We start from the raw sequence: 57,671 nt of genomic DNA, 5'->3' as shown, positions 1-57,671 counted from the left end.
GAGCTGCCGGCCGCGGTTTATGGCCGGATGGTGAATCTTGAGCCGGATATGCAGATCAGCAAAAACGAGATGGTGCGTCTGCTGAACGCCACCCAGTATCGTCAGGTCAGCGCGATGACGCGCCCGGGCGAATACACCGTGCAGGCCAATAGCATCGAGATGATCCGTCGTCCGTTCGATTTCCCGGACAGTAAAGAAGGGCAGGTGCGCGCGCGTCTGACCTTCGATGGCGACCATCTGGAGACCATCGAGAATATGGATAATAACCGCCAGTTCGGTTTCTTCCGTCTCGATCCGCGTCTTATTACCATGCTGCAGTCGCCGAACGGTGAGCAGCGCCTGTTCGTGAAGCGCAGTGGCTTCCCGGATCTGCTGGTGGATACGCTGCTGGCGACCGAAGACCGCCACTTCTACGAGCACGATGGTATCAGCCTGTATTCCATCGGCCGCGCGGTGCTGGCGAACCTGACGGCAGGTCGTACGGTGCAGGGGGCGAGTACCCTGACCCAGCAGCTGGTGAAAAACCTGTTCCTCTCCAGCGAGCGCTCCTACTGGCGTAAAGCCAACGAAGCGTATATGGCGCTGATCGTCGATGCCCGTTACAGCAAGGATCGCATCCTTGAGCTGTATATGAACGAGGTGTACCTCGGCCAGAGCGGCGATAATGAAATTCGCGGCTTCCCGCTGGCCAGCCTGTACTACTTTGGCCGTCCGGTGGAAGAGCTGAGCCTCGATCAGCAGGCGCTGCTGGTGGGGATGGTGAAAGGGGCGTCGGTGTATAACCCGTGGCGCAACCCGAAACTGGCCCTTGAGCGACGCAATCTGGTGCTGCGTCTGCTGCAGCAGCAGCAGGTTATCGACCAGGAGCTGTACGATATGCTGAGCGCGCGTCCGCTGGGCGTGCAGCCGCGCGGCGGGGTGATTTCACCGCAGCCGGCCTTTATGCAGATGGTTCGTCAGGAGCTGCAGGCGAAGCTGGGCGATAAAGTGAAAGATCTCTCCGGCGTGAAGATCTTCACCACCTTCGACTCGGTGGCGCAGGATGCGGCGGAAAAAGCGGCTACTGAAGGGATCCCGGTACTGAAGAAACAGCGCAAGCTGGCAGATCTGGAAACCGCCATGGTGGTGGTGGACCGCTTTACCGGTGAAGTGCGGGCGATGGTCGGCGGCGCGGAGCCGCAGTTCGCCGGCTACAACCGCGCGATGCAGGCCCGCCGGTCGATTGGTTCTCTGGCCAAGCCGGCGACCTATCTGACCGCGCTGAGCCAGCCGAACCAGTATCGCCTGAACACCTGGATCGCCGATGCGCCGGTGACCATTCGCCTGTCCAACGGCCAGACGTGGTCCCCGCAGAACGACGATCGTCGCTTCAGCGGCCAGGTGATGCTGGTGGATGCCTTGACCCGCTCGATGAACGTCCCGACGGTTAACCTCGGGATGGCGCTGGGCTTGCCGGCGGTCGTCGATACCTGGACTAAACTGGGGGCGCCGAAGAATCAGCTCAACGCGGTGCCGGCGATGCTGCTGGGTGCGCTGAACCTGACGCCGATTGAAGTGGCGCAGGCCTTCCAGACGATTGCCAGCGGCGGCAACCGTGCGCCGCTGTCCGCCCTGCGGTCAGTGATTGCGGAAGATGGCACGGTGCTTTACCAGAGCTACCCGCAGGCGGAACGCGCCGTGCCTGCCCAGGCGGCCTACATGACGCTGTGGACCATGCAGCAGGTGGTGCAGCGCGGCACGGGGCGTCAGCTGGGCGCGAAGTATCCGGGCCTGCATCTGGCGGGGAAAACCGGGACCACCAACAATAACGTCGATACCTGGTTCGCCGGCATCGACGGTAGCCAGGTGACCATCACCTGGGTGGGCCGCGACAACAACCAGCCGACCAAACTGTACGGCGCCAGCGGCGCGATGTCGATTTACCAGCGCTATCTGGCGAACCAGACGCCAACGCCGCTGGCGTTGACGGCGCCGGAAGACGTGGTCGACATGGGCGTGGACAGCAACGGCAACCTCGTCTGCAGCGGTGGCGTCCGTTCGCTGCCGGTCTGGACGACGCAGCCGGATGCGCTGTGCCGCCAGGGAGAGATGATGCAGCAGCAGCAGTTGCAGCAGCAGGAAGCGAACAACCCGTTTAATCAGTCCGGGCAACAGCAGCCGCAGCAGCAACAGCAACAGCAACAGCAGCAACAGCCGAAGCAGCAGGAGAAGAGCGACGGCGTCGCGGGCTGGATCAAGGATATGTTCGGCAGTAACTGATTTTGGCCGCACAACCCGACCCCTTAATACGAAAGTATTAAGGGGTTTTTTTATACCTGTAAAAAAGTTAACGCCTCTTTAACTCCATAATAACTATCTGGTTATTAATTCGGCCTTCGGTCTCGCCAGGCTGGCATATCGCTTGCCTTGCCTTCGGCGTTTCGCCTATTATATCGCCCGTCATAATAATAATTATCGTTTACGTTATCATTCACTTTCATCAGAGATATACCCATGGCGCGTCCAAAAACTGCTCAGCCAAATCACTCGCTGCGTAAAATCGCAGTCGTAGTAGCCACGGCGGTTAGCGGCATGTCTGTCTATGCACAGGCTGCGGAACAACCGAAACAAGAAGAGACTATCACCGTCGTTGCGGCACCGGCCGCCCAGGAAAGTGCCTGGGGACCGGCGCCGACCATCGCGGCAAAACGCTCTGCCACGGCGACGAAAACCGATACCCCGATCGAAAAAACGCCGCAGTCTGTCTCGGTGGTCACGCGCCAGGAGATGGAGATGCGCCAGCCGACCACGGTAAAAGAGGCGCTCTCCTATACGCCGAGCGTCTTCTCCACCCGCGGTAGCTCGACCACCTATGATGTGGTCACCATCCGCGGTTTCACTACCTCGACGACCGTCAATACCAACCAGTATCTGGACGGCATGAAGCTGCAGGGAAATAACTACTCTGAAGTCTCCATGGACCCGTATTTCCTCGAGCGCGTGGAAGTGATGCGCGGGCCAACCTCGGTGCTGTACGGCAACAGCAACCCTGGCGGTATCGTCAGCATGGTCAGCAAACGCCCGACCACTGAGCCGCTGAAAGAAGTGCAGTTCAAGATGGGCACCGACAACCTGTGGCAGACCGGGTTTGACTTCAGCGACGCCATTGATGATGCCGGCGTCTGGTCCTATCGCCTGACCGGCCTGGGCCGCAGCCAGGATACCCAGCAGCAGATGGCGAAGTCTACACGCTATGCGGTGGCGCCGTCCTTTAGCTGGCGCCCGGACGATAAAACCGACTTCACCTTCCTGAGCAACTTCCAGAATGACCCGGATGCGGGCTACTACGGCTGGCTGCCGCGCGAAGGCACCGTGGTGCCGTATTACGATGCCAACGGGAAGGCGCACAAGCTGCCGACCGATTTCAACGAAGGCGAGGCGGATAATAAGATCTCGCGCCGCCAGAAGATGGTGGGTTATAGCTTCTCCCATCAGTTTGATGACACCTTTACCGTGCGGCAGAACCTGCGCTATGCCGAGGTTGATACCTTGTATCGCTCGGTGTACGGGAATGGCTATGTCGCCCCGGGCTACATGAATCGCGCCTATGTGCGTTCTGATGAGCACCTGAACACCTTTACCGTCGATACCCAGCTGCAGTCTGCTTTCGCCACCGGCGCGGTCAGCCATACGCTGCTGACCGGCGTAGATTACTCGCGGATGCGCAACGATGTGGATGCCGACTACGGGACGGCGGATCCTATCAGCATGAGCAACCCGCAATACGGCAACCCGAATATTCAGGTCACTTTCCCGTACGCGGTCCTCAACCGAATGGAGCAGACGGGCCTGTACGCGCAGGATCAGATGGAGTGGGATAAGTGGGTCATGACCCTGGGCGGCCGTTACGATTACGCCACCACCTCAACATTAACTCGCTCCAGCAACAGCCTGGCGGAGAATCACGACCAGCAGTTCACCTGGCGCGGCGGTATCAATTACCTGTTTGATAACGGCATCTCTCCGTACTTCAGCTACAGCGAATCCTTCGAGCCGGTATCGGGCTCCGGGCTTAACGGCCAGCCGTTCGATCCGTCGCGTGGCAAGCAGTATGAAGCTGGCGTGAAATATGTGCCGAAAGACATGCCGGTGGTGGTCACCGCCGCGGTCTATCAGCTGACCAAAGATAAGAACCTGACGGCGGATCCGGCTAACCAGGCGTTCAGCATCCAGACCGGCGAGATCCGCTCCCGCGGCCTTGAACTGGAGGCGAAAGCGGCGGTGAACGCCAATATCAACGTCACCGCGGCCTACAGCTATACCGATGCGGAATACACTCACGATACGGTGTTCAACGGCAAGCGTCCGGCGGAAGTGCCGCGTAACATGGCGTCGCTGTGGGCGGATTACACCTTCCACGAAACCGCGCTCAGCGGTCTGACGGTCGGCGCCGGGGCGCGCTATATCGGTTCTACGGTCAGCTATTACAAAACTGACACCAGCACCGGTAACAAAAATGATGCCTTCAATGTGGCCGGTTATGCGCTGATGGATGCGACGGTCAAATACGATCTGGCGCGCTTTGGCCTGCCGGGCTCTTCGGTCGGCGTCAACGTCAACAACCTGTTTGACCGCGAATATGTCTCCAGCTGCTATAGCGAATACGCCTGCTACTGGGGTGCGGGACGTCAGGTTGTCGCGACCGCAACCTTCCGCTTCTAACTACTCACGGGCGCGGTTCGCCGCGCCCAACATCAGGTTGTTGCTATGCAGGAACAGACTCCTCACTCTGAGACCACCTTTGCGTTAAATGGCGTGACCTTTCGCGTACCAGGTCGCACGCTGCTTCACCCCCTTTCGTTAACCTTCCCGGCAGGAAAAGTGACTGGCCTGATAGGCCATAACGGTTCCGGCAAATCCACATTACTGAAAATGCTCGGCCGCCATCAGCCGCCTTCCGCGGGCGAGGTGCTGCTGGACGGCCAGCCGCTGGAGAGCTGGAGTAGCAAGGCGTTTGCCCGCAAAGTGGCCTATCTGCCGCAGCAGCTGCCGGCGGCGGAAGGGATGACAGTTCGCGAGCTGGTGGCGATAGGTCGCTACCCGTGGCATGGCGCGCTGGGGCGCTTCGGCGCGGCGGATCGCGAAAAGGTGGAAGAGGCGATCGCGCTGGTGGGGCTGAAGCCTTTGGCGCAGCGGCTGGTGGACAGTCTCTCCGGCGGCGAGCGTCAGCGGGCGTGGATCGCCATGCTGGTGGCGCAGGATAGCCGCTGTCTGCTGCTTGATGAACCGACCTCGGCGCTGGATATCGCCCATCAGGTCGATGTGCTCGCGCTGGTGCATCGTCTCAGCCAGCAGCGTGGCCTGACGGTGATCGCGGTCCTGCATGATATCAATATGGCTGCCCGCTACTGCGATTATCTGGTCGCGCTGCGCGGTGGGGAAATGATCGCCCAGGGGACGCCAGCAGTACTGATGCGCAGCGACACGCTGGAACAAATCTACGGCATCCCGATGGGGATCCTGCCGCACCCGGCGGGCGCGGCGCCGGTAAGTTTTGTCTATTGATGATGAACCCAACTCTGATAACCCGACGCCGCCTGCTGACCGCGATGGCGCTCTCGCCGCTGCTGTGGCAGATGCGCGGCGCGCAGGCGGCGAACATTGACCCGCAGCGCGTCGTCGCGCTGGAGTGGCTGCCGGCCGAACTGCTGCTGGCGCTTGGCGTCACGCCCTACGGCGTGGCCGACATTCCCAACTATCGCCTGTGGGTGAACGAACCCGCGCTGCCCGCGTCGGTAATCGATGTCGGCCTGCGCACCGAACCCAATCTTGAGCTGCTGACGCAGATGAAACCGTCGTTTATCGTCTGGTCGGCAGGCTATGGCCCGTCGCCGGAAAAGCTGGCGCGTATCGCGCCTGGCCGCGGATTCACCTTCAGCGACGGCAAACGGCCGCTGGCGATGGCCCAGCGTTCGCTACTGGAAATGGCCGACCTGCTGGGTAAACAACAGCAGGCGAAGCGCCATCTGGCGGAATTCGACGCGCTGATGGAGAACCTGCGTCCGCGATTTGCCGGGCGTGGCGATCGCCCACTGCTGATGATTTCGCTGCTCGATGCCCGCCACGTGCTGGTATTTGGTGAGAACTGCCTGTTCCAGGAGGTGCTTGACCGCTTTGGCATTCAAAACGCCTGGCGCGGCGAAGCGGCATTCTGGGGCAGCGTCACCGTCGGTATTGATCGGCTGGCGGCATTTAACGAGGCCGATGTGATCTGTTTCGATCATGGCAACGATCGGGAGATGGCCCAGCTGTTGGCGACCCCGCTGTGGCAGGCGATGCCGTTCGTGCGCGCGGGGCGTTTCCAGCGGGTTCCGGCGGTGTGGTTCTATGGCGCGATGCTGTCGGCGATGCATTTCGCCCGCGTGCTGGCCGATGCGCAGGGGAGGGCGGCGATATGAACGCGCGTCTCTCGCCGTTAGCCATTCTCCTGCTGACCGGGCTGCTGGTTGCCGCTTTCGCGCTGAGCATCGTCAACCTCAATGTCGCTTTACCTTACGCGCAATGGCGTCAGGCGCTGTGGCAGCCGGATATCGATAATATCGCCCAGATGCTGTTCCATTACAGCCTGCTGCCGAGGCTGGCGATATCGCTGCTGGTCGGCGCCGGGCTGGGGCTGGTCGGCGTGCTGTTCCAGCAGGTGCTGCGTAACCCGCTGGCGGAGCCAACCACGCTCGGCGTCGCCACCGGCGCACAGCTGGGAATGACGGTGACGACGCTATGGGCCATCCCTGGCGTGCTGGCCTCGCAGTTTGCGGCGCTGGCTGGGGCTTGTCTGGTGGGGGCGCTGGTGTTTGGCGTCTCGTGGGGCAAACGTCTGTCGCCGGTGACGCTGATCCTGGCCGGCCTGGTAGTGAGTCTCTATTGCGGCGCGGTCAATCAGCTGATGGTGATTTTCCATCACGATCAGCTGCAAAGCATGTTCCTGTGGAGTACCGGCACCCTGACGCAGACCGACTGGAGCGTGGTGCAACGCCTGTGGCCGCAGCTGCTCGGCGGCGCGATGTTGACGCTGTTATTGCTACGCCCGTTAACCCTGATGGGACTCGATGATGGCGTGGCGCGCAACCTTGGGCTGGCGCTGTCTCTGGCGCGGCTTGGCGTGCTGACGCTGGCGATTGCCATCAGCGCGCTGCTGGTTAACGCGGTCGGCATTATCGGCTTTATCGGTCTGTTCGCGCCGCTGCTGGCGAAAATGCTCGGCGCCCGCCGCCTGCTGCCGCGATTGCTGCTGGCGGCGCTAATTGGCGCGTTGATCCTGTGGCTTTCCGATCAAATTATTCTCTGGCTCAGCCGGGTCTGGCGGGAAGTCTCGACCGGGTCAGTCACCGCGCTGATTGGCGCGCCTTTATTGCTGTGGCTGCTGCCGCGGCTGCGCAGCATCAGCGCCCCGGTGATGAACGGCGGCGATAAAGCGCTGATTGAGCGCCGCCACGTGCCGTGGTTCGCGCTGGGCGGCTTAGCGCTGCTGCTGTTGGCGATAACCGCCGCGCTGACCTTTGGTCGCGATGCCCATGGCTGGCAGTGGGCCAGCGGCGATCTGCTGGCGCAACTGATGCCCTGGCGCTGGCCACGTGTGCTCTCGGCGCTGTTCGCCGGGGTGATGCTGGCGGTCGCGGGCTGCATCATTCAACGCCTGACCGGCAACCCGATGGCCAGCCCGGAAGTACTGGGCATCAGCTCTGGCGCGGCGTTCGGTGTGGTATTGATGCTGTTCTTCGTGCCGGGCAACGCCTTTGTCTGGCTGCTGCCTGCCGGCAGCCTTGGCGCGGCGGCAACGCTGCTGGTTATTCTGATCGCCGCCGGGCGCGGCGGTTTCTCGCCGCACCGGATGCTGCTGGCGGGGATGGCGCTGAGTACCGCCTTCACCATGCTGTTGATGATGCTGCAGGCCAGCGGCGATCCGCGAATGGCGCAGATCCTGACGTGGATGTCCGGTTCGACCTATAGCGCGACGCCGGAGATGGCGCTGCGTAGTGGCGTGGTGATGCTGGCGCTGCTGGCGCTGGCGCCGCTCTGCCGCCGCTGGCTGACCATTTTGCCGCTGGGCGGCGAGGCGGCGCGGGCGGTGGGGATGGCGCTGACGCCATCGCGTATCGGGTTGCTGCTGCTGGCGGCGAGCCTGACGGCGACGGCGACGCTCACCATTGGGCCGTTAAGTTTCGTTGGCCTGATGGCGCCGCATATTGCGAGGATGCTGGGATTCCGCCGGACGATGCCGCATATGGTGATTTCCGGGTTGACGGGCGGGATGCTGCTGGTCTTTGCCGACTGGTGCGGGCGGATGATTATGTTCCCCTACCAGATCCCGGCGGGGCTGTTGTCGACGTTTATCGGCGCGCCGTACTTTATCTATTTGCTGAGAAAGCAGAGCCGCTAACGATCCTGGATGGCCTCAATATCCCCGGTGGCGCTAGCGCTTACCGGGGCTACAGCGCTGTGCAATTTGGTAGCCCGGACAAGGCGCAGCGCGCCGCCTCCGGGAAACTCCCCGGTGGCGCTAGCGCTTACCGGGGCTACAGCGCTGTGCGATTTGGTAGCCCGGACAAGGCGCAGCGCGCCGCCTCCGGGAAAATCCCTGCGCCACCAGGCCTTCAAGTACCTTACAGTTTGGCAAACACCCGACGGGCGGCGTCGATGGTGTTGTTAATGTCCTCTTCGCTGTGAGCGATGGACATAAAGCCGGCTTCAAATGCCGACGGCGCCAGGTACACGCCTTCCTCCAGCATCAGGTGGAAGAAGCGCTTGAAGCGTTCGACATCGCACTTCACCACGTCCTGATAGCAGGTGACGGTTTCGGCATCGGTAAAGAAGATGCCGAACATGCCGCCGACGTTATTGACCACCAGCGGGATCCCGGTTTCGCGCGCCGCGTTCAGCAGGCCATCCGCCAGCTGGTTGGTCAGATCGGTCAGGGTTTCATGCACACCCGGCTGCGCCACTTCGCTTAAGCAGGCGAAGCCAGCGGCCATGGCGATCGGGTTACCGGAGAGCGTACCAGCCTGGTACACCGGGCCGGTCGGCGCCAGCGCGTCCATCACTTCGCGGCGGCCGCCGAAGGCGCCCACCGGCATCCCGCCGCCGATGATTTTCCCGAGACAGGTCAGATCCGGCTCCACGCCGTAATAAGCCTGGGCGCCCGCCAGCGCCACGCGGAAGCCGGTCATCACTTCGTCGATGATCAGCAGGGCGCCAAATTCGTCGCACAACGCGCGCAGGCCCGGCAGGAACTCCGGCTGCGGCGGAATGCAGTTCATATTCCCGGCGACCGGCTCGACGATGATGCAGGCGATATCCTGTGGATATTGCTCGAACGCCGCGCGTACCGAGGCGAGGTCGTTATAGGTGCAGGTCAGGGTATGTTTCGCGAAATCGGCTGGCACGCCCGGCGAATTTGGCTGGCCGAGGGTCAGCGCGCCGGAACCGGCTTTCACCAGCAGACAGTCGGCATGGCCGTGATAGCAGCCTTCGAACTTAATGATCTTATCGCGGCCGGTGAAGCCGCGGGCCAGGCGAATGGCGCTCATGGTCGCTTCGGTGCCGGAGTTCACCATCCGCACCATATCCATGGTCGGGACCAGCTCGGTCACCAGCGCCGCCATTTTCACTTCCATTTCGGTCGGCGCGCCAAAGCTCAGGCCGCGGGACGCCGCTTCGATCACCGCATTGCGGATAGCCGGGTGGTTGTGGCCCAGCACCATCGGACCCCAGGAGCCGACATAATCGATATAGGCCTTCCCATCCACGTCATAAAGATAGGCGCCATCCGCGCGTTCGATAAACAGCGGCGTGCCGCCGACGCCGGTGAAGGCGCGCACCGGCGAGTTAACGCCGCCGGGGATCAGTTCGCGCGCAGCATGGTATAGATTTTCAGATTTGCTCATGGCCAGGGTCCTGGTTCGTGAAAAATGTTTTATCGGCTATTCTAAGTTATTCCAGGATGGTTATGAAAGTTTTGCCCAATTGAAACAATGTGCCGCAAGGGCATTTTTTTGACGACGCAGCGCGCCGGGACGGCTAAAATGCCTCTCTCTTCATTTGTATTACCAATAATTGATAATGGCATGAAAGCAGAAACTCCCTCTTTTGAAGCACATCAGTTCGTGCGGGTACGTCGCGGCGATGCGGTGCGCCGTTTGATTCAGCGCGATAAAACGCCGCTGGCGGTCCTGTTGATGGCGGCGGTGGTTGGCACGCTGGCCGGTCTGGTGGGCGTGGCGTTTGAAAAGAGCGTGAACTGGGTGCAGAACCAGCGGATCGGCGCGCTGGCGCAGGTGGCCGATCATTGGTATCTGGTCTGGCCGCTGGCGTTTATCTTGTCGGCGCTGCTGGCAATGGTCGGTTATTTTCTCGTGCGCCGCTTTGCGCCGGAGGCGGGCGGCTCCGGGATCCCGGAAATCGAAGGGGCGCTGGAGGAGCTGCGGCCGGTGCGCTGGTGGCGTGTGCTGCCGGTGAAATTTATCGGCGGCATGGGGACCCTGGGCGCCGGAATGGTGCTGGGACGCGAAGGGCCGATGGTGCAGCTTGGCGGCAACATTGGACGCATGGTGCTGGATATCTTCCGCATGCGCAGTCCGGAGGCGCGGCACACGCTGCTGGCGACCGGTGCGGCGTCGGGGCTCTCGGCGGCCTTTAATGCGCCGCTGGCCGGTATTCTGTTTATCATCGAAGAGATGCGCCCGCAGTTTCGCTACAACCTGATCTCCATTAAAGCGGTATTTACCGGCGTGATCATGTCGAGCATTGTGTTTCGTATTTTCAATGGCGAAGCGGCGATCATTGAGGTAGGCAAGCTGAGCAACGCCCCGGTGAATACCCTGTGGCTGTATCTGGTGCTGGGCATGCTCTTTGGTTGCTTTGGTCCGCTGTTTAACTTCCTGGTGCTGCGCACCCAGGATATCTTCCAGCGCATCCACGGTGGCAATATCAAAAAATGGGTATTGATGGGCGGGGTCATCGGCGGGATCTGCGGCCTGCTGGGGCTGATGCAGCCCTCCGCGGTGGGCGGTGGCTTTAACCTGATCCCCATCGCCGCCGCCGGTAATTTCTCCGTCGGTTTGCTGCTGTTTATCTTTATTGCCCGCGTGGTGACCACGCTGATCTGCTTCTCTTCCGGCGCGCCGGGGGGGATCTTCGCGCCGATGCTGGCGCTGGGCACCTTGCTGGGCACGGCGTTCGGCATGGCGGCTATTCCGCTGTTTCCGGCCTACCATCTCGATGCCGGCACCTTCGCCATCGCCGGGATGGGGGCGCTGCTGGCCGCCTCGGTGCGCGCGCCGCTCACCGGGATTGTGCTGGTGCTGGAGATGACGGATAACTATCAGCTCATTTTGCCAATGATTATTACCTGCCTTGGCGCAACACTACTGGCGCAATTCCTCGGCGGTAAGCCTTTGTATTCGACCATTCTGCAACGTACTCTGGCGAAGCAGGAGGCCGAGCAGGCGGCAAAAGCGCAGCAGGCACCGCGGGAGAATACTTGAACGATTTACCAGGGTATTAGATAATGGCTCAAAAGGTCCGGTTATTCTTTAACCGGCCGGAAGTATCAATGGGAGCAAAAAATGAGTGATGACGTAGCGTTGCCGCTGGAGTTTACCGAAGCCGCAGCCAACAAAGTAAAACACCTGATTGCGGATGAAGATAATCCGAACCTGAAACTGCGCGTGTATATCACCGGCGGCGGTTGCAGCGGTTTCCAGTATGGCTTCACCTTTGACGATCAGGTGAACGAAGGCGATATGACCATCGAGAAACAGGGCGTCGGCCTGGTGGTTGACCCAATGAGCCTGCAGTATCTGGTCGGCGGCGCCGTCGACTATACCGAGGGTCTGGAAGGTTCGCGTTTCATCGTGACCAACCCGAACGCGAAAAGCACCTGCGGCTGCGGTTCCTCATTCAGCGTTTAAAGCGAGTGCGACCGGGCGCCTTCTCCTCCAGCGAGAGGGAGCCAACGCGAAAAACGGTAACCTTAAGGTTACCGTTTTGCTTTTACTACCGCCCGTTATCGTCCAGGGCAAACGTCGGCAGCTTCAGGTGCCAGCGGATCGCCGCCAGACGGATCACCAGTGTCACCACCATGCCCATCATCGCCGAATTCTCCAGCGGGAGATGAAAGGTGTCGTGCGCTGTAGCGTGGACAATGCCGCCGACAATACAGGCGGTGGCGTAGATCTCGGTGCGCAGAATCATGGGAATTTCGCGCGCCAGCACGTCACGGATAATCCCGCCGCCGACGCCGGTGACCACCCCCATGCAGACCGCCACCAGCGGACCACTGCCGGCGAGAAAGGCTTTATTGACGCCGATGCCGACAAACACCGCCAGACCGACGGCATCAAGAACGGGCAGTATCCATTTCGGCAGCCGACGCGGCTGGCGGACCAGCAGGATGGTCAGCATGCTGGTGACCATCGCCACCACCAGATCGGTGGGATCTTTGACCCAGAATACCGGGCCATTCGCCAGCGCCATGTCGCGGATGGTTCCGCCGCCCACCGCCGTCACCACGCCTAACACCAGCACGCCGAATGGGTCCATGCGTAATTTTCCCGCCAGCAGAACGCCGGAGATCGCGAAGACAGCCGTGCCAATAATATCCAGCCAATAGACAAGCATCGTTGATTCCCACTGAACATCCGGTGTGCCGGATGATTATTTTACCTGGTCAAGCGCCGCACAAAGTTGTTTGGCGGCGAGGATAATACGTGGGCTTGCGCGTTCAAACCAGTCGCTGTGTAACGCAATCAACGAAATGGTGAGCTGATGTTGCCAAAAGCGCTGCGCTTCGGCAATGCGGCTGGCGTCGCCGGTCACCACGATCGCCTGCGGCTGGCGGGCCAGCACCTGTTCGCGGCTCACCTGCGGCCAGGGAACACGGCTGGTGGCAAAGATATTCTCGCCGCCGCACAGCCCCAGCACCTGATCCTGAATCGAACCGGGACCACTGGTGAATAGCGGCGCGGATCCGAACTGCAGGAAGACGCGTTTCTTCGGCGCATTGGCATAGCGCGCTTTCAGCGTATCGTATTCCTGCTGCATCGCCTGCGCCGCCTGCTGCGCTTTTTCCGGCTGCGGGCTCCACTGCGCCAGCTGACGCAGGGTGGCGATGATCTCTTCTATCGTCGAGGTCTGCACCCAGAGGACATGAATACCCAGCGACTGCAGCTGGTTAACCTGGCGTTCGGCATTGCCCCCGCGCCAGGCCAGCACCACGTCTGGCTTTAGCGCCACGATGCGCTCCAGGTTCATCCCCTGCCAGCTGGCAACCTGTTCTATGGTTTTGGCCTGCGGCGGATAATCGGAATAGCTGCTGACGCCGACCGGCGTGATCCCGGCGGCAAAGGCCAGTTCGGTATTGGCGGGGGAGAGGGTGACCACCCGCGGCGCGGCCAGTAGCCACGCCGGGGCAAGTAACAGCAGCGCGGCAAGCGCGAAGGATAGCGACTTAGCCACGTGCCAGGTTCTGTACCAGATTCTCCACCATCAGGGTGGACTGTCTGGCGGCGACCGCAAGGAACTCCTCAAAGCTGAGGTGGGACTGCTGGTCGGCCACGTCGGAGATGGCGCGAACCACCACGAAGGGAACTTTGAAGTTATGGCAGACATGAGCGATGGCGGTCGCTTCCATTTCCACGGCGATTGCCTGCGGGAAATTATGGCGGATCTTCGCCAGCGCGACGGAGCCGTTAATGAAGGCATCACCGCTGACGATCAGGCCGCGAACGGCATTGAGATCTAACGCTTTAATGCAGTCTTCGGCGGCGGCCACCAGCTTATCGTCCGCTTTAAAGCCCGCCGGGCAGCCAGGCAACTGGCCATACTCATAACCGAAGGCGGTGACGTCGGCATCGTGGTAGCGCGCTTCATCGGAGACGACGATATCGCCGACCTTCAGCGTCGGCGCGAGGCCGCCGGCAGAACCGGTATTAATGATCACGTCAGGCTGGCAGCGCTCCAGCAGCAGGGTCGCGCCCGTCGCCGCCGCCACTTTCCCGATACCAGACTTCAGCAGAGCGACGTCAACGCCGTGAAGTTGGCCGGTATAGATTTCGCTGCCGCCAATGGTGATGGTCTGGCGGTTTTCGATTTTGTCGCGCAGGAGGGTAACTTCCTCTTCCATAGCGCCAATAATGCCAATTTTCATAGATTTACTCGCGATGTGTCAGGTTTAGTTGCATAGTCTATCATGCGCTTAAGGGGAAGCGTATTGCTCGCGCGGGAGAGGCTATGGCAAAGATTGATTTTCGCAACAAGATAAACTGGCGTCGACGCTTCCGTTCGCCGCCGCGGGTGGAGACGGAGCGCGACATCCTGCGGATCTTCGAAAGCGATCGGGGGCGGATCGTCAACTCGCCGGCCATCCGCCGCCTACAGCAAAAAACCCAGGTCTTCCCGCTGGAGCGCAACGCGGCGGTCCGTACTCGCCTGACCCACTCGCTGGAGGTGCAGCAGGTGGGGCGCTATATCGCCAAAGAAGTGCTGAGCAGGCTGAAAGAGCAGAAGCTACTGGAAGAGTATGGCCTGGAAGAGCTGACCGGGCCATTCGAGAGCGTGGTTGAGATGGCCTGCCTGATGCACGACATTGGCAACCCGCCGTTTGGCCACTTTGGCGAGGCGGCGATTAACGACTGGTTTCGCCAGCGCCTGGCCCCCGGCGATGCGCTCGGCCAGCCGTTGACCGACGATCGCTGCGAGGTGCAGGCGTTACGCCTGCACGAAGGGGAAACGGCGCTGAATGCGCTGCGGCGTAAAGTGCGCCAGGATCTCTGCAGCTTTGAGGGCAACGCGCAGGGGATTCGTCTGGTCCACACGCTGATGCGGATGAATCTGACCTGGGCGCAGGTGGGCTGCATCCTGAAATATACCCGACCGGCGTGGTGGTTCGAGGCGACGCCAGCCAGTCACAGTTATTTAATGAAGAAGCCTGGCTATTATTTAGCCGAAGAAGAGTATGTCGCGCGCCTGCGTAAAGAACTGGATCTGGCACCTTACAATCGATTCCCATTAACCTGGATTATGGAGGCCGCGGATGACATCTCATATTGCGTCGCGGATCTCGAGGACGCGGTTGAAAAACGTATTTTCAGCGCCGAGCAGCTTTATCAGCATCTTTACGACGCCTGGGGCAACCATGAAAAAGGATCGTTATTCTCTCAGGTAGTGGAAAATGCCTGGGAAAAATCGCGAGCTAATTACCTGCGACAGAGCGCGGAAGATCAGTTTTTTATGTATTTGCGGGTAAACACGCTGAATAAGCTGGTGCCCTACGCGGCGCGCCGATTTATTGATAACCTGCCGGCCATCTTCACTGGCGACTTTAATCATGCGCTGCTTGAGGACGATAGCGATTGCAGCCAGCTGCTGGAACTCTATAAAAATGTAGCGATGAAACAGGTCTTTAGCCATCCGGATGTCGAGCAGCTGGAATTGCAGGGCTACCGGGTGATTAGCGGCCTGCTGGATATCTATCAGCCGCTGCTGAAATTATCTCTGGAGGATTTCAGCGAATTAGTCGCGCAGGATCGGGTACGGCGGTTACCCATTGCCTCCCGGCTGTATCAGAAACTTTCAACCCGTCACCGGCTGGCCTATGTTGAAGCAGTAAATAAGCTGGTGCGCACGGCGCCCGAATTTGCGCTGATGGAATACTATTATCGCTGCCGTCTGATCCAGGATTATATCAGCGGAATGACGGATTTGTATGCGTGGGATGAATATCGGCGACTGATGGCGGTGGAATAGGCTGGAGTTTTGTAAAGATGGACAATAAATTTTTACTTTTTCCAGAAACTTAATTCCGGAACTTAGCGCTATAAAATGACTCTGATAGTCACGTACACAGCAACTTTCGTTATCTGATATTGAGATTGAAACTGATGAAAAAAACCACGTTAGCAATGAGTGCACTGGCTCTGAGTTTAGGTCTTGCGTTGTCCCCGCTCTCTGCGAGCGCGGCAGAAACGGCATCTTCGGCCACTAATGCACAGCAGATGCCAAGCCTGGCCCCGATGCTGGAGAAGGTGATGCCATCGGTGGTGAGCATTAACGTTGAAGGTAGCACCACTGTTAATACCCCACGGATGCCGCGTAACTTCCAGCAGTTCTTTGGCGATAATTCGCCGTTCTGCCAGGATGGTTCTCCTTTCCAGAGTTCACCGTTTTGCCAGGGCGGTGGACAGGGCGGTCAGCCTGACGGCGGCCAGCAGCAGAAATTCATGGCGCTGGGCTCCGGCGTCATCATTGATGCGGCCAAAGGGTATGTGGTGACCAACAACCACGTTGTGGACAACGCCACCACGATTAAGGTTCAACTGAGCGATGGCCGTAAGTTTGATGCCAAAGTCGTGGGCAAAGATCCGCGCTCCGATATCGCGCTGATTCAGATTCAGGATCCGAAAAACCTGACGGCGATTAAGCTGGCTGATTCTGATGCGCTGCGCGTCGGCGACTACACCGTGGCTATCGGTAACCCGTTTGGTCTGGGCGAAACCGTGACCTCCGGGATTGTCTCCGCGCTGGGCCGTAGCGGCCTGAACGTGGAAAACTACGAAAACTTTATCCAGACCGATGCGGCGATTAACCGCGGGAACTCCGGCGGCGCGCTGGTGAACCTCAACGGCGAGCTGATCGGCATTAACACCGCCATCCTGGCGCCGGACGGCGGCAACATCGGTATCGGTTTTGCTATCCCGAGCAACATGGTGAAAAACCTGACCGAGCAGATGGTGAAATATGGCCAGGTGAAACGCGGTGAGCTGGGCATCATGGGCACCGAACTGAACTCTGAACTGGCGAAAGCGATGAAAGTCGACGCCCAGCGCGGCGCCTTCGTCAGCCAGGTGATGCCAGGTTCGGCAGCCGCCAAAGCGGGCATTAAAGCCGGCGACGTGATCACCACCCTCAATGGCAAGGCGATCAGCAGCTTCGCCGCGCTACGTGCTCAGGTCGGCACCATGCCTATCGGCAGCAAAGTTGAGCTTGGCCTGCTCCGCGACGGCAAACCGGTCACCGTTACCGTCGAACTGCAGCAGAGCAACCAGACCCAGGTGGATTCCAGCACCATCTTCAACGGGATTGAAGGGGCGGAAATGAGTAACAAGGGTCAGGATAAGGGCGTGGTGGTCAACAATGTGAAAGCCGGCACCCCGGCGGCGCAGATTGGCCTCAAGAAAGGCGATATCATTGTCGGGGCGAATCAGCAGCCGGTGAAAAACATCGCCGATCTGCGGAAAATCTTCGACGCCAAACCGTCCGTGCTGGCGCTGAACATTCAGCGCGGCGACGCCTCTATCTACCTGCTGTTGCAGTAATCGTCAGCGCAAGCGCCACAGCCCCTTCCCTCGCCGAGGGCAGGGGCTTTTTTTTTCGTTCTGTGACCACTTCCACAACTCCACATATCTCGCCCCGCCTTCGGGCATATGCACAATGCAGCAGGAAGGAGACTCTTTTATGCTGGTGCCCTGCATAGGGGAGGATTACATGGCTGGCTGGCATCTTGATACCAAAATGGCGCAGGATATTGTGGCGCGCACGATGCGCATCATCGATACCAACATCAACGTGATGGATGCCCGCGGGCGGATTATCGGCAGCGGCGATCGGGAAAGAATTGGTGAATTGCACGAAGGCGCGCTGCTGGTGCTTTCTCAGGGGCGGGTGGTGGATATCGACGATGCGGTCGCTCGCCATCTGCACGGCGTGCGTCAGGGGATCAACCTGCCGCTACGCCTCGAAGGTGAAATCGTCGGGGTGATCGGCCTGACCGGCGAGCCGGAGTCGCTGCGGAAATATGGCGAGCTGGTGTGCATGACGGCAGAGATGATGCTGGAGCAGTCGCGGCTGATGCATCTCCTTGCGCAGGACAGCCGCCTGCGCGAAGAGCTGGTGATGAACCTGATTCAGGCGGAAGAGCATACCCCGGCGCTGAACGAATGGGCTCAGCGGTTAGGTATCGATCTCAATCAGCCGCGGGTGGTGGCGATGATTGAGGTGGACAGCGGCCAGCTCGGCGTGGATAGCGCGATGGCGGAACTGCAGCAGTTGCAGAACGCGCTGACCACCCCTGATCGCAATAATCTGGTGGCCATTGTGTCACTCACGGAAATGGTGGTGCTGAAACCAGCGCTGAACAGCTTTGGCCGCTGGGACGCCGACGATCACGTCCGCCGCGTCGAGCAGCTTATCGCCAGGATGAAAGAGAATGGTCAGCTCCGCTTTCGCGTGGCGCTGGGCAACTTCTTCACCGGCCCCGGGAGTATCGCCCGCTCTTACCGTACCGCACGGACGACCATGATGGTGGGTAAGCAACGAATGCCGGAGAGCCGCAGCTATTTCTATCAGGATCTGATGCTGCCGGTGCTGCTAGACAGCCTGCGCGGCGGCTGGCAGGCCAATGAACTGGCCCGTCCGCTGGCGCGTCTGAAGGCTATGGATAACAACGGTTTGCTGCGGCGTACGCTGCAGGCGTGGTTTCGCCATAACGTGCAGCCGCTGGCGACATCAAAGGCGCTGTTTATTCATCGCAATACCCTGGAGTATCGGTTGAACCGTATCTCGGAGCTGACCGGTCTGGATCTCGGCAGCTTTGACGATCGGCTGCTGCTCTATATAGCCCTGCAGCTGGATGAGCAACGATAGGGCGTCGAGATAAAAATGCCGGGAGGCGGTTCGCCTTACCCGGCCTGGAGGATGCATGGCGTAAGCGGCAGATTATATTGGTTGCCCGGTCAGGCGGTGCGCCGCCGGGAACGCTGTCACTTACGGGTAAGTTTTTCCAGATCGGCTTCGATTTCGCTGATCTTATTGGTGACCACGCTTTCCAGATGGCGTAAATCGTCGAGGATTTTACGCTTGAGATCGATTTCAGTGCGATCGCGCTGGCAGATCTGATCCAGTTCGTCGATGACGTAGCGCAGATTGGGGCTGATCTCCTGGACTTCTTTGTAGCCCTGGCCGACGCCGTCGGCGACAACGGTTTTGCGCTGACGCGGGTATTTAAACTTCACGCTCTTGGCGAAGAATTCGCCTTTGTCTTTCTGAAAATAGATTTTCAGGATGTCGTTGTTAGCTTCCTGCCGCAGGCTATAGCGATCGATCTCATCAGGGTTGGTAATGCCAAGACTTTTCAGATTATCGTACATAACGGTACCTTTGATAGCATCATAACCATTGAATAATTAACGAAAAAATCCATTTTCGCCAGCATCAAATATAAAAAAAGCGGGATATCTCCCGCTTTTTATTTGCTTTAGTCGATGGTGCGCAGCAGTTCGTTAATGCCGACTTTGCCGCGGGTTTTGGCATCGACTTTCTTAACGATCACCGCGCAGTACAGGCTGTATTTACCATCCTTCGACGGCAGGTTGCCTGACACGACTACCGAGCCAGCCGGTACGCGGCCGTAGAAGACTTCACCGGTTTCGCGATCGTAGATTTTGGTGCTCTGACCCAGATAAACGCCCATGGAGATGACGGAGCCTTCTTCGACAATCACCCCTTCAACCACTTCAGAGCGCGCGCCGATGAAGCAGTTGTCTTCGATGATGGTCGGGTTCGCCTGCAGCGGCTCCAGTACGCCACCGATGCCGACGCCGCCGGACAGGTGAACGTTTTTACCGATCTGCGCGCAGGAGCCGACGGTAGCCCAGGTATCAACCATGGTGCCTTCGTCAACGTAGGCGCCGATGTTAACGTAGGACGGCATCAGCACGGTGTTGCGGGCGATGAATGCGCCCTGACGTACCGCTGCCGGCGGCACCACGCGGAAACCTTCTTTCTGGAAACGCGCTTCGTCATAGTCAGCGAATTTCATCGGTACTTTATCGAAGTAGCGGCTTTCCGCACCATCGATAACCTGGTTATCGTTAATACGGAAAGAGAGCAGTACCGCTTTCTTCAGCCATTGATGCGTCACCCACTGACCATCGATCTTCTCAGCGACGCGCAGCGCGCCGGAATCCAGAAGGGCGATAACCTGGTTTACCGCTTCGCGGGTCACGGTATCCACATTGGCCGGCGTGATGTCGGCGCGACGCTCGAAGGCGGACTCAATAACGTTCTGTAACTGCTGCATTGTTTCTTTCCATTCACTAAAAAAAATACGTCACCCTTTATCGTTTGGATTGAGGGCCTCTGTCAACCGTTGTTGCACTTCTTGTTGTAGCTCATTATTAAGGCCACGCCGGTCGGCGGTGGCGATTATAAATAAATCTTCTACTCGCTCACCAATTGTCGTAATTCGCGCCCCGTGAAGCGAAATACCGAGGTCGGCGAACACCTGGCCGACGCGGGCGAGCAGCCCTGGCTGATCGAGCGCAATCAGCTCGAGAAACGATTTTCGATCGGTATGGGTCGGCAGGAAATTCACCTCTGTCGGCACAGAGAAGTGACGCAGTTTTGCCGCCTGACGACGCGGGGCCGGGGGTTCCCAACTGCGCTGAGTTATCGTCTGTTCAAGACCGTGGCGAATCGCGTCGTGGCGGTCAGCTGAAAGCGGGCTGCCGTCGGGTTCGAGGACAATAAAGGTATCCATCGCCATGCCGTCGCGGGTGGTGAAGATCTGCGCGTCGTGGACGCTGAGGTTGCGGCGGTCCAGTTCGCCGCACACCGCGGCAAACAGATAAGGGCGATCCGGGCTCCAGATAAAAATCTCCGTACCGCCGCGGGTGGCCTGCGAACTCAGCAGAATCATCGGCTTATTCAGATCGTGACGCAGCAGGTTGCGGGCGTGCCAGGCGAGCTGCGTCGGCGTATGCCGCACGAAATAGTTGGCGCGGCAGCGGTTCCAGATCTGATGCAGCGCCTCTTCATTAATATTGTCCATCCGCAGCAGGGCCAGCGCCTGCAGCTGATGATGACGCACCCGTTCGCGCATATCCGGGGTGCTTTGCATGCCCCGACGCAGCTGTTTCTCGGTGGCGAAATAGAGTTCGCGCAGCAGACTCTGCTTCCAGCTGTTCCACAGCGTTTCGTTAGTGGCGCAGATATCGGCAACGGTCAGGCACACCAGATAGCGCAGGCGATTTTCCGTTTGCACTTCCTCGGCGAACTGCTTAATCACCTCCGGATCCTGAATGTCGCGCCGCTGGGCGGTGACCGACATCAGCAGATGGTGACGCACCAGCCAGGCGACCAGCTGCGTTTCGCGAGAGTTCAGTCCGTGCAGCTCGGCAAACTTCAGCACATCCTGCGCGCCGAGGATCGAGTGGTCGCCGCCACGCCCTTTCGCAATGTCGTGGAACAGGGCGGCGATTAAAATCAGCTCCGGGTGCGTTAAGCGCGGCCATAGCTCCACGCACAGCGGGTGGCGGCTGCGGGTTTCTTCTTTGGCAAAGCTCTCCAGCTTCAGCATCACGCGGATGGTGTGTTCATCGACGGTGTAGGCGTGAAACAGATCGAACTGCATCTGGCCGACGATATGTGACCACTGCGGCATATAGGCCCACAGCACGCTATGGCGATGCATCGGCAGCAGTCCGCGGCTGACCGCCCCCTGATGGCGCAGCATGCTGAGAAAGAGCGTGCGCGCCTCCGGGATATAGCACAGCGGCTGGGTCAGATGGCGCCGGGCATGGCGCAGATGGCGCAACGTCGTGGAGTAGATGCCGGTGATGGTGCTGTTGCGTACCATCATATAAAACATGCGCAGAATGGCCTGCGGTTCGCGAATAAACAGCGTGTCGTCACGCAGATCGATAAGGGTGCCGCGCAGCTGGAAGTCATCGTCTATCGGGCGCGGTTTTTCATCCTCGGTCAGGGCGAGAATAGCCTCTTCAAACAACTGAAGCAGCATCTGGTTCAGCTCGCTCACCCGGCGGGTGACGCGGAAGAAGTCCTTCATCATATGTTCAATCGGCTGGTTGCCGTCGCCTTCATAGCCAAGCCGGCGGGCGACGCTGAGCTGGCGGTCGAAAAGCAGACGGTTGTCATAGCGAGTGAGCTCGAGATGCAGCGCGAAACGGATGCGCCACAGCTGATGCAGACACTCGTTGAGCTCATTGCGCTCGGCTTCAGTCAGAAAGCCGAAGCCGACCATCTCATCCATCGAGGTGGCGCCAAAATGACGGCGAGCCACCCACTGTAGCGTATGGATATCCCGCAGGCCGCCGGGGCTGCTTTTCACGTCCGGCTCCAGGTTATAGCTGGTGCCGTGATAGCGTTGATGACGGACGTTCTGCTCTTCCACCTTGGCGGCGAAGAACTTTTCCGATGGCCAGAAGCCGTCGCTAAAAATATGTTTTTGCAGTTCAAGGAACAGCGCGACGTCGCCGATCAGCAGGCGCGATTCAATCAAGTTAGTGGCGACGGTGAGATCCGAAAGTCCTTCGAGCAGACACTCTTCGAGGGTGCGCACGCTGTGGCCCACCTCCAGCTTGACGTCCCACAGCAGCGTCAGCAGTTCGCCGACCTTTTGCGCCTGGTCGTCAGGCAGTTTTTTGCGGCTGAGGATCAGCAGGTCGACGTCAGAGAGCGGATGCAGCTCGCCGCGGCCATAGCCGCCGACGGCCACCAGCGCCAGATCGCAGACGGATTCAAAACCGTAGGCGATCCACAACCGCTGCAGCAGCTGGTCGATAAATTCGGTGCGCGCCGCAATGAGCTGCTCCGCGGCGATGCCGGAGTCAAACGCCTCGCCCAGCCAGTGCTGGAAGGTATCGATGTGCGCCTTAATTGCAGCACAGTTCAGATCGCCCTGCGGCCAGCTCACCGGATGTTCCGGCGGGACGGGCAGAAGAGGGGAGGCTGTGTCAGGTAATGAGTTGCTCATCGCGTCACCATAAGAAAAAACTATCTAATAAAAAAGCCGGCGGGCGCCGGCTTTTCATCATTCATCGTGCGAGATTATCGCCGGGATGGTGTCATCCTTGCGTAGCGTCAGAATTTCGCAGCCGTTGTCTGTCACCACAATAGTATGCTCGTACTGCGCAGACAAGCTCCGGTCTTTAGTTTTCACCGTCCAGCCGTCTTTCATGCTGCGGATCTCTTTTTTACCCGCGTTGACCATCGGCTCGATGGTGAAAGTCATGCCGGGTTTGAGCACAACGTTGGTTTCCGGTGAGTCGTAGTGCAGCACCTGCGGCTCTTCATGGAAGCCGCGGCCGATACCGTGGCCACAGTATTCGCGCACCACGGAAAAACCTTCGGCTTCAACGTATTTCTGGATCGCCGCGCCGATAGTGCGCAGGTTGATCCCCGGCTTCACCATTTTCAGCGCCAGATACAGGCTTTCCTGAGTGATGCGGCACAGGCGCTCACCGAGAATCGTCGGTTTACCGACGATAAACATTTTGGAGGTGTCGCCATGGAAATCATCTTTAATGACCGTCACGTCGATGTTAACGATATCGCCATCTTTCAGCAGTTTGCCGTCGTCAGGGATACCGTGGCAAACTACTTCGTTGACCGAAATGCAGACGGACTTCGGATAGCCGTGATAGCCGAGGCAGGCGGAAATGGCCTTCTGCTCGTTAACGATATAGTCGTTACAGATGCGGTCCAGTTCACCGGTGCTGACGCCAGGTTTAACCCAGGGTTCGATCATTTCCAGCACTTCAGCGGCCAGGCGGCCGGCAACGCGCATTTTTTCAATGTCTTCAGATGTCTTGATAGAGATAGCCATGGAGTATGTCCAGCAGTGTCGATATTTTCGACAATAATAGAGTAAGTCCTGCCAATGGTAACAGTCCGGGCAGGCTGGTGCCAAATTGAGAATCATTAACAGCACGTGGCGTCAACAAGAGTTGGTGTCTGGGCGGATTTTGTGGTATAAAGCGCGCCGGACTTCCGTTCCATCTCAGATACACAAGGATGGGACGTAAGCGACATACTCATATTGTGTAAATAACACACACGTATCGACACATATTCCGGGGTGCCCTTTGGGGTCGGTAATATGGGATACGTGGAGGCATAACCCCAATTTAATCTATAGAGGTTTTAAACATGGCAACTGTTTCCATGCGCGACATGCTCAAGGCTGGTGTTCACTTTGGTCACCAGACCCGTTACTGGAACCCGAAAATGAAGCCTTTCATCTTCGGCGCGCGTAACAAAGTTCACATCATCAACCTTGAGAAAACGGTACCGATGTTCAACGAAGCTCTGGCTGAGCTGAACAAAATCTCTGCCCGTAAAGGCAAGATCCTGTTCGTGGGTACTAAGCGCGCTGCAAGCGAAGCGGTAAAAGAAGCTGCTAACAGCTGCGACCAGTTCTTCGTGAACCATCGCTGGCTGGGCGGTATGCTGACTAACTGGAAAACCGTTCGTCAGTCCATCAAACGTCTGAAAGACCTGGAAACTCAGTCCCAGGACGGTACTTTCGACAAGCTGACCAAGAAAGAAGCGCTGATGCGCACTCGTGAGCTGGACAAGCTGGAAAACAGCCTGGGCGGTATCAAAGACATGGGCGGCCTGCCGGACGCACTGTTCGTTATCGACGCTGACCACGAGCACATCGCTATCAAAGAAGCAAACAACCTGGGTATCCCGGTATTTGCTATCGTTGATACCAACTCTGATCCGGACGGCGTAGACTTCGTTATCCCGGGTAACGACGATGCAATCCGCGCAGTAAGCCTGTACCTGGGCGCTGTTGCTGCTACCGTTCGTGAAGGTCGCTCTCAGGACCTGGCTTCTCAGGCGGAAGAAAGCTTCGTAGAAGCTGAATAATAAGGTTTAAGCCCTTATTAGTACCGTGTATGAATAGGGGCCCATTACAGGCCCCTTTTTTCAATTTACGCTGTTTGGCCGTTGGCCGGGCAGTATCCACATCTCCCGAGGATTTTAGAATGGCTGAAATTACCGCTTCCCTGGTAAAAGAACTGCGCGAACGTACTGGCGCAGGCATGATGGATTGCAAAAAAGCGCTGACTGAAGCGAATGGCGACATCGAGCTGGCAATCGAAAACATGCGTAAATCCGGCGCGATCAAAGCGGCGAAGAAAGCAGGCAACGTGGCTGCTGACGGCGTGATCAAAACCAAAATCGAAGGCAACTACGGTTACATTCTGGAAGTTAACTGCCAGACTGACTTCGTTGCTAAAGATGGTGGTTTCCAGGCATTTGCTGACAAAGTACTGGACGCTGCTGTTGCGGGTAAAATCTCCGACGTTGAAGTTCTGAAAGCGCAGTTCGAAGAAGAACGCGTTGCGCTGGTTGCTAAAATCGGTGAGAACATCAACATCCGTCGTATCGCTGTTCTGGAAGGCGACGTTCTGGGTAGCTACCAGCACGGTGCGCGCATCGGTGTTCTGGTTGCCGCTAAAGGCGCTGACGAAGAGCTGGTTAAGCAGCTGGCAATGCACGTTGCTGCAAGCAAGCCGGAATTCGTTAAGCCGGAAGACGTGTCTGCTGAAGTGGTAGAGAAAGAGTACCAGGTTCAGCTGGACATCGCGATGCAGTCCGGTAAGCCGAAAGAAATCGCAGAGAAAATGGTTGAAGGCCGCATGAAGAAATTCACCGGCGAAGTTTCTCTGACGGGTCAGCCTTTCGTTATGGAGCCGAGCAAATCTGTTGGCCAGCTGCTGAAAGAGCACAACGCTGACGTGACTGGCTTCATCCGCTTTGAAGTGGGCGAAGGCATCGAGAAAGTTGAGACTGACTTTGCAGCAGAAGTTGCTGCGATGTCCAAGCAGTCTTAATTTTTACAAGGAGCCGCCTGAGGGCGGCTTCTTTTTGCGCCCATTTTGTAAATTCAGCCAACTGCGTATAGTGACCGCGCTGAAATGCGACATACAATGTCGCCAGAATTCTCATATCTCATTCGTTGACAGTCTCAGGAAAGAAACATGGCTACCAATGCAAAACCCGTCTACAAACGTATTCTGCTGAAATTAAGTGGCGAAGCGCTGCAGGGCTCAGAAGGCTTCGGTATTGATGCAAGCATACTTGACCGCATGGCTCAGGAGATCAAAGAGCTGGTCGAGCTGGGTATTCAGGTTGGCGTAGTAATTGGTGGTGGTAACCTGTTCCGTGGTGCTGGTCTGGCGAAAGCGGGTATGAACCGCGTTGTGGGCGACCACATGGGCATGCTGGCAACGGTCATGAACGGCCTGGCAATGCGTGATGCGCTCCACCGCGCCTATGTGAACGCTCGTCTGATGTCCGCCATCCCGCTGAACGGCGTGTGCGACAACTACAGCTGGGCAGAGGCGATCAGCCTGCTGCGCAACAACCGCGTGGTGATCCTCTCCGCAGGCACCGGCAACCCGTTCTTTACCACCGATTCCGCAGCCTGCCTGCGTGGTATTGAAATTGAAGCCGACGTGGTGCTGAAAGCGACCAAGGTTGACGGTGTGTTTACCGCGGATCCGGCAAAAGATCCTTCTGCCACCATGTACGATCAGCTGACCTACAGCGAAGTGCTGGATAAAGAGCTGAAAGTGATGGATCTGGCGGCCTTCACCCTGGCGCGTGACCACAAATTGCCGATTCGCGTCTTCAACATGAACAAACCCGGCGCCCTGCGTCGCGTGGTCATGGGCGAAAAAGAAGGCACATTGATCACGGAATAATTCCCGTCAGCGCCAAATCCGGGTAATATTCCGCTTTACTTTCGCGGGGATATTGCCCGGTGATTTTCATTAAATCTGACTATACTTAGCTCATTTTCCGACGGGTATCCCGTCTGGTCTGACTGAGACAAGCTTTCAAGGATTCGTAACGTGATTAGCGATATCAGAAAAGATGCTGAAATCCGCATGGAAAAATGCGTCGAAGCATTCAAAAACCAAATCAGCAAAATTCGCACGGGTCGTGCTTCTCCGAGCCTGCTGGACGGGATTGTTGTTGAATACTACGGTACGCCGACTCCGCTGCGCCAGCTGGCCAGCGTCACCGTCGAAGACTCCCGTACCCTGAAAATCAACGTCTTTGACCGTTCTATGTCTGCGGCTGTTGAAAAAGCGATCATGGCGTCTGACCTCGGTCTGAACCCAAGCTCCGCTGGCAGCGATATTCGTGTTCCGCTGCCGCCGCTGACCGAAGAGCGTCGTAAAGATCTGACCAAGATCGTCCGTGGCGAAGCTGAGCAGGCGCGTGTCGCCGTGCGTAACGTTCGCCGTGACGCGAACGACAAAGTTAAAGCGCTGCTGAAAGAGAAAGAGATCAGCGAAGATGACGATCGCCGTTCTCAGGACGACGTGCAGAAAATGACTGACGCCGCCATCAAGAAAGTTGACGCGGCGCTGGCAGATAAAGAAGCGGAACTGATGCAGTTCTGATGCTCTGCTGTTGCTCGGGCCGATACTTCCTGGCCTGAGTAAAATCTGAAACGCCGTACAGAAGACTGTACGCTCAATTCTCGGGATTGCGTTGAGCCGGCTGGCCTTGTAGCCTTTAGCGCTAAGTTGAAGGCCTGATGCCGCCGCCTTACCCCCGATAGTTGTCGCGTAGGGGCTTGCTGGCGGCGTTTTGCTTTTTATTCTGTTTCCTTTCTTCTGGACGTCTCATGAAGCAATTAACCGTTCTCGGTTCGACCGGCTCCATTGGCTGTAGCACGCTGGACGTGGTACGCCATAACCCTGGTTGCTTTTCCGTCGCCGCGCTGGTCGCGGGGAAAAACGTTGACCGCATGGTTGAACAATGCCTGGAATTTACTCCGCGTTACGCCGTGATGGATGATGCGCAAAGCGCTGAGCGGTTGCGCACCCGTCTGCATGAGCATGGCTGCCGTACCGAGGTGCTGAGCGGCCAGCAGGCGGCGGCTGAGGTCGCGGCGCTGGATGAGGTCGATCAGGTGATGGCGGCAATCGTCGGCGCGGCGGGGCTGGTACCGACGCTTGCGGCGATCCGCGCCGGGAAAACCGTGTTGTTGGCGAATAAAGAATCGCTGGTGACCTGCGGTCGCTTGTTCATGGAGGCCGTTCAGCGGTCGGGGGCGCGATTGCTGCCGGTCGATAGCGAACATAACGCGATTTTTCAGAGTATGCCGGAGACAATTCAACAGCATCTGGGATACGCTGACCTCACCCGGAATGGCGTCTCGTCCATTCTGTTAACCGGTTCCGGGGGGCCTTTCCGCGAGACGGACGTGGCTGAACTATCGGCGATGACCCCGGATCAGGCTTGCCGCCATCCCAACTGGTCGATGGGACGTAAGATCTCCGTCGATTCAGCCACGATGATGAACAAAGGTCTGGAATATATTGAAGCGCGCTGGCTGTTCAATGCTTCGGCGCAGCAGATGGAAGTGCTGATCCACCCGCAGTCGGTGATCCACTCGATGGTTCGCTATCAGGACGGCAGCGTGCTGGCCCAGCTTGGGGAGCCGGATATGCGCACGCCGATTGCCCATACCATGGGCTGGCCACAGCGCCTGAGCTCCGGGGTCAAACCACTGGACTTCTGCCAGCTGAGCAACCTGAGTTTCTCCGCACCGGACTACGCCCGCTATCCCTGCCTGAAGCTGGCGATGGACGCGTTTGAGGTCGGCCAGGCGGCCACCACGGCGCTGAATGCGGCCAATGAAGAGTCAGTTGCCGCGTTTCTGCATGGCGATATCCGCTTTACCGATATTGCGGCGGTGAATCTGGCGGTGCTGGATAAGATGAACCTGCAGGAGCCGCAAAGCATTGATGATGTTCTGGTTATCGACGCTGACGCTCGTGCGGTAGCTCACCAGCAGCTTAATCGTTTGGGCGCGCAGGCGTAACGCGGTGGTATTTGTGGGCGAAAGGCTTCGGTGATATAGTCTGCGCCACCCGATCGTTGCATTTTGTTGTTAAAGATTACGGTGGCCGTGGCAAAACACGGCTTTTTTGCGTAAAGCTTTTGGTTGTTCTCTGCGATTGGCTGCAGCCCCGGCATCGGATAAAAATGCGTATCCAGCGCGGCCCGGTGGCCTCTGTTTGGTGGCTAGTTAATCCTTATTATGGACTTAAAACGCGTGATGTTGTCTGCTAATCAAACTGTCAGCGAAATATCGCCAACTCATGGCTGCCGTCATGTCGCCATTATTATGGATGGCAACGGCCGTTGGGCGAAACGGCAAGGTAAAATTCGCGCTTTCGGGCACAAGGCCGGTGCGAAATCCGTGCGTCGCGCGGTCTCCTTCGCGGCGAATAATGGAATTGAGGCGTTAACGTTATACGCGTTCAGCAGCGAAAACTGGAACCGTCCAGCCCAGGAAGTCAGCGCGCTGATGGAACTGTTCGTCTGGGCGCTGGATAGCGAAGTCAAAAGTCTGCACCGACACAATGTGCGTTTGCGGGTCATTGGCGACACCACGCGCTTCAATGCGCGCCTGCAGGAACGCATCCGCAAAGCGGAAGCGTTGACCGCAAACAATACCGGCTTAACGCTGAACATTGCGGCAAATTACGGCGGTCGCTGGGATATTACCCAGGGCGTTCGTCTGCTGGCGAAACAAGTACAGGACGGGACGCTGCTGCCTGAAGAGATCACGGAAGAAATGCTGAGTCAGCAGGTCTGCATGCATGAACTGGCTCCCGTTGATTTAGTTATTAGGACCGGGGGAGAGCACCGAATAAGTAACTTTTTGATTTGGCAAATTGCCTATGCCGAACTTTACTTTACGGATGTTCTTTGGCCCGATTTTGCTGAACAGGACTTTGAAGGTGCACTCCATGCCTTTGTTAATCGAGAGCGTCGTTTCGGCGGCACTGAGCCGGGTGGCAGTCATGCCTGATGGGGGTCACTTTTGCTGAAGTATCGCCTGATATCTGCTTTCGTCTTAATTCCCGTCGTCATTGCGGCGCTGTTCTTATTGCCGCCGATGGGATTTGCTATCGTGACCCTCGTGGTCTGCATGCTCGCCGCGTGGGAGTGGGGGCAACTGAGCGGTTTCACCTCAACGTCGCAGCGGGTCTGGCTGGCGGTGCTGTGCGGCCTTCTGCTGGCTGCCATGCTTTTTCTGCTGCCTGAATACCATTATGACGTTCATCAACCGATGGTGGAAGGTTCACTATGGGCCTCATTCGCCTGGTGGATCGTCGCGCTGTTGCTGGTGTTATCGTACCCGGCGTCGGCGGCATTTTGGCGCCATTCCAAAGTGCTGCGCCTTATCTTCGGCATATTGACCATTGTTCCGTTTTTCTGGGGCATGCTGGCGCTGCGCGCCTGGCACTATACCGATAATCACTACAGCGGTGCGGTGTGGCTGCTGTACGTCATGATCCTGGTCTGGGGAGCCGACTCTGGCGCCTACATGTTTGGCAAAATGTTCGGCAAGCATAAGCTGGCGCCGAAGGTTTCACCGGGAAAAACCTGGCAGGGTTTTTTTGGCGGTTTGCTGACGGCGGCCGTGATCTCCTGGGCTTACGGGGTGTGGGCGCATCTTGACGTCACGCCGACGGTGCTGCTGGTCTGTTCCGTGGTGGCGGCCCTGGCTTCCGTGCTGGGCGATCTGACGGAAAGTATGTTTAAGCGCGAGGCCGGCATTAAGGATAGCGGGCACTTGATTCCCGGACACGGCGGTATTCTCGATCGTATCGACAGCCTGACGGCGGCGGTACCGGTCTTCGCCTGTCTGCTACTGTTGGTCTTCAGGACGATTTGACGGAAGGTTATATGCTGAGCGTGCTCTGGAATCTGGCGGCTTTTATCATTGCGCTTGGCGTACTGATTACGGTGCATGAGTTTGGCCATTTTTGGGTGGCGCGCCGCTGCGGCATCCGGGTTGAGCGTTTTTCTATCGGCTTTGGCAAAGCGCTGTGGCGGCGGATGGATAAGCAGGGCACGGAGTTCGTGATTGCCCTGATCCCGCTGGGCGGCTACGTCAAGATGCTGGACGAGCGCGTCGAGGCGGTGGCGCCGGAGATGCGCCACTACGCCTTCAACAATAAAACCGTCGGCCAGCGTGCGGCGGTGATTGCCGCCGGCCCCATCGCTAACTTCATTTTCGCTATCTTTGCTTACTGGCTGGTCTTTATTATCGGTGTTCCTGGCGTGCGGCCGGTGGTGGGTGAAATAACGCCCAATTCGGTTGCCGCGCAAGCACAAATTGCAAAAGGAACGGAACTTAAAGCGATAGATGGTATCGAAACGCCTGATTGGGATGCGGTGCGTATGCAGCTGGTCGCCAAAATCGGCAACCCGCAAACAATACTTACCGTCGCCCCTTTCGGGACCAATCAGCGCCAGGATAAAATCGTCGATCTGCGGCACTGGGCGTTTGAGCCAGACAAGCAAGATCCCGTGACCTCGCTGGGGATCCAGCCGCGCAGCGCGCAGATTGATACGGTGCTGGCGGAGGTCCAGACGGGCTCGGCAGCTCAGAAAGCGGGTTTGCAAGCGGGCGACCGGATCGTTAAAGTCGATGGTCAACCGTTAACGCAGTGGATGACGTTTGTTAATCTGGTGCGAGATAATCCGGGCAAAGCGCTGGCGCTGGAGATTGAACGGCAGGGGAGTGCGCTGCCGTTAACCCTGACGCCGGATGCGAAAACGGTAAAAGGTAAGGCAGAAGGGTTCGCAGGGGTGGTGCCAAAGGTCATCCCGCTACCTGAGGAATACAAGACAGTACGTCAGTACGGACCGTTTGCCGCCATCGCTGAAGCCACGGATAAAACCTGGCAGCTGATGTCACTGACGGTCAGGATGCTGGGTAAATTGATAACCGGTGATGTCAAACTGAACAACCTCAGTGGGCCGATCTCTATCGCTCAGGGGGCTGGAATGTCAGCGGAGTTTGGGTTGATTTATTATCTGATGTTCCTTGCGCTGATTAGCGTGAACCTCGGAATCATCAACCTGTTCCCACTGCCCGTACTGGATGGGGGACATCTGCTGTTTTTAGCGATCGAAAAGCTGAAGGGCGGGCCGGTATCCGAGCGAGTTCAAGACTTTAGTTATCGCATTGGCTCAATACTGCTGGTGCTGTTAATGGGGCTTGCACTTTTCAATGATTTCTCTCGGTTATAAGAGAGTTTGTTAGGAAGAACGCATAATAACGATGGCGATGAAAAAGTTGCTCATAGCGTCGCTGCTGTTTAGCAGCGCGACTGTATACGGTGCTGAAGGGTTCGTGGTGAAGGACATTCATTTCGAAGGCTTGCAGCGTGTCGCTGTTGGTGCGGCCCTCCTCAGTATGCCAGTGCGTCCTGGCGATACGGTGACCGACGATGATATCAGTAACACTATTCGCGCGCTGTTTGCCACTGGCAACTTTGAGGACGTCCGCGTCCTGCGCGATGGTGATACCCTGCTGGTGCAGGTGAAAGAGCGTCCGACGATCGCCAGCATCACCTTCTCCGGCAATAAGTCGGTGAAAGATGACATGCTCAAGCAGAACCTCGAGGCCTCTGGTGTTCGGGTGGGCGAGTCGCTTGACCGCACGACCATCGCGGATATCGAGAAGGGTCTGGAGGATTTCTACTACAGCGTTGGTAAATACAGCGCCAGCGTCAAAGCGGTTGTGACGCCGCTGCCGCGTAACCGTGTCGATCTGAAGCTGGTCTTCCAGGAAGGCGTCTCCGCAAAAATTCAGCAGATCAATATCGTCGGCAACCATGCGTTTTCGACCGATGAACTGATCTCCCACTTCCAGCTGCGCGATGAGGTACCGTGGTGGAACGTGGTCGGCGACCGTAAATACCAGAAGCAGAAGCTGGCGGGCGACCTTGAAACCCTGCGCAGCTACTATCTGGATCGCGGTTATGCCCGTTTCAACATCGATTCTACTCAGGTTAGCCTGACGCCGGACAAGAAAGGGATCTACATTACCGTCAACATCACCGAAGGCGATCAGTACAAGCTTTCCGGGGTGCAGGTAACGGGCGATCTCGCGGGCCATTCGGCCGAAATCGAAGCGCTGACCAAAGTCGAGCCGGGCGAACTGTACAACGGCGCGAAAGTAACCAAGATGGAAAACGACATCAAGAAACTGTTGGGTCGTTATGGTTACGCCTATCCGCGCGTTCAGTCGCAGCCGGAAATCAACGACAGCGATAAGACCGTCAAACTGCACGTCAACGTCGATGCGGGTAACCGCTATTATGTGCGTAAAATTCGCTTCGAAGGTAACGACACCTCCAAAGATGCCGTCCTGCGCCGCGAAATGCGCCAGATGGAAGGCGCATGGCTGGGGAGCGATCTCGTCGATCAGGGTAAAGACCGTCTCAACCGTTTAGGCTTCTTCGAAACGGTGGATACCGATACCCAACGCGTGCCGGGCAGCCCGGACCAGGTCGACGTTGTCTACAAGGTGAAAGAGCGTAACACCGGTAGCTTCAACTTCGGTATCGGCTACGGTACCGAAAGCGGCGTCAGCTTCCAGGCGGGCGTCCAGCAGGATAACTGGTTAGGTACCGGTTATGCGGTCGGGATCAACGGCACCAAAAACGATTACCAGACCTATACCGAACTGTCGGTGACCAACCCGTACTTCACCGTTGACGGTGTGAGCCTCGGCGGCCGTATCTTCTATAATGACTTTGATGCGAACGATGCGGATCTGTCTGACTATACCAACAAAAGCTATGGTACAGACGTCACGCTGGGCTTCCCGGTCAACGAATACAACACGCTGCGCGCCGGGGTCGGTTATGTTCATAACTCCCTGTCCAATATGCAGCCGCAGGTGGCGATGTGGCGTTACCTGAACTCGATGGGCCAGTATCCGGACAACACCAACGACCGGAACTCGTTCAGTGCGAATGACTTCACCTTCAACTACGGTTGGACCTATAACAAGCTTGACCGCGGCTTCTTCCCAACGGAAGGTTCGCGCGTCAACCTGAACGGTAAAGTGACCATTCCGGGCTCAGACAACGAATACTACAAAGCGACGCTGGATACCGCCACCTATGTGCCGATCGACAACGATCACCAGTGGGTAGTGCTGGGTCGTACCCGCTTTGGCTATGGCGATGGTATCGGCGGCAAAGAGATGCCGTTCTATGAGAACTTCTATGCCGGTGGTTCCAGCACCGTGCGTGGCTTCCAGTCGAACACCATTGGTCCGAAGGCGGTGTACTTCCCGTCGAGCAGCCGTCATGATGGCGATAGCGGTTATACCAATGACTGTAAGAGCACCGAATCCGCGCCGTGTAAATCCGATGATGCGGTGGGCGGTAACGCGATGGCGGTGGCCAGCCTGGAGCTGATTACCCCGACGCCGTTTATTAGTGACAAATATGCGAACTCGGTCCGTACTTCCGTCTTCTGGGATATGGGTACCGTATGGGATACTCACTGGGATTCGAACGCCTATGGCGGTTACCCGGATTACAGTGATCCGAGCAACATCCGTATGTCTGCGGGTATTGCCGTGCAGTGGATGTCGCCGTTGGGGCCGTTGGTCTTCTCCTACGCCCAACCGTTCAAAAAGTACGATGGAGACAAAGCCGAACAGTTCCAGTTTAACATTGGTAAAACCTGGTAATTGTTGGCGGCAACGGAATGCAAGTGCAGTATAGCGCTGACTGTAGGCGATAACGCGGTTATCGCCTCGCCACGCAAATAACGGTACCCCTGGGTACTCATGGGATGGTAAGGAGTTTATTGTGAAAAAGTGGTTATTAGCTGCAGGTCTGGGTTTGGCAATGGTAACTTCCGCTCAGGCGGCAGATAAAATTGCCCTGGTGAACATGAACAGCCTGTTCCAACAGGTTGCCCAGAAAACTGGCGTTTCCAACACGCTGGAAAACGAGTTCAAAGGCCGCGCTAGCGAACTGCAGCGTATGGAAGGCGACCTGCAGTCTAAAATGCAGCGTCTGCAGTCCATGAAGCCGGGCGCCGATCGTACCAAACTGGAAAAAGACGTGATGGCTCAGCGCCAGACCTTCTCCCAGAAAGCGCAGGCGTTTGAACAGGATCGCGCACGTCGTTCCAACGAAGAGCGTGGCAAACTGGTTACCCGCATCCAGACTGCTGTACAGAGCGTAGCGAAAGATCAGAGCATCGATCTGGTGGTTGACGCAAATGCCGTTGCATACAACAGCAGCGATGTAAAAGACATCACCGCTGATGTGCTGAAACAGGTTAAATAAGTAATGCCTTCAATTCGACTGGCTGATCTCGCGCAGCAGTTGGATGCAGAATTACACGGTGATGGCGATATCGTCATCACCGGCGTTGCGTCCATGCAGAGCGCGAAAACGGGCCAAATCACTTTCATGGTCAACCCTAAGTACCGTGAACACCTGGCCGCTTGTCAGGCTTCTGCCGTTGTCATGACGCAGGATGATTTGCCTTTTGCCCATAGCGCCGCGCTGGTAGTGCGCAATCCCTACCTGACCTACGCGCGCATGGCTCAAATTCTTGATACCACGCCACAGCCGGCACAGGATATCGCGCCGAGCGCGGTCATCGATCCGTCGGCGAAGCTGGGTAACAACGTGGCGATCGGCGCTAACGCGGTTATCGAATCCGGTGTTGTACTGGGCGATAACGTGGTGATCGGCGCAGGCTGCTTCGTTGGGAAAAATACGAAAATCGGTGCCGGCTCGCGTTTGTGGGCCAATGTGACCATTTACCATGAGATTGAGATCGGCGAGAATTGCCTGATCCAGTCCAGCACGGTGATCGGCGCGGATGGCTTCGGTTATGCTAACGATCGCGGTAACTGGGTCAAGATCCCGCAACTGGGTCGCGTCATTATTGGCGATCGCGTGGAAATTGGCGCCTGCACCACCATCGATCGCGGCGCGCTGGACGATACCCTTATCGGTAACGGCGTTATCATTGATAATCAGTGTCAGATTGCGCATAACGTGGTAATTGGCGACAATACCGCGGTTGCCGGCGGCGTTATCATGGCGGGCAGCCTGAAAATTGGCCGCTACTGCATGATTGGCGGCGCCAGCGTGATTAACGGCCATATGGAAATCTGCGATAAAGTCACCGTCACGGGGATGGGGATGGTGATGCGTCCTATCTCTGAACCTGGCGTATACTCCTCCGGTATTCCGCTGCAGCCGAACAAGGCGTGGCGTAAAACTGCGGCGCTGGTGATGAATATTGACGAGATGAGCAAGCGCCTGAAAGCGATTGAGCGCAAGGTTAATCAACAAGACTAATTCATCATTTGGTCACATGACATTTCCGGCCTGTTGCATTCGCTAAAAGATTGCCGCAGGCCGTGTTATTATTGCCTTTTAGTACATTTAGACAGGAAGAGTATTTTGACTACTGACACTCATACTCTGCACATTGAAGAGATTCTGGAACTTCTGCCTCACCGTTACCCGTTCCTGCTGGTAGACCGCGTGCTGGATTTTGAAGAAGGTCGTTTTCTGCGCGCAGTAAAAAATGTTTCTGTAAACGAGCCGTTTTTCCAGGGGCACTTCCCTGGTAAGCCGATTTTGCCTGGCGTGCTGATTCTGGAAGCGATGGCGCAGGCCACCGGGATTCTGGCATTTAAAAGCGTCGGAAAACTGGAGCCAGGCGAGCTGTATTATTTCGCAGGCATCGACGAAGCGCGCTTCAAACGTCCGGTAGTACCAGGCGATCAGATGATTATGGAAGTCACTTTCGAGAAAACCCGCCGCGGCCTGACCCGTTTCAAAGGCGTCGCGCTGGTTGACGGTAAAGTGGTTTGCGAAGCGACGATGATGTGTGCGCGTAGCCGGGAGGCCTGATACGTGATTGATAAAACCGCTTTTGTTCATCCTACCGCCATTGTAGAAGAAGGCGCCGTCATTGGTGCTAACGTTCACATTGGTCCGTTTTGTATTGTTGGCGCTAACGTCGAAATTGGCGAAGGCACCATACTGAAGTCTCATGTCGTCGTTAACGGCCATACCAAAATCGGCCGTGACAATGAGATCTATCAGTTCGCTTCCATCGGCGAAGTTAACCAGGATCTGAAATATGCTGGCGAACCGACCCGGGTGGAAATTGGCGATCGCAACCGCATCCGCGAAAGCGTCACCATTCATCGCGGCACAGTACAGGGCGGTGGATTAACAAAGGTGGGCAACGATAACCTGCTGATGATCAACGCCCATGTGGCGCACGATTGTACGCTTGGCGATCGCTGCATTCTGGCCAATAACGCAACCTTGGCCGGTCACGTATCTCTGGATGATTTCGTCATCATCGGCGGCATGACCGCAGTACACCAGTTCTGCATCATCGGCGCACACGTCATGGTAGGCGGATGCTCCGGCGTGGCGCAGGATGTTCCGCCGTTCGTGATTGCCCAGGGTAACCACGCGACGCCGTTTGGCGTCAACATCGAAGGGCTGAAACGCCGCGGCTTTAGCCGTGAGGCGATTACCGCGATTCGTAACGCGTATAAACTGCTGTACCGCAGCGGCAAAACGCTGGACGAAGCCAAACCGGAAATCGCCGAACTGGCGACTCAGCATCCTGAAGTTCAGCCGTTTGTTGATTTCTTTGCCCGTTCCACTCGCGGCTTGATTCGTTAATGGCTGAACCGCGTCCCCTGACGATTGCCCTGGTCGCCGGAGAAACCTCCGGCGATATTCTTGGTGCAGGCCTCATCCGGGCTCTCAAAGCGCGCATCCCTGACGCGCGCTTTGTCGGCGTGGCGGGGCCGCTGATGCAGGCGGAAGGGTGCGAAGCCTGGTACGAAATGGAAGAGCTGGCGGTGATGGGCATTGTTGAGGTGCTCGGTCGCTTACGCCGTCTCCTGCATATTCGCGCCGATCTTACCCGCCGCTTTGGCGAGCTGCGCCCCGATGTCTTCGTCGGCATCGACGCCCCTGACTTCAATATTACCCTCGAAGGGAATCTGAAAAAGCAGGGCATCAAAACGATTCACTACGTCAGCCCGTCGGTCTGGGCCTGGCGACAAAAACGCGTTTTCAAAATCGGCAGAGCGACCGACCTGGTGCTGGCTTTTCTGCCTTTCGAAAAAGCGTTTTATGACAAATTTAACGTCCCCTGCCGCTTTATCGGCCATACCATGGCGGATGCGATGCCGCTGGATCCTGACAAAGGCGCTGCGCGCGACCGGTTAGGGATCCCGCACAATGTGCGCTGTCTGGCGCTGCTGCCCGGCAGCCGCGGCGCGGAAGTCGAAATGCTCAGCGCGGACTTTCTGAAAACCGCGCAGTTGTTACGCGTCACCTATCCCGATTTGCAGGTGGTAGTGCCGCTGGTCAATGCCAAACGGCGGGAGCAGTTTGAGCGAATCAAAGCTGAGACGGCGCCGGATATGATCGTGCATATGCTGGACGGTCAGGCGCGCGATGCGATGATCGCCAGCGACGCCGCGCTGCTGGCCTCCGGGACGGCGGCGCTGGAGTGCATGCTGGCGAAGTGCCCGATGGTGGTTGGCTACCGCATGAAGCCGTTCACCTTCTGGCTGGCAAAGCGTCTGGTGAAAACCGACTACGTCTCCTTGCCGAATCTGCTGGCCGGTCGCGAGCTGGTCAAAGAGCTACTGCAGGATGAGTGCGAGCCGCAGGCGCTGGCCGCCGCCCTGCAGCCGCTGCTGGCCGATGGCAAAACCAGCCACGAGATGCATGAGACGTTCCGCGCGCTGCATCAGCAGATCCGCTGCAACGCCGATGAGCAGGCCGCGGACGCCGTACTGGAGTTAGCAAAACAATGATGGAGTTCGTCTATCCGCATACCCATCTGGTTGCCGGCGTTGATGAGGTTGGCCGCGGGCCGCTGGTTGGCGCGGTCGTGACCGCGGCGGTGATCCTCGATCCGGCGAAGCCGATTGTGGGTCTGAATGATTCCAAAAAACTCAGCGAAAAGCGTCGCCTGGCTCTGTGCGATGAGATTAAAGAGAAAGCGCTGTGCTGGAGCCTGGGGCGTGCCGAGCCGCACGAAATCGACGAGCTGAATATTCTGCATGCCACTATGCTGGCGATGCAGCGCGCCGTCGCCGGCCTGAGCATTGTTCCTGAGTTTGTCCTGATCGATGGCAACCGCTGTCCGTCGCTGCCGATGCCCTCTCTGGCGGTGGTGAAAGGCGACAGCCGGGTGGCAGAAATCAGCGCAGCGTCTATTCTGGCAAAAGTCACTCGTGACGCCGAAATGGCCACGCTGGACCTCGCATTTCCCCACTACGGATTTGCCCAGCATAAAGGCTATCCCACCGCTGTTCACCTGCAGAAGCTGCAGGAACACGGCGCAACAGAGCATCACCGGCGCAGTTTTGGTCCGGTGAAGCGTGCCCTGGGCCTGGCGTCCAACTAAGTCACCGGGATCTAAAGATGGCTGAACCACGTTTCGTACACCTGCGGGTGCACAGCGACTATTCCATGATCGATGGGCTGGCAAAGACCGGGCCACTGGTCAAGAAGGCGGCCTCGCTTGGCATGCCGGCGCTGGCGATCACCGATTTCACCAACCTGTGCGGGCTGGTGAAGTTCTACGGGACGGGACACGGCGCGGGTATTAAGCCGATTGTCGGCGCCGATTTTCACGTGCAGTGCGACCTGCTCGGCGATGAGTTTACCGAGCTGACCGTGCTGGCGGCGAACAACACCGGTTACCAGAACCTGACGCTGCTCATTTCCCGCGCCTATCAGCGCGGCTACGGCGCGCTGGGGCCGTGGATTGACCGCGACTGGCTGGTGGAACACCAGGAAGGGCTGATTCTGCTTTCCGGCGGCCGTAAAGGCGACGTCGGCGTTAGCCTGATCCGCGGCAATATGCCGTTAGTGGAACAGTGCGTCGCGTTCTATGAAGAGCATTTCCCGGACCGTTATTTTCTTGAGCTGATCCGGACCGGTCGTCAGGATGAAGAGGCCTATCTCCACGCCGCCGTGGCGCTGGCGGAAGCACGCGGCCTGCCGGTGGTGGCGACCAACGATGTCCGCTTCCTCGACACCAGCGATTTCGACGCCCATGAAATCCGCGTCGCGATCCACGACGGCTTTACGCTCGACGACCCGAAACGGCCGCGCAACTACTCGCCGCAGCAATATATGCGCAGTGAGGAGGAGATGTGCGAGCTGTTCGCCGATATCCCGGAAGCGCTGGAGAACAGCGTCGAGATCGCCAAACGCTGCAACGTCACCGTGCGGCTTGGCGAATATTTCCTGCCGCAGTTCCCGACCGGCGATATGACCACGGAAGATTTCCTGGTCATGAAATCGAAAGAGGGTCTGGAAGAGCGGCTGGAATTTCTCTTCCCGGATCCTGCCGTCCGTGCTGAAAAGCGCCCGGAGTATGACCAGCGTCTGGATATTGAACTGCAGGTGATCAACCAGATGGGGTTCCCGGGCTACTTCCTGATCGTCATGGAGTTTATCCAGTGGTCGAAGGATAACGGCGTGCCGGTTGGCCCGGGCCGCGGTTCCGGCGCCGGCTCGCTGGTGGCCTACGCGCTGAAGATCACCGATCTTGATCCGCTGGAATTCGACCTGCTGTTCGAACGTTTCCTTAACCCGGAACGTGTCTCGATGCCCGACTTCGACGTCGATTTCTGCATGGAGAAACGCGACCAGGTTATTGAGCACGTGGCGGACATGTACGGCCGCGATGCGGTATCGCAGATCATCACCTTCGGTACCATGGCGGCGAAAGCGGTCATCCGCGATGTGGGCCGCGTGCTGGGTCATCCGTACGGCTTTGTCGACCGTATCTCCAAGCTGGTGCCGCCCGATCCGGGCATGACGCTGGCGAAAGCGTTTGAAGCCGAACCGCAGCTGCCGGAAATCTATGAGGCGGACGAAGAAGTTAAAGCGCTGATCGACATGGCGCGTAAGCTGGAAGGGGTGACGCGAAACGCCGGTAAACACGCCGGTGGGGTGGTTATCGCTCCCACTAAAATTACCGACTTTGCGCCGCTGTATTGCGATGAGCAGGGGCTGCATCCGGTTACCCAGTTTGACAAAAACGACGTGGAATACGCCGGGCTGGTAAAATTCGACTTCCTCGGTCTGCGTACGCTCACTATCATTAACTGGGCGCTGGAGATGATCAACAAGCGGCGGGCGAAAAACGGCGAAGGGCCGTTGGATATCGCCGCTATCCCGTTGGATGACAAGAAAAGCTTCGACATGCTGCAGCGCTCGGAAACCACCGCGGTCTTCCAGCTTGAATCGCGCGGCATGAAAGATCTGATTAAGCGTCTGCAGCCTGACTGCTTCGAAGATATGATCGCGCTGGTGGCCCTGTTCCGCCCGGGTCCGCTGCAGTCGGGGATGGTAGATAACTTTATCGACCGTAAGCACGGCCGCGAAGAGATTTCCTACCCGGACGTGCAGTGGCAGCATGAGAGCCTGAAACCGGTGCTGGAACCGACCTACGGCATTATCCTGTATCAGGAACAGGTCATGCAGATTGCCCAGGTGCTCTCCGGTTATACCCTCGGCGGCGCGGATATGCTGCGCCGTGCGATGGGTAAGAAAAAACCGGAGGAGATGGCCAAGCAGCGTTCTATCTTTGAAGATGGGGCGAAGAAAAACGGCGTTGACGGCGAACTGGCGATGAAAATCTTCGACCTGGTGGAGAAATTCGCCGGTTACGGATTTAACAAGTCGCACTCCGCCGCCTACGCGCTGGTCTCCTACCAGACGCTGTGGCTTAAGGCGCACTATCCGGCTGAGTTTATGGCGGCGGTAATGACCGCCGATATGGACAACACCGAGAAGGTCGTTGGCCTGGTGGACGAGTGCTGGCGCATGGGGCTGAAAATTTTGCCCCCGGATATTAACTCCGGCCTGTACCATTTCCACGTTAACGACGACGGCGAGATTGTCTACGGCATCGGCGCAATCAAAGGCGTTGGCGAAGGGCCGATCGAAGCGATCATTGAGGCGCGCAACAATGGCGGTTATTTCCGCGAGCTGTTCGACCTCTGCGCGCGGACCGATATTAAAAAGCTCAACCGCCGGGTGCTGGAAAAACTGATTATGTCCGGGGCGTTCGATCGTCTCGGTCCGCATCGCGCGGCGCTGATGAACTCGCTGGGCGATGCGTTGAAAGCCGCCGACCAGCACGCGAAAGCGGAGGCTATTGGCCAGGCCGATATGTTCGGCGTACTGGCGGAAGAGCCTGAACAAATAGAACAGTCCTACGCCAGCTGCCAGCCATGGCCTGAGCAGGTGGTGCTGGATGGTGAAAGGGAAACCCTGGGGCTATACCTGACCGGGCACCCGATTAACCAGTACCTGAAAGAGATTGAGCGCTACGTCGGCGGCGTGCGGCTCAAAGACATGCATCCGACCGATCGTGGTAAAGTGACCACGGCGGCGGGGCTGGTGATTGCGGCGCGGGTAATGGTCACCAAGCGCGGCAATCGTATCGGCATCTGTACCCTGGATGACCGTTCCGGGCGTCTGGAGGTGATGTTGTTCACCGACGCGCTGGATAAATATCAGCAGTTGCTGGAAAAAGACCGCATACTTATCGTCAGCGGACAGGTCAGCTTTGATGACTTTAGCGGGGGGCTTAAAATGACCGCCCGCGAAGTCATGGACATTGACGAAGCCCGGGAAAAATATGCTCGCGGGCTTGCTATCTCGCTGACGGACAGGCAAATTGATGACCAGCTTTTAAACCGACTCCGTCAGTCTCTGGAACCCCACCGTTCGGGAACCATTCCAGTGCACCTCTACTATCAGAGGGCGGATGCACGCGCGCGGTTGCGTTTCGGCGCAACATGGCGCGTCTCTCCGAGCGATCGTTTACTTAACGATCTGCGTGGCCTTATCGGCTCGGAGCAGGTGGAACTGGAGTTTGACTAATACAGGAATACTATGAGTCTGAATTTCCTAGATTTTGAACAGCCGATTGCAGAGCTGGAAGCGAAAATCGATTCCCTGACTGCGGTAAGCCGTCAGGATGAGAAACTGGATATTAACATCGACGAAGAAGTGCATCGTCTGCGCGAGAAAAGCGTAGAGCTGACACGCAAAATCTTCGCCGATCTCGGTGCATGGCAGGTTGCGCAACTGGCGCGCCACCCGCGCCGTCCTTATACCCTGGATTATGTCCGCCTGGCGTTCGACGAATTTGACGAACTGGCCGGTGACCGCGCCTACGCTGACGATAAAGCGATTGTCGGCGGTATCGCGCGTCTTGATGGTCGTCCGGTGATGATCATCGGCCACCAGAAAGGTCGCGAAACCAAAGAGAAGATCCGTCGCAACTTTGGTATGCCGGCCCCGGAAGGCTACCGCAAAGCGCTGCGCCTGATGGAAATGGCCGAGCGGTTTAAAATGCCGATCATCACCTTCATCGACACCCCTGGCGCCTACCCGGGCGTCGGCGCGGAAGAGCGCGGCCAGTCGGAAGCGATTGCCCGCAACCTGCGTGAGATGTCGCGTCTGAGCGTGCCGGTTATCTGCACCGTGATCGGCGAAGGCGGCTCCGGCGGCGCGCTGGCGATTGGCGTGGGCGACAAGGTCAATATGCTGCAGTACAGCACCTATTCGGTGATTTCGCCGGAAGGCTGCGCGTCCATTCTGTGGAAAAGCGCGGATAAAGCACCGCTGGCCGCGGAAGCGATGGGTATCGTCGCACCGCGTCTGAAAGAGCTGAAGCTGATTGATTCTATCGTTCAGGAACCGTTGGGCGGCGCGCACCGCAACCCGGAAGCGATGGCAGCGAGCCTGAAAGCGCAGCTGCTGGCAGACCTGGCCGATCTCGATCTGCTCAGCGAAGAAGAGCTGCTGAACCGCCGCTATCAGCGTCTGATGAGCTACGGTTACGCCTAAGTTTTCCGCTAGCGAAAAACACTAAGGGCCGGATTTTCCGGCCTTTTTTTTGTGTGCGATGCGCCCAGGGGATTGCTATGATGCTTGACTTAGGTGAATACCAGGAGGAAAGCGTGAATATTATCGCCATCATGGGGCCTCACGGCGTCTACCACAAAGACGAGCCGATCAAAGAACTGGAAGCGGCGCTGCAGCGCCAGGGCTTCCAGACCATCTGGCCGCAAAACAGCGCCGACCTGCTGCAGTTTATTGAGCACAACCCGCGCATCTGCGGGGTGATCTTCGACTGGGATGAATACAGCGTCGATCTGTGCAGCGATATCAATCAGCTCAATGAATATCTGCCCCTGTACGCCTTTATTAATGCCCACTCGACGATGGACGTCAGCAGTCAGGATCTGCGTATGACGCTGTGGTTCTTCGAATATGCGCTGGGACTCTCCGAAGAGATCGCCACCCGCATTGGGCAGTATACCCGCGAGTACCTGGACAATATCACCCCGCCGTTTACCCGCGCGCTGTTTAACTATGTGCAGGAGGGGAAGTATACCTTTTGTACACCGGGCCATATGGGCGGTAGCGCCTATCAGAAAAGCCCGGTGGGCTGCCTGTTCTATGATTTCTTTGGCGGAAATACGCTGAAGGCGGATGTCTCGATTTCGGTCACCGAGCTGGGCTCCCTGCTGGATCATACCGGCCCGCATCTGGAGGCGGAGGAGTATATTGCCCGCGCCTTTGGCGCTGAACAGAGCTACATGGTGACCAATGGCACCTCGACGTCCAACAAAATTGTCGGTATGTACTCGGCGCCCGCCGGCAGCACGCTGCTGATTGACCGTAACTGTCACAAATCACTGGCCCACCTGCTGATGATGAGCGATGTGGTTCCCTTGTGGCTGAAGCCGACCCGCAACGCGTTGGGGATCCTCGGCGGTATCCCCCGGCGCGAATTTACCCGCGACAGCATTCAGCAGAAAGTACGCGACACGGGCGGGGCGCAGTGGCCCGTGCATGCGGTGATCACCAACTCCACCTACGATGGCCTGCTCTATAACACCACCTGGCTTAAGGAGACGCTCGACGTCCCGTCGATCCATTTCGATTCCGCCTGGGTGCCCTATACCCATTTCCATCCGATATATCAGGGGAAAAGCGGCATGAGCGGGGAGCGGATCCCCGGAAAAGTCATCTTCGAGACGCAGTCGACGCATAAGATGCTGGCCGCGCTGTCGCAGGCCTCGCTGATCCACATTAAGGGCAACTATGATGAAGAGACCTTTAATGAAGCCTTTATGATGCATACCTCGACGTCGCCGAGCTATCCCATCGTCGCGTCGATTGAGACCGCGGCGGCGATGCTGCGCGGTAACTCCGGTAAGCGCCTGATCCAGCGCTCCATTGAGCGAGCGCTGGATTTCCGCAAAGAGGTGCAGCGACTGCGCGAGGAGTCAGACGGCTGGTTCTTTGATATCTGGCAGCCGGAAGCGGTGGATAAAGCCGAGTGCTGGCCGGTGGCGCCTGGCGAAGACTGGCACGGTTTCAAAGATGCCGATGCGGATCATATGTATCTCGATCCGGTGAAGGTCACCATTCTGACGCCGGGCATGGACGAGCAGGGGAATATGGATGAAGAGGGGATCCCGGCGGCGCTGGTGGCGAAGTTCCTCGACGAGCGGGGCGTGGTGGTGGAAAAAACGGGCCCCTATAACCTGCTGTTCCTGTTCAGCATCGGTATTGATAAAACCCGGGCGATGGGGCTGCTGCGCGGTCTGACCGAGTTCAAACGCGCCTACGATCTTAATCTGCGGGTGAAAAATATGTTGCCGGATCTGTACGCGGAAGATCCCGACTTCTACCGCAACATGCGGATCCAGGATCTGGCGCAGGGGATCCACCGCTTGATCCGTCAGCACCAGCTGCCGCAGCTGATGCTCAGCGCCTTTGACGTCCTGCCGGAAATGAAAATGACGCCGCATCACGCCTGGCAGCGCCAGATTAAGGGTGAGGTGGAAACCATTGAACTGGAGAACCTGGTCGGCCGGATTTCGGCCAACATGATCCTCCCTTATCCGCCGGGCGTACCGCTGCTGATGCCGGGAGAGATGATCACGGAGGAGAGCCGGGCAGTGCTCGATTTCCTGCTGATGCTCTGCTCCATCGGCCGTCATTACCCGGGGTTTGAGACCGATATTCACGGGGCGAAGCGCGATGAGGACGGCGTGTATCGGGTACGAGTCTTAAAAAATGACGAAAGGCTTGCGCGTTAACGGCGCGCACGAGTAACGTGGCTGGCTTAACAGAAGGAGTTTGACCATGCTGGGTTTGAAACGGGTTCACCATATTGCCATCATTGCGACTGACTACGCCCGCAGTAAAGCGTTCTATTGCGATATTCTGGGGTTTACGCTGCAAAGTGAGTTCTATCGCGCCGAGCGCGACTCCTGGAAGGGCGATCTGGCGCTCAATGGCGAGTACGTGATTGAGCTGTTCTCGTTCCCGTTTCCCCCGGCCCGACCCAGTCGCCCCGAAGCCTGCGGGCTGCGTCATCTGGCCTTTAGCGTGGATGATATCGACGCCGCGGTAGCGCATCTGACGGCGCATGGCGTCGAGTGCGAAGCGATTCGCGTCGATCCCTTTACCGGCAAACGCTTTACCTTCTTTAGCGATCCGGACGACCTGCCGCTGGAAATATATCAGCAGTAAACCTTGCCAGCGCGACCCTGGCCCGGTAACGTGCCGGGCCATCACTTCTCGGTATGTTCGTGGATATGACGGCTGATATTGCGCATACGCTTCATCCCCATCGCCAGCTGCTGGTGGCCTTCAGCGGCGGTCTGGATTCGACGGTTCTCCTGCACCAGCTGGTGCTGCTGCGGGAACAGGATCCCTCGCTGACGCTGCGGGCGGTGCATGTTCACCACGGCCTGAGCGCCCATGCAGACGACTGGGTGGCGCATTGTCGGCAGATTTGCCTGCAGTGGCAGGTGCCGCTGGTGGTGCATCATGTGACGTTAGCCAGGGGCGGTCTCGGCGTGGAGGCCCATGCCCGTGCGGCGCGCTATCAGGCCTTTCAGGATACGCTCAATGCCGGCGAGGTGTTAGTGACCGCCCAGCACCAGGATGACCAGTGCGAAACGCTGCTGCTGGCGTTAAAACGCGGCAGCGGTCCTACTGGTCTGTCGGCGATGGCGCCATCCTCTGCCTTTGCCGACAGTCGACTACTGCGTCCTCTCCTCAATGAAACCCGCGAATCGCTACGCCAGTGGGCGCTCGCCCATCAGCTGTCGTGGATTGAAGATGAGAGTAATCAGGACGATACCTATGACCGCAACTTTCTGCGCCTGCGGGTGATCCCGGTCCTGCGCGAGCGCTGGCCGCATTTTAGCGAGGCCGTTGCCCGCAGCGCCAGCCTGTGCGCCGAGCAGGAACAACTGCTGGACGAAATGCTGGCGGCGGAGCTGGCGTCGCTGGTGGCCGAAGATGGCTCGCTGGCTATCACGCCGCTGACGTCGATGAGCCCACCCCGTCGCGCGGCGCTGCTGCGTCGCTGGCTCGCCGGGCAGCAGGCGCCGATGCCAGCCCGGGAGGTGCCAGAGCGCCTCTGGCATGAGGTGGCGCTGGCGCGGGAAGATGCCAGCCCTTGTCTGCGGCTGGGGGATTTTACCGTCCGCCGTTTTCAACAGCGTTTGTACTGGGTGAAGTATCTTCCCGGCCAGACGGAAAGTGTCCAGCACTGGCCCGACTGGCGCCAGCCGCTGCGGCTGGCAGACGGTCTCGGCGAGCTGATGCTGCAGCCCGGCGGCAGGCTGCGCCCGCCGTCTGCGGATGAGCCGGTCACTGTCCGCTTTCGCGCCAGCGGCCACCTGCATATCGTCGGACGCCACGGCGGACGTAAGCTGAAGAAGATCTGGCAGGAGCTGGGCGTTCCTCCCTGGCGACGAGACACTACGCCGCTGCTGTTTTACGGCGAAACGCCGATCGCTGCAGCGGACGATCTGTTTGTGACCACCGAAGGTGAAGTGAAGGACGGGGAAGGGGTCAGGCTGTCATGGAGGAAAACGGGCGGTTAAGCCCGTTTTGATTCAGGATTCGCTCACCACCACGGTGCCGATTTCCGGGTGACTGAAGCTGGCGATTTTATCCAGGCGCAGCTCGCGGACGTTGCCGGCGAGTTCGACCACCAGATACTCGATATTTTTACGCGAGATTAGATCGCTGGCCTTTGCCTGCAGCTGTTCGCCATCCTTCAGCGCCAGCGTCAGCACCAGGTGATGCTGGCAAGCCAGTTCCAGGTTGTCGTAATCATCGCAGTTAATGGGTTGATAAGTATCATTCATTGACATAATCGCTCACCAGTAAGTTTGCTGCCGCATAAGCGGCCTTTTCCCTGACTGACTCCGAAAGGGCCTCATCCGCCGCAATCTCATTCAATACTTTCAACACGCAACCCAGCGCATCCGGGATATACCCTAAGTCTCCGCTGGCTATTTCCGCATACCGCTTGCGTATTAACTCACAATAGTGGTCCACATGCCCTCCTGTCAGCGTTCTGACTCAACCGTGGGATGCAAGTTTAAGCCTACGAAGATAAACTCTGTTTAGCAAGGGAACTATATCATAGTCATTTAAGCAATTTCAGCAGGATGAAACAGGTTGCTGCGATTGACGACAGCCTTTTGCCGCCAGTTTCGCTACAATGTCCGCCATTCTTTTCAGGAGTTTATTCATGGCGCTGAAAGCGACAATATATAAAGCTGCGGTAAATGTAGCCGATCTGGATCGCAACCAGTTTCTGGATGCTAACCTGACGCTGGCGCAGCACCCCTCGGAAACCCAGGAGCGCATGATGCTGCGCCTGCTGGCGTGGATCAAATATGCCGATGAACGGCTGCAGTTTACCCGCGGCCTGTCGTCGGACGACGAGCCGGAGCTGTGGCTGCTTAACGATCATCTCGGGGTCGATCTGTGGATCGAACTGGGTCTGCCGGATGAGCGGCGGATTAAGAAAGCCTGCTCACGGGCGCAGGCGGTAGCGCTGTTTGCCTATAATAGCCGGGCCGCTGAAATCTGGTGGCAGCAGAATCAGAACAAGCTTGCGGCGTACCCGAAGTTGACCATCTGGTATCTTGATGACGCGCAACTGGCGCAGCTTAGCGCCTTTGCCGACCGTACCATGACACTGCAGGCCACTCTGCAGGACGGTAGTATCTGGTTATCCGATGCTCGGAATAATCTGGAAATTCATTTGACGGCCTGGCAAGCACCGGCATGATTACCATTAGCCGCAGCGTGACCCTTGCCGATAACGAGGTTACGCTGGAAGGTATTCGTGCCCAGGGGGCCGGGGGCCAGCATGTGAACAAAGCGTCGACGGCAATCCATCTGCGCTTTGATATTAAAGCTTCAAGCCTGCCGGAGTTTTACAAAGAGCGCCTGCTCGCCGCCAGGCACCACTTAATTTCTGCTGACGGTGTGGTTATCATTAAGGCTCAGGAATACCGCAGCCAGGAGATGAACCGCGAAGCGGCGATTGCCCGGCTGGTGGCCCTCATAAAAGAATTAACCGCAGTGCAAAAAAGTCGCCGGGAGACGCGACCGACTCGGGCATCCAAAGAGCGACGCCTTGCTTCCAAGGCACAGAAGTCCTCAGTCAAGGCGCTGCGTGGGAAAGTTCGCCAGTGAAGACGTCGGCGAACGGGTGAAATGGATGATAAGGAAAGCAAAGTGAAGAAAATCGTATTCTCCGTGATAGCGGCCTGCTCGCTGTTCGCGCTGTTTGGTTGTAACCATCGCGCCGAGACTGACACCGTACAGCCAGCGGCGATGGAAGAGCTCAAACCGATGCAGCAAAGCTGGCGTGGGGTGCTGCCTTGCGCGGATTGTGAAGGTATCGACACCTCGCTGTTCCTGGAAAAAGACGGTACCTGGGTGATGAACGAGCACTACCAGGGCGCTCGTCGTGAACCGTCATCTTTTGCCTCTTATGGCACCTGGGCTCGCACAGCGGATAAACTGGTGCTGACCGACAGCAAAGGCGAGAAGTCATATTTTCGCGCGAAGGGCGACAAGCTGGAGATGCTTGACCGCAACGGGAGCCCCGTTCAGTCTCCTCTCAATTATACCCTGGAGCCGGTGAAGGCCAGCCTGCCGACCACCCCGATGGCGATGCGCGGCATGTATTTCTATATGGCCGATGCGGCAACCTTTACCGATTGCGCGACCGGTAAACGCGTCGCGGTGGCGAACAATGCCCAGCTTGAGCGGGATTATGCCGCTGCCCGCGGCAATGATTCACGACCGGTGCTGCTGGTGGTGGAGGGGCACTTTACCCTCGAGGCGAACCCGGACACCGGCGAAATGATGAAGACGCTGATGACGGACCAGGCCGGCAAATTTATTCCCGGTAAAGACTGTAGCCATTGATTGTCAGGCCCCTGCCCGGGAAACGGGCAGGGGATGATCCCACACAGTCCCCCTACTTGCTCCTGCTATTCGCCCTGTCATATACAGAGTGAGCGTGGGTCTGGCTGGCGGAAAAGCGCAAATCTTTTCTTTACTCCGCATCGTCCTTCGGTTTATTCAGCCCCACCAGCTTCCCGGCCTGAAGATAAACGCCCAGTTTCAGATGCCCGACATACTGTAGCTGCGTTTCGGGTTTAAACGTGGCGACGTCTCCTTCCCGCATGTGCAGCAGATCGGAAGGACTTATCCACGCCGCCTGCGCCAGGGTCAGCGGATGCCCGGCTCTGACGAAGGCCTCGCTGACAAACTCCGAGCAAAACCACGCTTTCTTGTCGGCGCTTGCCGCATCGCCCAGTTGCGCTTTGGCCAGGCCGCTCACGCACTGCTGACGAAAGTTACGCGAGAAAGGGTTGAGCGAGCAGAGCGGTTTGGTGACCATATAAGGGATAAACTGAATAATGCCGCGATAGTTATACCCGCTGTCTTTGACCTGCCAGACAAAATTTTTCATCGCCGTTGCCTGGTCCGGCGTCAGGTCGGGCACCCTGAGGGCAAAGAGTTTATCGCTATGCGCCAGCGCCTGCTGAACAGAAATCACCTGTACGCCAGCGCCGGTGGCTTCCGCGATCTGACCCTCGCCAAGATACAGTGCGACGTGGCTAACGGAAGAGGCGCTGAAGGCGCGGATCCCAAGCGAAGTGATACCCAGGCTGGACGAGAAGAGCAGGTCGCCGGAACGGAGATCGCTTTCGTCAATTTCGTGGAGCCCGCTGCCGGCAATCGAGCTTTGACGCTGGAGGGTGACAGCCCATGGCGGGGAGCGGCCCTCGGTAGCGGATGCGGAAGCGGTGCTGCGGCCGACGTCTATGGTGCAGGCGGTAAGCAGCAGTAGGGCGGAAGTAAGCAGTCCGCTGCTGAGGATAGGTGCAGTCATGGGTACTTTCCTTGTAAAAAAAAGGCCCTGACATCCGTTCAGGGCCCTGAGGTGGTTGCTTAGCCTTTTATCGCTTTAACCAGATATTCCACGATATCACCGGTTTTAATCAGCTGCTTCTCACCATTGCGACGATACTTGTATTCGATATCATCGTTATCGAGGTTCCGATCGCCCAGCACGATGGTGTGCGGAATACCGATCAGTTCCATATCGGCGAACATCACGCCCGGACGCTCTTTACGGTCGTCCATCAGCACATCGATGCCGTGCGCACGCAGCTCGGCGTACAGCTTCTCGGCCAGCTCCTGCACGCGATAGGACTTGTGCATATTCATCGGCAGAATTGCCACCTGGAACGGCGCGATGGCGTCTGGCCAGATAATCCCGCGATCGTCAAAGTTTTGCTCAATGGCGGCGGCCACCACGCGGGTCACCCCGATACCGTAGCAGCCCATGGTCAGGATCTGGTTACGGCCATCTTCGCCCTGAACTGCGGCATTCATCGCCTGAGAGTACTTTGTACCCAGCTGGAAGATATGACCCACTTCGATACCGCGCTTGATAAGCAGAGTACCTTTGCCGTCCGGGCTCGGATCGCCGGCAACGACGTTACGAATATCGGCGACTTCCGGAGTCGCAACGTCGCGATCCCAGTTGATGCCGAAGTAGTGTTTGCCATCGATGTTAGCGCCAGCGGCGAAATCGCTCATTACCGCGACGGTACGGTCGATAACCACCGGGATCGGCAGGTTCACCGGACCCAGGGATCCCGGACCCGCTTTCACCAGAGCGCGGATCTCTTCTTCGGTGGCGAAGGTCAGCGGGCTGGCGACCTGCGGCAGTTTTTCCGCTTTCACTTCGTTCAGCTCGTGATCGCCGCGCACCAGCAGGGCAACCAGCGGAGAGGCGCTACCTTCAACCGCTTTCACCAGCAGGGTCTTCACGGTTTTTTCGATCGGCAGGTCGAACTGCTCAACCAACTCGGCGATGGTTTTGGCGTTCGGCGTATCAACCAGGGTCATCTCCTGGGTGGCGGCTGCGCGCGGCTCTTTTGGCGCAACGGCTTCCGCAAACTCGATGTTTGCCGCGTAGTCGGAGCTGTCGGAGAAGATCACATCGTCTTCGCCGCTCTGCGCCAGCACCTGGAATTCATGAGAGGCGCTGCCGCCGATAGAACCGGTGTCAGCCTGTACCGCACGGAAATCCAGCCCCATACGACTGAAGATTTTGCTGTAAGCGGTATACATCGCGTCGTAGGTTTCCTGCAGCGATTCCTGAGAGGTATGGAAAGAGTAAGCATCTTTCATCAGGAATTCACGGGAGCGCATCACGCCGAAACGCGGGCGCACTTCGTCGCGGAATTTGGTCTGGATCTGATAGAAGTTCAGCGGCAGCTGCTTATAGGAGTTCAGCTCGTTGCGGATCAGATCGGTAATGACCTCTTCGTGGGTTGGACCGAGGACGAACGGGCGATCGCCACGATCGGCAATGCGCAGCAGCTCCGGGCCATACTGCTCCCAGCGACCGCTCTCCTGCCACAGTTCAGAAGGCTGAACGACCGGCATTAACACCTCGATCGCACCGGCATTATTCATTTCTTCACGCACGATGTTTTCGACTTTTTTCAGGACGCGCACGCCGGTCGGCAGCCAGGTGTATAACCCGGAGGCCAGCTTGCGGATCATCCCGGCGCGCAGCATCAGCTGGTGGCTGATTACCTCGGCGTCGGCAGGTGTCTCCTTCAGAGTGGAGAGCAGATATTGGCTAGTACGCATGTTGTAACGGTTCCAGTTAAACGAGCGGAACAGGCTGGTTGCCCAGCCTGAAACAAAAAAAGTGGTTTAGTTTACCAGTGTGGCAAAGATGCCAAAAGAGAGGAAAAATAAAATTAGCGCGCTTCGAGGGCAAAGACTTCAAAACCAGAGGCAATCACCCGCCAGCGGACGTTGAAATCCAGCAACCAGACGGCATAATTTTTTCCTGCTTCTTCCTCTTTACGGTAGGCCGGGCGCGGATCCTGCGCCAATACTTCGCGGATAAACGCTTTGATATGCGGGTAGCGTTTTTCCAGGGTCAGTAACTGTGCTTCTGTTTCCGGTGTAAAACTGACGTTCATACCCGCCAGCGGCGCCTGTTGCGCATAGCTGGCGCTGGCATCCGGCAGGGCTTCGGCGAAAGGAAGATACGGTTTGATATCAACCACCGGCGTCCCGTCGACGAGATCGAGGCTACCGAGTTCCAGGATCACCTGATCCTTCTGGCAGCGAACGCCTTTCAGCTCAACCAGCGACATGCCGATGGGGTTGGGGCGAAACGTCGAACGGGTGGCGAAGACGCCCATCCGCGCATTGCCTCCCAGTCGGGGAGGGCGCACCGTCGGACGCCAACCGCCTTCCATGGTCTGATGAAACACAAACAGGATCCACAGATGGCTGAAGTTTTCCAGGCCTCGCACGGCGTCGGCCTGGTTGTAGGGCGCAACCAGATGCAGTTCTCCGCCGCCGTGTTTCACCAGACCAGGCTGGCGAGGAACGGCAAATTTCTCTTTATACGGCGAGCGGATAACGCCTATCTGCGCGAACTGGAATGCACTCATTGTGCCGAAACGTTAAGCGCCGAGCCCAGACAAACCGCCTGACGGTAGCAGCCTGGCGTGCCGCTGGTCACTTCGCAGCGGTGAAGCAGGACGGCATTGGCTTTCATGCGTGCCGCATTCACCTGCAGACGCTTGCGGGCGGTTGGGATGTTCGGCGGAGAATCCTGATTTGAGGCCTGGCATGACTCACCAGTCACTTCACCCAGATCGCGGAACGGTTTTCCCACCAGCTCTGACGCATCGGTATAAATACGTACCGGCGCCGGACGGGTTGCGCGTGGTTTGCTCGGCTCAGATTTAACCGGGGGGGTTGCAGTGCTTTGAACAGGTTCAACGGGGGATCTGCTTAGCATGGAACAACCGCTTAACATGAGTGCTAACAAACAGACCGGTAAAGCACGCATAGTATTTCCTCAATGAATAAAAAACAGGGCGTTATTGAATCAGGTGCTTGCATAAATGACAAGACGGGCGTGAAGCCCGTCCTGAATGATATTACGGTGAGAAAAGATTACCAGCCTTTCACTGCGCCGCCGTTAAAGATCTTGTTCGCCGCTTCGTAAACTTCATCGCTCTGGTAAGCCTGAACGAATTTCTTCACATTCTCAGCATCTTTATTGTCTTCACGCGCCACAATCAGGTTCACGTAAGGAGACTCTTTGCCTTCAACAAAGATACCGTCTTTCGCCGGGGTCAGGCCAATCTGGCTGGCGTAAGTGGTGTTGATGACGGCCAGCGCAATCTGTGCGTCGTCCAGCGAACGCGGTAGCTGTGGCGCTTCCAGTTCAACAATTTTCAGGTTTTTCGGGTTCTCGACGATATCCAGCGAGGTCGGCAGCAGGCCCACGCCGTCTTTCAGTTTGATCAGACCCACCTGCTGCAGCAGCAGCAGGGAACGGCCGAGGTTAGTCGGATCGTTCGGGACGGCGATCTGCGAGCCCGGCTGCAGTTCGTCCAGCGATTTGATTTTCTTCGAGTAACCCGCGATCGGATAGACGAAGGTGTTGCCAACGGAGACCAGCTTATAGCCACGGTCTTTAATCTGCTGGTCGAGATACGGTTTATGCTGGAAGGCGTTCACGTCGATATCGCCTTTGCTTAGCGCTTCGTTTGGCAGCACGTAATCGTTGAAGGTCACCAGCTCAACATCGAGACCATACTTCTCTTTTGCCACTTTCTGCGCAACTTCAGCGACCTGCTGTTCCGCCCCGACGATAACGCCGACTTTAATATGATTCGGATCTTTTTCATCCTGACCGCAACCCACCAGCGCCAGAGAACCGATTAACGCGCCAACTGCCGCAAAGGTTTTGAAATTAAAGGCCATGTTATTTCCTTCCTGTAAGAATGAGTGTTGTCTGCCAATAACGTTATTTATGAGTCACAGCCCGGACGATACGATCGCCAGAGAATTGAATTAAATAAACCAGAATAACCAGTAACACCAGTACGGTATTCATCACCGTTGCGTTGTAGCCGATATAACCGTACTGATAACCAATCTGCCCCAGACCACCGGCGCCCACCGCGCCGCCCATGGCGGAGTAGCCTACCAGGGTAATAAGCGTGATGGTGGCGGCGTTGACCAGCCCCGGCAGCGCTTCAGGCAGCAGAACCTTGCGGACGATCTGCAGCGGTGTGGCGCCCATCGCGCGGGAAGCTTCGATGAGCCCGGTCGGGATCTCCAGCAGGGCGTTCTCCACCATGCGGGCGATAAACGGCGCGGCGCCCACCGTCAGCGGAACGATTGCCGCCTGCAGGCCGATCGAGGTGCCGACGATTACGCGGGTAAACGGGATCATCCAGACCAGCAGGATAATGAACGGAATGGAACGGAAAATGTTCACCAGCGCCGACAGAGTACGGTACAGTTTGGCATTGGCGACGATTTGTCCCGGCCGGGTCACATACAGCAGCACGCCCACCGGCAGACCAAGGACAAAACCGAAGAAGCCGGAGACAAAGGTCATTGCCAGCGTTTCCCATACGCCGCGCAACAGCAGCCACATCATTGCCTCAGACATAACCCAATACCTCTACTTTTACATGATGTTCCTGCAGCCAGGCGATGGCCGCCTGAGTGTCTTCCTGTGTACCGTGCATTTCGGTGAGCATGATGCCGAACTTCACCCCGCCGGCATAATCCATCTGCGCGCTGATAATGTTGTTATTCACATTGAAGCGACGCGCGGTTTCAGAGAGCAGCGGCGCATCGACGGAGTGGCCGGTAAATTCCATACGCAGCATCGGCACGCTATCCGCTGCGGCGGTAGATTTCAGGCGCGCCTGGTAGTCATCCGGAATATCGAGGTGCAGCGTGGACTGAATAAACTGCTGGGCCAGCGGCGTCTTCGGATGGGAGAAGACTTCGCTCACCGTATCCTGCTCGATCAGTTGACCGTTGCTAATGACCGCCACGCAGTCGCAGATGCGTTTCACCACATCCATTTCGTGGGTGATCAGCAGAATGGTCAGTCCCAGACGCCGGTTAATGTCTTTCAGCAGTTCGAGAATGGAACGGGTGGTGGCCGGGTCGAGGGCGCTGGTGGCTTCATCGCACAGCAATACCTTCGGGTTGCTGGCCAGCGCGCGGGCAATAGCGACGCGCTGTTTCTGGCCACCGGAGAGATTAGCCGGGTAGCTGTCGTGCTTATCACCCAGGCCGACGAGATCCAGCAGCTCCGTCACACGACGTTTGATTTCTGCCTGCGGGGTGTTATCCAGTTCCAGGGGCAACGCGACGTTGCCGAAAACGGTCCGGGAGGCCAGCAGGTTAAAATGCTGGAAAATCATGCCAATCTGACGGCGCGCACGGGTTAGCTCTTTTTCCGACAGTGCAGTCAATTCCTGACCGTCAACCTGTACGCTGCCCTCGGTCGGGCGCTCCAGCAGGTTGACGCAGCGAATCAGCGTACTTTTACCGGCGCCGGAGGCACCGATGACGCCATAAATTTGTCCGGCAGGGACATGCAGGCTGACGTTATTCAGCGCCTGAATGCTGCGATTCCCCTGCTGGAACACTTTGGTGATATTGGAAAGTTTAATCATCAGTTATTTATTATCGTTTAGCCGTTTGCCGTGGCATTTTCTTCTGCCGTATCCAGGCGATGCCTGTCAATGAAATGGATGTTAAGGCATCCAGACGTCTAAATCAATCTGACTCTTTATAATGAGCACTTTCTTGCATGCTGAAACATGCGATACTAACGGCACTAGCCTTTTTCAGGAGCAAACCGGTGGCAAAGTCAGTACCCGCAATTTTTCTCGACCGTGACGGCACTATTAATGTCGATCATGGCTACGTCCACGAAATCGACAATTTTGAATTTATCGATGGCGTCATTGACGCGATGCGCGAACTAAAAGAGATGGGCTATGCGCTGGTGCTGGTCACTAACCAGTCCGGTATTGCTCGCGGTAAATTTACCGAAGCCCAGTTTGAAACGCTGACCGAGTGGATGGACTGGTCTCTGGCCGATCGTGGCGTCGACCTGGACGGTATCTACTATTGCCCGCATCACCCGCAGGGTGCGGTGGAAGAGTACCGTCAGACCTGTGATTGTCGTAAACCGCATCCGGGGATGCTGATCTCCGCCCGCGATTATCTGCATATCGATATGGCTTCTTCCTATATGGTAGGGGACAAACTGGAAGATATGCAGGCTGCTGCGGCGGCAGATGTCGGTACTAAAGTGCTGGTGCGTACCGGTAAGCCCCTGACTGAAGAAGCGGAAAAAGCGGCTGACTGGGTGCTAAATAGCCTGGCAGAGCTGCCTGCGGCGATTAAAAAGCAGCAAAAATAAGCGTTGCGTTTAAAAGATGAGCGGTTGAAATAAAATTGTATTTTTCCGCTTGTCATTCCCGGAGAGCTCCCTATAATGCGCCTCCATCGACACGGCGGATGTGAATCACTTCACACAAACAGCCGGTTCGGTTGAAGAGAAAAATCCTGAAATTCAGGGTTGACTCTGAAAGAGGAAAGCGTAATATACGCCACCTCGCGACAGAGCGCTAAAGCGCGTCGCAACTGCTCTTTAACAATTTATCAGACAATCTGTGTGGGCACTCAAAGTGACATGGATTCTTAACG

Annotated in this window: 51 protein-coding genes (1 of these 51 running past the window's edge); 34 read left to right on the top strand and 17 right to left on the bottom strand. The window is 57.5% G+C overall.

Translation table 11 applies throughout. The features are described from left to right. The 5 genes from mrcB to fhuB all read left to right on the top strand — a co-directional run. A protein-coding gene (gene mrcB, locus FHW76_RS18490; protein WP_016160318.1) for a bifunctional glycosyl transferase/transpeptidase crosses the window boundary here: on the top strand, positions 1-2,259 show its 3' portion. 300 nt of this gene lie to the left of the window's left edge; 2,259 of the gene's 2,559 nt are visible here — the last part of the coding sequence; the start codon falls outside the window, past its left edge; the stop codon is at positions 2,257-2,259. A gap of 234 nt (positions 2,260-2,493) precedes the next feature. Beyond that, the gene (gene fhuA, locus FHW76_RS18485) at positions 2,494-4,701 is read left to right on the top strand and encodes a ferrichrome porin FhuA (protein WP_022065534.1); all 2,208 of its coding nucleotides are present in this window, start codon (positions 2,494-2,496) and stop codon (positions 4,699-4,701) included. Positions 4,702-4,746: 45 nt separating this feature from the next. Further along, entirely contained in the window at positions 4,747-5,544 is a 798-nt protein-coding gene (gene fhuC, locus FHW76_RS18480; protein WP_023339603.1) for a Fe3+-hydroxamate ABC transporter ATP-binding protein FhuC, read from the top strand. Further along, entirely contained in the window at positions 5,544-6,437 is an 894-nt protein-coding gene (gene fhuD / locus FHW76_RS18475) for a Fe(3+)-hydroxamate ABC transporter substrate-binding protein FhuD (protein ID WP_183476893.1), read from the top strand. Before fhuC ends, fhuD begins: the two co-directional genes overlap by 1 nt. Next, a complete protein-coding gene (gene fhuB, locus FHW76_RS18470; protein ID WP_008807366.1) occupies positions 6,434-8,416 on the top strand; it encodes a Fe(3+)-hydroxamate ABC transporter permease FhuB in 1,983 nt (660 codons plus the stop codon). Before fhuD ends, fhuB begins: the two co-directional genes overlap by 4 nt. Positions 8,417-8,639: 223 nt before the next feature. On the opposite strand, the gene hemL is transcribed toward fhuB, so the two are convergent. Continuing rightward, positions 8,640-9,920 (bottom strand): glutamate-1-semialdehyde 2,1-aminomutase, encoded by a 1,281-nt coding sequence (hemL, locus tag FHW76_RS18465; protein ID WP_016160319.1) that lies wholly within the window; start codon positions 9,918-9,920, stop codon positions 8,640-8,642. Between the two features lie 180 nt (positions 9,921-10,100). On the opposite strand from hemL, the gene clcA reads away from it, so the two are divergent. Both clcA and erpA read left to right on the top strand, forming a co-directional pair. Beyond that, a complete protein-coding gene (clcA, locus tag FHW76_RS18460; RefSeq protein WP_008807364.1) occupies positions 10,101-11,519 on the top strand; it encodes a H(+)/Cl(-) exchange transporter ClcA in 1,419 nt (472 codons plus the stop codon). Positions 11,520-11,600: 81 nt separating this feature from the next. Further along, complete coding sequence (erpA, locus tag FHW76_RS18455; protein ID WP_008807363.1) at positions 11,601-11,945, top strand: iron-sulfur cluster insertion protein ErpA; 345 nt, start codon at positions 11,601-11,603, stop codon at positions 11,943-11,945. Between the two features lie 85 nt (positions 11,946-12,030). Here the strand turns inward: erpA and FHW76_RS18450 are convergent, their stop codons facing one another. Genes FHW76_RS18450 through mtnN form a run of 3 tightly spaced genes read right to left on the bottom strand, consistent with a single transcriptional unit; the run spans position 12,031 to position 14,182 of the window. Beyond that, positions 12,031-12,654 carry a TRIC cation channel family protein gene (locus FHW76_RS18450; protein WP_002889277.1) on the bottom strand — a complete coding sequence of 208 codons (624 nt, stop codon included), beginning with the start codon at positions 12,652-12,654 and terminating at the stop codon, positions 12,031-12,033. Positions 12,655-12,690: 36 nt separating this feature from the next. Continuing rightward, positions 12,691-13,491: a vitamin B12 ABC transporter substrate-binding protein BtuF gene (gene btuF, locus FHW76_RS18445; RefSeq protein ID WP_012542811.1), complete on the bottom strand. Its 801-nt coding sequence runs from the start codon at positions 13,489-13,491 to the stop codon at positions 12,691-12,693. Continuing rightward, positions 13,484-14,182, bottom strand: coding sequence for a 5'-methylthioadenosine/S-adenosylhomocysteine nucleosidase (mtnN, locus tag FHW76_RS18440; RefSeq protein ID WP_008807361.1), 699 nt, complete (start codon positions 14,180-14,182; stop codon positions 13,484-13,486). Before mtnN ends, btuF begins: the two co-directional genes overlap by 8 nt. Positions 14,183-14,265: 83 nt before the next feature. Here mtnN and dgt point away from each other — a divergent pair, with 83 nt between their 5' ends. The 3 genes from dgt to cdaR all read left to right on the top strand — a co-directional run bounded on the left by dgt (position 14,266) and on the right by cdaR (position 18,675). Next, a complete protein-coding gene (dgt, locus tag FHW76_RS18435; protein ID WP_039102867.1) occupies positions 14,266-15,780 on the top strand; it encodes a dGTPase in 1,515 nt (504 codons plus the stop codon). Between the two features lie 134 nt (positions 15,781-15,914). Next, a complete protein-coding gene (gene degP, locus FHW76_RS18430) occupies positions 15,915-17,348 on the top strand; it encodes a serine endoprotease DegP (RefSeq protein ID WP_008807359.1) in 1,434 nt (477 codons plus the stop codon). A gap of 169 nt (positions 17,349-17,517) precedes the next feature. Continuing rightward, positions 17,518-18,675 carry a DNA-binding transcriptional regulator CdaR gene (gene cdaR, locus FHW76_RS18425; protein ID WP_002889289.1) on the top strand — a complete coding sequence of 386 codons (1,158 nt, stop codon included), beginning with the start codon at positions 17,518-17,520 and terminating at the stop codon, positions 18,673-18,675. A 116-nt stretch (positions 18,676-18,791) separates the two neighbouring features. Here the strand turns inward: cdaR and FHW76_RS18420 are convergent, their stop codons facing one another. From FHW76_RS18420 to map, 4 genes are all read right to left on the bottom strand, one after another. After that, the gene (locus FHW76_RS18420; RefSeq protein WP_002889292.1) at positions 18,792-19,178 is read right to left on the bottom strand and encodes a DUF3461 family protein; all 387 of its coding nucleotides are present in this window, start codon (positions 19,176-19,178) and stop codon (positions 18,792-18,794) included. Positions 19,179-19,285: 107 nt separating this feature from the next. Further along, positions 19,286-20,110 (bottom strand): 2,3,4,5-tetrahydropyridine-2,6-dicarboxylate N-succinyltransferase, encoded by an 825-nt coding sequence (gene dapD, locus FHW76_RS18415; protein WP_002889295.1) that lies wholly within the window; start codon positions 20,108-20,110, stop codon positions 19,286-19,288. Positions 20,111-20,140: 30 nt separating this feature from the next. Continuing rightward, positions 20,141-22,804 (bottom strand): bifunctional uridylyltransferase/uridylyl-removing protein GlnD, encoded by a 2,664-nt coding sequence (glnD, locus tag FHW76_RS18410; RefSeq protein WP_012542810.1) that lies wholly within the window; start codon positions 22,802-22,804, stop codon positions 20,141-20,143. A gap of 57 nt (positions 22,805-22,861) precedes the next feature. Then, the gene (gene map, locus FHW76_RS18405) at positions 22,862-23,656 is read right to left on the bottom strand and encodes a type I methionyl aminopeptidase (RefSeq protein WP_004204446.1); all 795 of its coding nucleotides are present in this window, start codon (positions 23,654-23,656) and stop codon (positions 22,862-22,864) included. Positions 23,657-23,979: 323 nt separating this feature from the next. Here map and rpsB point away from each other — a divergent pair, with 323 nt between their 5' ends. From rpsB to tilS, 20 genes are all read left to right on the top strand, one after another. Next, positions 23,980-24,705, top strand: a complete 726-nt coding sequence (gene rpsB / locus FHW76_RS18400) for a 30S ribosomal protein S2 (RefSeq protein WP_008807356.1) — start codon at positions 23,980-23,982, stop codon at positions 24,703-24,705. A 119-nt stretch (positions 24,706-24,824) separates the two neighbouring features. Continuing rightward, the gene (gene tsf / locus FHW76_RS18395; protein WP_004151930.1) at positions 24,825-25,676 is read left to right on the top strand and encodes a translation elongation factor Ts; all 852 of its coding nucleotides are present in this window, start codon (positions 24,825-24,827) and stop codon (positions 25,674-25,676) included. Between the two features lie 147 nt (positions 25,677-25,823). Further along, positions 25,824-26,549 carry a UMP kinase gene (gene pyrH, locus FHW76_RS18390; protein WP_004098747.1) on the top strand — a complete coding sequence of 242 codons (726 nt, stop codon included), beginning with the start codon at positions 25,824-25,826 and terminating at the stop codon, positions 26,547-26,549. Between the two features lie 150 nt (positions 26,550-26,699). Further along, positions 26,700-27,257 carry a ribosome recycling factor gene (frr, locus tag FHW76_RS18385; protein WP_002889308.1) on the top strand — a complete coding sequence of 186 codons (558 nt, stop codon included), beginning with the start codon at positions 26,700-26,702 and terminating at the stop codon, positions 27,255-27,257. A 227-nt stretch (positions 27,258-27,484) separates the two neighbouring features. Continuing rightward, the gene (gene ispC / locus FHW76_RS18380) at positions 27,485-28,687 is read left to right on the top strand and encodes a 1-deoxy-D-xylulose-5-phosphate reductoisomerase (RefSeq protein WP_046882478.1); all 1,203 of its coding nucleotides are present in this window, start codon (positions 27,485-27,487) and stop codon (positions 28,685-28,687) included. Positions 28,688-28,924: 237 nt separating this feature from the next. Beyond that, positions 28,925-29,683, top strand: a complete 759-nt coding sequence (gene ispU / locus FHW76_RS18375) for a (2E,6E)-farnesyl-diphosphate-specific ditrans,polycis-undecaprenyl-diphosphate synthase (protein WP_012968905.1) — start codon at positions 28,925-28,927, stop codon at positions 29,681-29,683. Between the two features lie 12 nt (positions 29,684-29,695). Continuing rightward, positions 29,696-30,553, top strand: a complete 858-nt coding sequence (cdsA, locus tag FHW76_RS18370) for a phosphatidate cytidylyltransferase (RefSeq protein WP_008807353.1) — start codon at positions 29,696-29,698, stop codon at positions 30,551-30,553. An 11-nt stretch (positions 30,554-30,564) separates the two neighbouring features. After that, complete coding sequence (gene rseP, locus FHW76_RS18365; protein WP_008807352.1) at positions 30,565-31,917, top strand: sigma E protease regulator RseP; 1,353 nt, start codon at positions 30,565-30,567, stop codon at positions 31,915-31,917. 31 nt (positions 31,918-31,948) lie between these two features. Next, positions 31,949-34,378 (top strand): outer membrane protein assembly factor BamA, encoded by a 2,430-nt coding sequence (bamA, locus tag FHW76_RS18360; protein ID WP_008807351.1) that lies wholly within the window; start codon positions 31,949-31,951, stop codon positions 34,376-34,378. 121 nt (positions 34,379-34,499) lie between these two features. Beyond that, positions 34,500-34,985 (top strand): molecular chaperone Skp, encoded by a 486-nt coding sequence (gene skp / locus FHW76_RS18355; RefSeq protein ID WP_002889325.1) that lies wholly within the window; start codon positions 34,500-34,502, stop codon positions 34,983-34,985. Between the two features lie 3 nt (positions 34,986-34,988). Next, on the top strand, positions 34,989-36,014 hold the full coding sequence (gene lpxD / locus FHW76_RS18350; RefSeq protein WP_008807350.1) for a UDP-3-O-(3-hydroxymyristoyl)glucosamine N-acyltransferase: 1,026 nt from the start codon (positions 34,989-34,991) through the stop codon (positions 36,012-36,014). Positions 36,015-36,119: 105 nt separating this feature from the next. Beyond that, positions 36,120-36,575 (top strand): 3-hydroxyacyl-ACP dehydratase FabZ, encoded by a 456-nt coding sequence (fabZ, locus tag FHW76_RS18345; RefSeq protein WP_004145858.1) that lies wholly within the window; start codon positions 36,120-36,122, stop codon positions 36,573-36,575. A gap of 3 nt (positions 36,576-36,578) precedes the next feature. After that, a complete protein-coding gene (lpxA, locus tag FHW76_RS18340; RefSeq protein WP_032731649.1) occupies positions 36,579-37,367 on the top strand; it encodes an acyl-ACP--UDP-N-acetylglucosamine O-acyltransferase in 789 nt (262 codons plus the stop codon). Beyond that, positions 37,367-38,518 carry a lipid-A-disaccharide synthase gene (gene lpxB, locus FHW76_RS18335; protein WP_008807348.1) on the top strand — a complete coding sequence of 384 codons (1,152 nt, stop codon included), beginning with the start codon at positions 37,367-37,369 and terminating at the stop codon, positions 38,516-38,518. The genes lpxA and lpxB overlap by 1 nt, the downstream gene beginning before the upstream one ends. Next, complete coding sequence (gene rnhB, locus FHW76_RS18330) at positions 38,515-39,114, top strand: ribonuclease HII (protein WP_012542806.1); 600 nt, start codon at positions 38,515-38,517, stop codon at positions 39,112-39,114. Before lpxB ends, rnhB begins: the two co-directional genes overlap by 4 nt. A gap of 17 nt (positions 39,115-39,131) precedes the next feature. Continuing rightward, positions 39,132-42,614 (top strand): DNA polymerase III subunit alpha, encoded by a 3,483-nt coding sequence (gene dnaE / locus FHW76_RS18325; protein WP_008807346.1) that lies wholly within the window; start codon positions 39,132-39,134, stop codon positions 42,612-42,614. A gap of 12 nt (positions 42,615-42,626) precedes the next feature. After that, positions 42,627-43,586, top strand: coding sequence for an acetyl-CoA carboxylase carboxyl transferase subunit alpha (accA, locus tag FHW76_RS18320; protein WP_008807345.1), 960 nt, complete (start codon positions 42,627-42,629; stop codon positions 43,584-43,586). Positions 43,587-43,699: 113 nt separating this feature from the next. Then, positions 43,700-45,853 carry a lysine decarboxylase LdcC gene (locus FHW76_RS18315; RefSeq protein WP_004204462.1) on the top strand — a complete coding sequence of 718 codons (2,154 nt, stop codon included), beginning with the start codon at positions 43,700-43,702 and terminating at the stop codon, positions 45,851-45,853. Between the two features lie 46 nt (positions 45,854-45,899). Next, entirely contained in the window at positions 45,900-46,289 is a 390-nt protein-coding gene (locus FHW76_RS18310) for a VOC family protein (RefSeq protein WP_002889387.1), read from the top strand. 53 nt (positions 46,290-46,342) lie between these two features. After that, the gene (tilS, locus tag FHW76_RS18305; RefSeq protein WP_032740443.1) at positions 46,343-47,656 is read left to right on the top strand and encodes a tRNA lysidine(34) synthetase TilS; all 1,314 of its coding nucleotides are present in this window, start codon (positions 46,343-46,345) and stop codon (positions 47,654-47,656) included. Positions 47,657-47,668: 12 nt separating this feature from the next. Here tilS and rof read toward each other — a convergent pair whose 3' ends face one another. Together rof and FHW76_RS18295 are read right to left on the bottom strand one after the other, a co-directional pair. Further along, the gene (rof, locus tag FHW76_RS18300; protein ID WP_002889424.1) at positions 47,669-47,929 is read right to left on the bottom strand and encodes a Rho-binding antiterminator; all 261 of its coding nucleotides are present in this window, start codon (positions 47,927-47,929) and stop codon (positions 47,669-47,671) included. Beyond that, positions 47,916-48,116 carry a YaeP family protein gene (locus tag FHW76_RS18295; protein ID WP_002889429.1) on the bottom strand — a complete coding sequence of 67 codons (201 nt, stop codon included), beginning with the start codon at positions 48,114-48,116 and terminating at the stop codon, positions 47,916-47,918. Before FHW76_RS18295 ends, rof begins: the two co-directional genes overlap by 14 nt. Positions 48,117-48,312: 196 nt before the next feature. On the opposite strand from FHW76_RS18295, the gene FHW76_RS18290 reads away from it, so the two are divergent. Genes FHW76_RS18290 through nlpE form a run of 3 tightly spaced genes read left to right on the top strand, consistent with a single transcriptional unit; the run spans position 48,313 to position 50,009 of the window. Further along, positions 48,313-48,858 (top strand): YaeQ family protein, encoded by a 546-nt coding sequence (locus tag FHW76_RS18290; RefSeq protein WP_008807343.1) that lies wholly within the window; start codon positions 48,313-48,315, stop codon positions 48,856-48,858. Further along, positions 48,855-49,268, top strand: a complete 414-nt coding sequence (gene arfB, locus FHW76_RS18285) for an alternative ribosome rescue aminoacyl-tRNA hydrolase ArfB (RefSeq protein WP_008807342.1) — start codon at positions 48,855-48,857, stop codon at positions 49,266-49,268. Before FHW76_RS18290 ends, arfB begins: the two co-directional genes overlap by 4 nt. 42 nt (positions 49,269-49,310) lie before the next feature. Further along, a complete protein-coding gene (nlpE, locus tag FHW76_RS18280) occupies positions 49,311-50,009 on the top strand; it encodes an envelope stress response activation lipoprotein NlpE (RefSeq protein ID WP_012542804.1) in 699 nt (232 codons plus the stop codon). Between the two features lie 130 nt (positions 50,010-50,139). Here nlpE and FHW76_RS18275 read toward each other — a convergent pair whose 3' ends face one another. From FHW76_RS18275 to metN, 7 genes are all read right to left on the bottom strand, one after another. Further along, positions 50,140-50,982 carry a YaeF family permuted papain-like enzyme gene (locus FHW76_RS18275; RefSeq protein ID WP_183476892.1) on the bottom strand — a complete coding sequence of 281 codons (843 nt, stop codon included), beginning with the start codon at positions 50,980-50,982 and terminating at the stop codon, positions 50,140-50,142. 59 nt (positions 50,983-51,041) lie between these two features. After that, positions 51,042-52,760 (bottom strand): proline--tRNA ligase, encoded by a 1,719-nt coding sequence (gene proS / locus FHW76_RS18270; RefSeq protein ID WP_012968899.1) that lies wholly within the window; start codon positions 52,758-52,760, stop codon positions 51,042-51,044. 113 nt (positions 52,761-52,873) lie between these two features. Continuing rightward, a complete protein-coding gene (tsaA, locus tag FHW76_RS18265; RefSeq protein WP_032740447.1) occupies positions 52,874-53,581 on the bottom strand; it encodes a tRNA (N6-threonylcarbamoyladenosine(37)-N6)-methyltransferase TrmO in 708 nt (235 codons plus the stop codon). After that, positions 53,578-53,985 carry an Rcs stress response system protein RcsF gene (rcsF, locus tag FHW76_RS18260; RefSeq protein ID WP_008807337.1) on the bottom strand — a complete coding sequence of 136 codons (408 nt, stop codon included), beginning with the start codon at positions 53,983-53,985 and terminating at the stop codon, positions 53,578-53,580. The genes tsaA and rcsF overlap by 4 nt, the downstream gene beginning before the upstream one ends. A gap of 107 nt (positions 53,986-54,092) precedes the next feature. Further along, a complete protein-coding gene (gene metQ, locus FHW76_RS18255) occupies positions 54,093-54,908 on the bottom strand; it encodes a methionine ABC transporter substrate-binding lipoprotein MetQ (protein WP_008807336.1) in 816 nt (271 codons plus the stop codon). A 43-nt stretch (positions 54,909-54,951) separates the two neighbouring features. Further along, on the bottom strand, positions 54,952-55,605 hold the full coding sequence (locus FHW76_RS18250; RefSeq protein ID WP_004204478.1) for a methionine ABC transporter permease MetI: 654 nt from the start codon (positions 55,603-55,605) through the stop codon (positions 54,952-54,954). After that, positions 55,598-56,629: a methionine ABC transporter ATP-binding protein MetN gene (gene metN / locus FHW76_RS18245; protein WP_012968897.1), complete on the bottom strand. Its 1,032-nt coding sequence runs from the start codon at positions 56,627-56,629 to the stop codon at positions 55,598-55,600. The genes FHW76_RS18250 and metN overlap by 8 nt, the downstream gene beginning before the upstream one ends. A gap of 188 nt (positions 56,630-56,817) precedes the next feature. Here metN and gmhB point away from each other — a divergent pair, with 188 nt between their 5' ends. Continuing rightward, complete coding sequence (gene gmhB / locus FHW76_RS18240) at positions 56,818-57,384, top strand: D-glycero-beta-D-manno-heptose 1,7-bisphosphate 7-phosphatase (RefSeq protein ID WP_008807333.1); 567 nt, start codon at positions 56,818-56,820, stop codon at positions 57,382-57,384. Positions 57,385-57,671: the final 287 nt, after the last annotated feature.

The organism is Klebsiella sp. RC2, from assembly GCF_014192815.1.
Lineage (GTDB): Bacteria > Pseudomonadota > Gammaproteobacteria > Enterobacterales > Enterobacteriaceae > Klebsiella > Klebsiella variicola.
This window is presented reverse-complemented; position numbering and strand designations above follow the sequence as displayed.

Bases quoted from the DNA above. Each gene is read 5' to 3' on its own strand.
- clcA (WP_008807364.1), top strand. From the start codon at position 10,101: ATGAAAGCAGAAACTCCCTCTTTTGAAGCACATCAGTTCGTGCGGGTA.
- proS (WP_012968899.1), bottom strand. From the start codon at position 52,760: ATGCGTACTAGCCAATATCTGCTCTCCACTCTGAAGGAGACACCTGCC.
- degP (WP_008807359.1), top strand. From the start codon at position 15,915: ATGAAAAAAACCACGTTAGCAATGAGTGCACTGGCTCTGAGTTTAGGT.
- dapD (WP_002889295.1), bottom strand. From the start codon at position 20,110: ATGCAGCAGTTACAGAACGTTATTGAGTCCGCCTTCGAGCGTCGCGCC.
- tsf (WP_004151930.1), top strand. From the start codon at position 24,825: ATGGCTGAAATTACCGCTTCCCTGGTAAAAGAACTGCGCGAACGTACT.
- mtnN (WP_008807361.1), bottom strand. From the start codon at position 14,182: ATGAAAATTGGCATTATTGGCGCTATGGAAGAGGAAGTTACCCTCCTG.
- FHW76_RS18275 (WP_183476892.1), bottom strand. From the start codon at position 50,982: ATGACTGCACCTATCCTCAGCAGCGGACTGCTTACTTCCGCCCTACTG.
- rof (WP_002889424.1), bottom strand. From the start codon at position 47,929: ATGTCAATGAATGATACTTATCAACCCATTAACTGCGATGATTACGAC.
- map (WP_004204446.1), bottom strand. From the start codon at position 23,656: ATGGCTATCTCTATCAAGACATCTGAAGACATTGAAAAAATGCGCGTT.
- glnD (WP_012542810.1), bottom strand. From the start codon at position 22,804: ATGAGCAACTCATTACCTGACACAGCCTCCCCTCTTCTGCCCGTCCCG.
- lpxB (WP_008807348.1), top strand. From the start codon at position 37,367: ATGGCTGAACCGCGTCCCCTGACGATTGCCCTGGTCGCCGGAGAAACC.
- fhuD (WP_183476893.1), top strand. From the start codon at position 5,544: ATGATGAACCCAACTCTGATAACCCGACGCCGCCTGCTGACCGCGATG.
- FHW76_RS18420 (WP_002889292.1), bottom strand. From the start codon at position 19,178: ATGTACGATAATCTGAAAAGTCTTGGCATTACCAACCCTGATGAGATC.
- rnhB (WP_012542806.1), top strand. From the start codon at position 38,515: ATGATGGAGTTCGTCTATCCGCATACCCATCTGGTTGCCGGCGTTGAT.
- FHW76_RS18290 (WP_008807343.1), top strand. From the start codon at position 48,313: ATGGCGCTGAAAGCGACAATATATAAAGCTGCGGTAAATGTAGCCGAT.
- dgt (WP_039102867.1), top strand. From the start codon at position 14,266: ATGGCAAAGATTGATTTTCGCAACAAGATAAACTGGCGTCGACGCTTC.
- hemL (WP_016160319.1), bottom strand. From the start codon at position 9,920: ATGAGCAAATCTGAAAATCTATACCATGCTGCGCGCGAACTGATCCCC.
- FHW76_RS18250 (WP_004204478.1), bottom strand. From the start codon at position 55,605: ATGTCTGAGGCAATGATGTGGCTGCTGTTGCGCGGCGTATGGGAAACG.
- accA (WP_008807345.1), top strand. From the start codon at position 42,627: ATGAGTCTGAATTTCCTAGATTTTGAACAGCCGATTGCAGAGCTGGAA.
- arfB (WP_008807342.1), top strand. From the start codon at position 48,855: ATGATTACCATTAGCCGCAGCGTGACCCTTGCCGATAACGAGGTTACG.
- metQ (WP_008807336.1), bottom strand. From the start codon at position 54,908: ATGGCCTTTAATTTCAAAACCTTTGCGGCAGTTGGCGCGTTAATCGGT.
- tilS (WP_032740443.1), top strand. From the start codon at position 46,343: ATGTTCGTGGATATGACGGCTGATATTGCGCATACGCTTCATCCCCAT.
- rseP (WP_008807352.1), top strand. From the start codon at position 30,565: ATGCTGAGCGTGCTCTGGAATCTGGCGGCTTTTATCATTGCGCTTGGC.
- metN (WP_012968897.1), bottom strand. From the start codon at position 56,629: ATGATTAAACTTTCCAATATCACCAAAGTGTTCCAGCAGGGGAATCGC.
- tsaA (WP_032740447.1), bottom strand. From the start codon at position 53,581: ATGAGTGCATTCCAGTTCGCGCAGATAGGCGTTATCCGCTCGCCGTAT.
- rpsB (WP_008807356.1), top strand. From the start codon at position 23,980: ATGGCAACTGTTTCCATGCGCGACATGCTCAAGGCTGGTGTTCACTTT.
- fhuC (WP_023339603.1), top strand. From the start codon at position 4,747: ATGCAGGAACAGACTCCTCACTCTGAGACCACCTTTGCGTTAAATGGC.
- FHW76_RS18450 (WP_002889277.1), bottom strand. From the start codon at position 12,654: ATGCTTGTCTATTGGCTGGATATTATTGGCACGGCTGTCTTCGCGATC.
- pyrH (WP_004098747.1), top strand. From the start codon at position 25,824: ATGGCTACCAATGCAAAACCCGTCTACAAACGTATTCTGCTGAAATTA.
- lpxD (WP_008807350.1), top strand. From the start codon at position 34,989: ATGCCTTCAATTCGACTGGCTGATCTCGCGCAGCAGTTGGATGCAGAA.
- fhuA (WP_022065534.1), top strand. From the start codon at position 2,494: ATGGCGCGTCCAAAAACTGCTCAGCCAAATCACTCGCTGCGTAAAATC.
- ispC (WP_046882478.1), top strand. From the start codon at position 27,485: ATGAAGCAATTAACCGTTCTCGGTTCGACCGGCTCCATTGGCTGTAGC.
- ispU (WP_012968905.1), top strand. From the start codon at position 28,925: ATGTTGTCTGCTAATCAAACTGTCAGCGAAATATCGCCAACTCATGGC.
- FHW76_RS18310 (WP_002889387.1), top strand. From the start codon at position 45,900: ATGCTGGGTTTGAAACGGGTTCACCATATTGCCATCATTGCGACTGAC.
- bamA (WP_008807351.1), top strand. From the start codon at position 31,949: ATGGCGATGAAAAAGTTGCTCATAGCGTCGCTGCTGTTTAGCAGCGCG.
- cdaR (WP_002889289.1), top strand. From the start codon at position 17,518: ATGGCTGGCTGGCATCTTGATACCAAAATGGCGCAGGATATTGTGGCG.
- dnaE (WP_008807346.1), top strand. From the start codon at position 39,132: ATGGCTGAACCACGTTTCGTACACCTGCGGGTGCACAGCGACTATTCC.
- erpA (WP_008807363.1), top strand. From the start codon at position 11,601: ATGAGTGATGACGTAGCGTTGCCGCTGGAGTTTACCGAAGCCGCAGCC.
- fhuB (WP_008807366.1), top strand. From the start codon at position 6,434: ATGAACGCGCGTCTCTCGCCGTTAGCCATTCTCCTGCTGACCGGGCTG.
- rcsF (WP_008807337.1), bottom strand. From the start codon at position 53,985: ATGCGTGCTTTACCGGTCTGTTTGTTAGCACTCATGTTAAGCGGTTGT.